The sequence below is a fragment of the Mesorhizobium carmichaelinearum genome, assembly GCF_900199455.1.
Lineage (GTDB): Bacteria > Pseudomonadota > Alphaproteobacteria > Rhizobiales > Rhizobiaceae > Mesorhizobium > Mesorhizobium carmichaelinearum.
Genome location: NZ_FZQR01000008.1, coordinates 161,179 through 216,357 on the forward strand (window position 1 = coordinate 161,179; position 55,179 = coordinate 216,357).

Annotated in this window: 61 protein-coding genes and 1 tRNA gene (2 of these 62 cut by a window edge); 26 read left to right on the top strand and 36 right to left on the bottom strand. The window is 62.9% G+C overall.

What is annotated here, in order from left to right; genetic code table 11:
• The 3 genes from CKW40_RS19835 to CKW40_RS19845 all read right to left on the bottom strand — a co-directional run.
• Window positions 1-909, bottom strand: partial view of an MFS transporter gene (locus CKW40_RS19835; protein ID WP_244571223.1) — the 5' portion only. 480 nt of this gene lie to the left of the window's left edge; only the first 909 of its 1,389 coding nucleotides appear in the window; the start codon lies at window positions 907-909; its stop codon lies beyond the left edge, outside the window.
• A gap of 81 nt (window positions 910-990) precedes the next feature.
• Window positions 991-2,049: a glycerophosphodiester phosphodiesterase family protein gene (locus CKW40_RS19840; RefSeq protein WP_095201548.1), complete on the bottom strand. Its 1,059-nt coding sequence runs from the start codon at window positions 2,047-2,049 to the stop codon at window positions 991-993.
• A 96-nt stretch (window positions 2,050-2,145) separates the two neighbouring features.
• Window positions 2,146-3,354, bottom strand: coding sequence for an acyltransferase family protein (locus tag CKW40_RS19845; protein WP_095201549.1), 1,209 nt, complete (start codon window positions 3,352-3,354; stop codon window positions 2,146-2,148).
• A gap of 123 nt (window positions 3,355-3,477) precedes the next feature.
• Between CKW40_RS19845 and speB the strand changes: the two genes are divergently transcribed.
• The 4 genes from speB (at window position 3,478) to CKW40_RS19865 (ending at window position 6,684) form a co-directional block, all read left to right on the top strand.
• Window positions 3,478-4,485, top strand: a complete 1,008-nt coding sequence (gene speB / locus CKW40_RS19850) for an agmatinase (protein ID WP_095201550.1) — start codon at window positions 3,478-3,480, stop codon at window positions 4,483-4,485.
• Window positions 4,486-4,516: 31 nt separating this feature from the next.
• Window positions 4,517-5,443, top strand: a complete 927-nt coding sequence (gene argC / locus CKW40_RS19855; RefSeq protein ID WP_095201551.1) for an N-acetyl-gamma-glutamyl-phosphate reductase — start codon at window positions 4,517-4,519, stop codon at window positions 5,441-5,443.
• Window positions 5,443-6,282 (top strand): aminoglycoside phosphotransferase family protein, encoded by an 840-nt coding sequence (locus tag CKW40_RS19860; RefSeq protein WP_095201552.1) that lies wholly within the window; start codon window positions 5,443-5,445, stop codon window positions 6,280-6,282. Before argC ends, CKW40_RS19860 begins: the two co-directional genes overlap by 1 nt.
• A 78-nt stretch (window positions 6,283-6,360) precedes the next feature.
• Entirely contained in the window at window positions 6,361-6,684 is a 324-nt protein-coding gene (locus CKW40_RS19865; protein ID WP_095201553.1) for a hypothetical protein, read from the top strand.
• A gap of 19 nt (window positions 6,685-6,703) precedes the next feature.
• Here CKW40_RS19865 and CKW40_RS19870 read toward each other — a convergent pair whose 3' ends face one another.
• Complete coding sequence (locus tag CKW40_RS19870) at window positions 6,704-7,795, bottom strand: COX15/CtaA family protein (RefSeq protein ID WP_095201554.1); 1,092 nt, start codon at window positions 7,793-7,795, stop codon at window positions 6,704-6,706.
• Between the two features lie 153 nt (window positions 7,796-7,948).
• Here CKW40_RS19870 and CKW40_RS19875 point away from each other — a divergent pair, with 153 nt between their 5' ends.
• Window positions 7,949-8,164: a DUF2842 domain-containing protein gene (locus CKW40_RS19875; RefSeq protein ID WP_095201555.1), complete on the top strand. Its 216-nt coding sequence runs from the start codon at window positions 7,949-7,951 to the stop codon at window positions 8,162-8,164.
• A gap of 13 nt (window positions 8,165-8,177) precedes the next feature.
• On the opposite strand, the gene CKW40_RS19880 is transcribed toward CKW40_RS19875, so the two are convergent.
• Entirely contained in the window at window positions 8,178-9,236 is a 1,059-nt protein-coding gene (locus CKW40_RS19880; RefSeq protein ID WP_095201556.1) for a polysaccharide deacetylase family protein, read from the bottom strand.
• A gap of 90 nt (window positions 9,237-9,326) precedes the next feature.
• Here CKW40_RS19880 and CKW40_RS19885 point away from each other — a divergent pair, with 90 nt between their 5' ends.
• A complete protein-coding gene (locus tag CKW40_RS19885) occupies window positions 9,327-10,556 on the top strand; it encodes a GNAT family N-acetyltransferase (RefSeq protein WP_095201557.1) in 1,230 nt (409 codons plus the stop codon).
• 3 nt (window positions 10,557-10,559) lie between these two features.
• On the opposite strand, the gene CKW40_RS19890 is transcribed toward CKW40_RS19885, so the two are convergent.
• Window positions 10,560-11,273 carry a GntR family transcriptional regulator gene (locus CKW40_RS19890; RefSeq protein WP_095201705.1) on the bottom strand — a complete coding sequence of 238 codons (714 nt, stop codon included), beginning with the start codon at window positions 11,271-11,273 and terminating at the stop codon, window positions 10,560-10,562.
• Window positions 11,274-11,535: 262 nt separating this feature from the next.
• On the opposite strand from CKW40_RS19890, the gene CKW40_RS19895 reads away from it, so the two are divergent.
• The 6 genes from CKW40_RS19895 (at window position 11,536) to CKW40_RS19920 (ending at window position 17,356) form a co-directional block, all read left to right on the top strand.
• Window positions 11,536-12,624 (top strand): ABC transporter ATP-binding protein, encoded by a 1,089-nt coding sequence (locus CKW40_RS19895; protein ID WP_095201558.1) that lies wholly within the window; start codon window positions 11,536-11,538, stop codon window positions 12,622-12,624.
• Window positions 12,625-12,658: 34 nt separating this feature from the next.
• Window positions 12,659-13,948, top strand: coding sequence for an ABC transporter substrate-binding protein (locus CKW40_RS19900; RefSeq protein ID WP_095201559.1), 1,290 nt, complete (start codon window positions 12,659-12,661; stop codon window positions 13,946-13,948).
• 86 nt (window positions 13,949-14,034) lie between these two features.
• Complete coding sequence (locus CKW40_RS19905; protein ID WP_095201560.1) at window positions 14,035-14,946, top strand: ABC transporter permease; 912 nt, start codon at window positions 14,035-14,037, stop codon at window positions 14,944-14,946.
• A 1-nt stretch (window position 14,947) separates the two neighbouring features.
• Window positions 14,948-15,766, top strand: coding sequence for an ABC transporter permease (locus CKW40_RS19910; RefSeq protein WP_095201561.1), 819 nt, complete (start codon window positions 14,948-14,950; stop codon window positions 15,764-15,766).
• Between the two features lie 2 nt (window positions 15,767-15,768).
• Entirely contained in the window at window positions 15,769-16,515 is a 747-nt protein-coding gene (locus tag CKW40_RS19915) for an aspartate/glutamate racemase family protein (protein ID WP_179298046.1), read from the top strand.
• A 4-nt stretch (window positions 16,516-16,519) separates the two neighbouring features.
• The gene (locus CKW40_RS19920) at window positions 16,520-17,356 is read left to right on the top strand and encodes a GNAT family N-acetyltransferase (protein ID WP_095201563.1); all 837 of its coding nucleotides are present in this window, start codon (window positions 16,520-16,522) and stop codon (window positions 17,354-17,356) included.
• A gap of 16 nt (window positions 17,357-17,372) precedes the next feature.
• Here CKW40_RS19920 and CKW40_RS19925 read toward each other — a convergent pair whose 3' ends face one another.
• Complete coding sequence (locus tag CKW40_RS19925) at window positions 17,373-19,655, bottom strand: GumC family protein (protein ID WP_095201564.1); 2,283 nt, start codon at window positions 19,653-19,655, stop codon at window positions 17,373-17,375.
• A 255-nt stretch (window positions 19,656-19,910) separates the two neighbouring features.
• On the opposite strand from CKW40_RS19925, the gene CKW40_RS19930 reads away from it, so the two are divergent.
• The 5 genes from CKW40_RS19930 to CKW40_RS19950 all read left to right on the top strand — a co-directional run bounded on the left by CKW40_RS19930 (window position 19,911) and on the right by CKW40_RS19950 (window position 24,637).
• Window positions 19,911-20,474: a polysaccharide biosynthesis/export family protein gene (locus CKW40_RS19930; RefSeq protein ID WP_095201706.1), complete on the top strand. Its 564-nt coding sequence runs from the start codon at window positions 19,911-19,913 to the stop codon at window positions 20,472-20,474.
• Window positions 20,475-20,484: 10 nt separating this feature from the next.
• Window positions 20,485-21,615 carry a glycosyltransferase family 4 protein gene (locus tag CKW40_RS19935; protein ID WP_095201565.1) on the top strand — a complete coding sequence of 377 codons (1,131 nt, stop codon included), beginning with the start codon at window positions 20,485-20,487 and terminating at the stop codon, window positions 21,613-21,615.
• Between the two features lie 87 nt (window positions 21,616-21,702).
• The gene (locus CKW40_RS19940; RefSeq protein ID WP_095201566.1) at window positions 21,703-23,238 is read left to right on the top strand and encodes an undecaprenyl-phosphate glucose phosphotransferase; all 1,536 of its coding nucleotides are present in this window, start codon (window positions 21,703-21,705) and stop codon (window positions 23,236-23,238) included.
• Window positions 23,235-24,503 carry an O-antigen ligase family protein gene (locus tag CKW40_RS19945; protein WP_095201567.1) on the top strand — a complete coding sequence of 423 codons (1,269 nt, stop codon included), beginning with the start codon at window positions 23,235-23,237 and terminating at the stop codon, window positions 24,501-24,503. Before CKW40_RS19940 ends, CKW40_RS19945 begins: the two co-directional genes overlap by 4 nt.
• A 57-nt stretch (window positions 24,504-24,560) precedes the next feature.
• Window positions 24,561-24,637: transfer RNA gene (locus tag CKW40_RS19950), tRNA-Pro, on the top strand.
• Window positions 24,638-25,160: 523 nt separating this feature from the next.
• Here the strand turns inward: CKW40_RS19950 and CKW40_RS19955 are convergent.
• From CKW40_RS19955 to CKW40_RS19970, 4 genes are all read right to left on the bottom strand, one after another.
• On the bottom strand, window positions 25,161-25,952 hold the full coding sequence (locus tag CKW40_RS19955; protein ID WP_244571224.1) for a class I SAM-dependent DNA methyltransferase: 792 nt from the start codon (window positions 25,950-25,952) through the stop codon (window positions 25,161-25,163).
• A gap of 710 nt (window positions 25,953-26,662) precedes the next feature.
• A complete protein-coding gene (locus tag CKW40_RS44640; protein WP_244571225.1) occupies window positions 26,663-26,908 on the bottom strand; it encodes a hypothetical protein in 246 nt (81 codons plus the stop codon).
• A complete protein-coding gene (locus CKW40_RS45365; RefSeq protein WP_280175391.1) occupies window positions 26,908-27,042 on the bottom strand; it encodes a hypothetical protein in 135 nt (44 codons plus the stop codon). The genes CKW40_RS44640 and CKW40_RS45365 overlap by 1 nt, the downstream gene beginning before the upstream one ends.
• Window positions 27,043-27,146: 104 nt before the next feature.
• Window positions 27,147-27,314 carry a hypothetical protein gene (locus tag CKW40_RS19970; RefSeq protein ID WP_095201709.1) on the bottom strand — a complete coding sequence of 56 codons (168 nt, stop codon included), beginning with the start codon at window positions 27,312-27,314 and terminating at the stop codon, window positions 27,147-27,149.
• Window positions 27,315-27,364: 50 nt separating this feature from the next.
• Here CKW40_RS19970 and CKW40_RS43830 point away from each other — a divergent pair, with 50 nt between their 5' ends.
• Complete coding sequence (locus CKW40_RS43830) at window positions 27,365-27,523, top strand: hypothetical protein (RefSeq protein ID WP_179298029.1); 159 nt, start codon at window positions 27,365-27,367, stop codon at window positions 27,521-27,523.
• Window positions 27,524-27,853: 330 nt separating this feature from the next.
• On the opposite strand, the gene CKW40_RS19975 is transcribed toward CKW40_RS43830, so the two are convergent.
• The 3 genes from CKW40_RS19975 to CKW40_RS19985 form a co-directional block, all read right to left on the bottom strand.
• Window positions 27,854-29,434 carry a putative bifunctional diguanylate cyclase/phosphodiesterase gene (locus CKW40_RS19975; protein WP_244571232.1) on the bottom strand — a complete coding sequence of 527 codons (1,581 nt, stop codon included), beginning with the start codon at window positions 29,432-29,434 and terminating at the stop codon, window positions 27,854-27,856.
• 114 nt (window positions 29,435-29,548) lie between these two features.
• A complete protein-coding gene (locus CKW40_RS19980; RefSeq protein WP_095201569.1) occupies window positions 29,549-30,007 on the bottom strand; it encodes a YbaK/EbsC family protein in 459 nt (152 codons plus the stop codon).
• 184 nt (window positions 30,008-30,191) lie between these two features.
• Window positions 30,192-30,476: a helix-turn-helix domain-containing protein gene (locus CKW40_RS19985; RefSeq protein WP_095201570.1), complete on the bottom strand. Its 285-nt coding sequence runs from the start codon at window positions 30,474-30,476 to the stop codon at window positions 30,192-30,194.
• A 274-nt stretch (window positions 30,477-30,750) separates the two neighbouring features.
• Between CKW40_RS19985 and CKW40_RS19990 the strand changes: the two genes are divergently transcribed.
• The 3 genes from CKW40_RS19990 to CKW40_RS43840 all read left to right on the top strand — a co-directional run bounded on the left by CKW40_RS19990 (window position 30,751) and on the right by CKW40_RS43840 (window position 32,141).
• Window positions 30,751-31,365, top strand: a complete 615-nt coding sequence (locus CKW40_RS19990) for a hypothetical protein (protein ID WP_143748336.1) — start codon at window positions 30,751-30,753, stop codon at window positions 31,363-31,365.
• 195 nt (window positions 31,366-31,560) lie between these two features.
• Entirely contained in the window at window positions 31,561-31,761 is a 201-nt protein-coding gene (locus tag CKW40_RS43835) for a hypothetical protein (RefSeq protein WP_095201571.1), read from the top strand.
• A gap of 59 nt (window positions 31,762-31,820) precedes the next feature.
• Entirely contained in the window at window positions 31,821-32,141 is a 321-nt protein-coding gene (locus CKW40_RS43840) for an ATP-grasp fold amidoligase family protein (protein ID WP_179298031.1), read from the top strand.
• Here CKW40_RS43840 and CKW40_RS20005 read toward each other — a convergent pair.
• From CKW40_RS20005 to CKW40_RS20035, 7 genes are all read right to left on the bottom strand, one after another.
• Window positions 32,138-32,440, bottom strand: coding sequence for a hypothetical protein (locus tag CKW40_RS20005; protein WP_095201710.1), 303 nt, complete (start codon window positions 32,438-32,440; stop codon window positions 32,138-32,140). The two genes, CKW40_RS43840 and CKW40_RS20005, sit on opposite strands and share 4 nt — an antisense overlap.
• A 103-nt stretch (window positions 32,441-32,543) precedes the next feature.
• The gene (locus tag CKW40_RS20010; RefSeq protein ID WP_027046741.1) at window positions 32,544-33,083 is read right to left on the bottom strand and encodes a MerR family transcriptional regulator; all 540 of its coding nucleotides are present in this window, start codon (window positions 33,081-33,083) and stop codon (window positions 32,544-32,546) included.
• Window positions 33,084-33,296: 213 nt separating this feature from the next.
• Window positions 33,297-33,620: an integration host factor subunit alpha gene (locus tag CKW40_RS20015; RefSeq protein WP_010915609.1), complete on the bottom strand. Its 324-nt coding sequence runs from the start codon at window positions 33,618-33,620 to the stop codon at window positions 33,297-33,299.
• A 102-nt stretch (window positions 33,621-33,722) separates the two neighbouring features.
• On the bottom strand, window positions 33,723-34,694 hold the full coding sequence (locus CKW40_RS20020; RefSeq protein ID WP_095201573.1) for a beta-ketoacyl-ACP synthase III: 972 nt from the start codon (window positions 34,692-34,694) through the stop codon (window positions 33,723-33,725).
• 9 nt (window positions 34,695-34,703) lie between these two features.
• Window positions 34,704-35,774 carry a phosphate acyltransferase PlsX gene (gene plsX / locus CKW40_RS20025; RefSeq protein ID WP_095201574.1) on the bottom strand — a complete coding sequence of 357 codons (1,071 nt, stop codon included), beginning with the start codon at window positions 35,772-35,774 and terminating at the stop codon, window positions 34,704-34,706.
• A gap of 113 nt (window positions 35,775-35,887) precedes the next feature.
• Window positions 35,888-36,436 (bottom strand): YceD family protein, encoded by a 549-nt coding sequence (locus tag CKW40_RS20030; protein ID WP_095201575.1) that lies wholly within the window; start codon window positions 36,434-36,436, stop codon window positions 35,888-35,890.
• Window positions 36,433-36,981: a ubiquinol-cytochrome C chaperone family protein gene (locus CKW40_RS20035; protein WP_095201711.1), complete on the bottom strand. Its 549-nt coding sequence runs from the start codon at window positions 36,979-36,981 to the stop codon at window positions 36,433-36,435. Before CKW40_RS20035 ends, CKW40_RS20030 begins: the two co-directional genes overlap by 4 nt.
• A gap of 114 nt (window positions 36,982-37,095) precedes the next feature.
• On the opposite strand from CKW40_RS20035, the gene CKW40_RS20040 reads away from it, so the two are divergent.
• The 3 genes from CKW40_RS20040 (at window position 37,096) to CKW40_RS20050 (ending at window position 39,323) form a co-directional block, all read left to right on the top strand.
• Window positions 37,096-37,611, top strand: coding sequence for an outer membrane protein assembly factor BamE (locus tag CKW40_RS20040; protein WP_095201576.1), 516 nt, complete (start codon window positions 37,096-37,098; stop codon window positions 37,609-37,611).
• Between the two features lie 193 nt (window positions 37,612-37,804).
• Window positions 37,805-38,314, top strand: a complete 510-nt coding sequence (locus tag CKW40_RS20045) for a dTDP-4-dehydrorhamnose 3,5-epimerase family protein (protein ID WP_095201712.1) — start codon at window positions 37,805-37,807, stop codon at window positions 38,312-38,314.
• Between the two features lies 1 nt (window position 38,315).
• The gene (locus tag CKW40_RS20050) at window positions 38,316-39,323 is read left to right on the top strand and encodes a glycosyltransferase family 2 protein (RefSeq protein WP_244571226.1); all 1,008 of its coding nucleotides are present in this window, start codon (window positions 38,316-38,318) and stop codon (window positions 39,321-39,323) included.
• Window positions 39,324-39,400: 77 nt separating this feature from the next.
• Here CKW40_RS20050 and CKW40_RS20055 read toward each other — a convergent pair whose 3' ends face one another.
• The 9 genes from CKW40_RS20055 to CKW40_RS20095 form a co-directional block, all read right to left on the bottom strand.
• A complete protein-coding gene (locus CKW40_RS20055; protein ID WP_095201578.1) occupies window positions 39,401-41,542 on the bottom strand; it encodes a sodium-translocating pyrophosphatase in 2,142 nt (713 codons plus the stop codon).
• 262 nt (window positions 41,543-41,804) lie between these two features.
• Window positions 41,805-42,554 (bottom strand): ABC transporter permease, encoded by a 750-nt coding sequence (locus CKW40_RS20060; protein ID WP_095201579.1) that lies wholly within the window; start codon window positions 42,552-42,554, stop codon window positions 41,805-41,807.
• On the bottom strand, window positions 42,551-43,489 hold the full coding sequence (locus CKW40_RS20065) for an ABC transporter ATP-binding protein (protein WP_095201580.1): 939 nt from the start codon (window positions 43,487-43,489) through the stop codon (window positions 42,551-42,553). The genes CKW40_RS20060 and CKW40_RS20065 overlap by 4 nt, the downstream gene beginning before the upstream one ends.
• Complete coding sequence (locus tag CKW40_RS20070; protein ID WP_179298033.1) at window positions 43,486-44,685, bottom strand: ABC transporter permease; 1,200 nt, start codon at window positions 44,683-44,685, stop codon at window positions 43,486-43,488. Before CKW40_RS20070 ends, CKW40_RS20065 begins: the two co-directional genes overlap by 4 nt.
• Before the next feature lie 19 nt (window positions 44,686-44,704).
• The gene (gene osmF, locus CKW40_RS20075; RefSeq protein WP_095201581.1) at window positions 44,705-45,616 is read right to left on the bottom strand and encodes a glycine betaine ABC transporter substrate-binding protein OsmF; all 912 of its coding nucleotides are present in this window, start codon (window positions 45,614-45,616) and stop codon (window positions 44,705-44,707) included.
• 180 nt (window positions 45,617-45,796) lie between these two features.
• Entirely contained in the window at window positions 45,797-47,014 is a 1,218-nt protein-coding gene (locus tag CKW40_RS20080) for an MFS transporter (RefSeq protein ID WP_095201582.1), read from the bottom strand.
• The gene (gene nusB / locus CKW40_RS20085; protein ID WP_019857616.1) at window positions 47,011-47,511 is read right to left on the bottom strand and encodes a transcription antitermination factor NusB; all 501 of its coding nucleotides are present in this window, start codon (window positions 47,509-47,511) and stop codon (window positions 47,011-47,013) included. Before nusB ends, CKW40_RS20080 begins: the two co-directional genes overlap by 4 nt.
• Entirely contained in the window at window positions 47,508-48,002 is a 495-nt protein-coding gene (ribH, locus tag CKW40_RS20090; RefSeq protein WP_095201583.1) for a 6,7-dimethyl-8-ribityllumazine synthase, read from the bottom strand. Before ribH ends, nusB begins: the two co-directional genes overlap by 4 nt.
• Window positions 48,003-48,236: 234 nt before the next feature.
• Complete coding sequence (locus CKW40_RS20095) at window positions 48,237-49,193, bottom strand: AraC family transcriptional regulator (protein ID WP_179298034.1); 957 nt, start codon at window positions 49,191-49,193, stop codon at window positions 48,237-48,239.
• A 148-nt stretch (window positions 49,194-49,341) separates the two neighbouring features.
• On the opposite strand from CKW40_RS20095, the gene CKW40_RS43035 reads away from it, so the two are divergent.
• Window positions 49,342-49,794, top strand: coding sequence for a cupin domain-containing protein (locus tag CKW40_RS43035; protein ID WP_143748338.1), 453 nt, complete (start codon window positions 49,342-49,344; stop codon window positions 49,792-49,794).
• 16 nt (window positions 49,795-49,810) lie between these two features.
• Window positions 49,811-50,758: an SDR family oxidoreductase gene (locus tag CKW40_RS20100; RefSeq protein WP_179298035.1), complete on the top strand. Its 948-nt coding sequence runs from the start codon at window positions 49,811-49,813 to the stop codon at window positions 50,756-50,758.
• 135 nt (window positions 50,759-50,893) lie between these two features.
• Here the strand turns inward: CKW40_RS20100 and CKW40_RS20105 are convergent, their stop codons facing one another.
• The 6 genes from CKW40_RS20105 to glyA all read right to left on the bottom strand — a co-directional run.
• Entirely contained in the window at window positions 50,894-51,511 is a 618-nt protein-coding gene (locus CKW40_RS20105; protein WP_095201586.1) for a riboflavin synthase, read from the bottom strand.
• A gap of 68 nt (window positions 51,512-51,579) precedes the next feature.
• The gene (gene ribD / locus CKW40_RS20110) at window positions 51,580-52,710 is read right to left on the bottom strand and encodes a bifunctional diaminohydroxyphosphoribosylaminopyrimidine deaminase/5-amino-6-(5-phosphoribosylamino)uracil reductase RibD (protein ID WP_095201587.1); all 1,131 of its coding nucleotides are present in this window, start codon (window positions 52,708-52,710) and stop codon (window positions 51,580-51,582) included.
• 2 nt (window positions 52,711-52,712) lie between these two features.
• Entirely contained in the window at window positions 52,713-53,192 is a 480-nt protein-coding gene (nrdR, locus tag CKW40_RS20115; RefSeq protein WP_095201588.1) for a transcriptional regulator NrdR, read from the bottom strand.
• Window positions 53,193-53,271: 79 nt separating this feature from the next.
• Entirely contained in the window at window positions 53,272-53,601 is a 330-nt protein-coding gene (locus CKW40_RS20120) for a GlpM family protein (protein ID WP_095201589.1), read from the bottom strand.
• A gap of 34 nt (window positions 53,602-53,635) precedes the next feature.
• Window positions 53,636-54,214 carry an invasion associated locus B family protein gene (locus tag CKW40_RS20125; protein WP_095201714.1) on the bottom strand — a complete coding sequence of 193 codons (579 nt, stop codon included), beginning with the start codon at window positions 54,212-54,214 and terminating at the stop codon, window positions 53,636-53,638.
• 93 nt (window positions 54,215-54,307) lie between these two features.
• Window positions 54,308-55,179, bottom strand: partial view of a serine hydroxymethyltransferase gene (glyA, locus tag CKW40_RS20130; protein WP_095201590.1) — the 3' portion only. 442 nt of this gene lie beyond the right edge of the window; 872 of the gene's 1,314 nt are visible here — the last part of the coding sequence; its start codon lies off the right edge, out of view; its stop codon occupies window positions 54,308-54,310.

The window sequence follows — 55,179 nt, forward strand, 5'->3', positions numbered from 1 at the left end:
CCTTTCCTTCTGGAAGTAGAGGCTGAGCATGAAGATCGTGCCGTAAAGCGTCAAATTGACCGCCAGCCCGACGAGGCTCGTCACCGCCGGGATGCGGCTGGCAAACAGCTTTAGCGGAAACATCGGCGCCTTGCTCCGGCTCTCGACCAGCAGGAACAGGCTTCCGGCCACCACCGCCAGGATCAATCCGCCAATGACCGGCAAGGAAGTCCAGCCCGACGATCCGGCTTCGATGAAGGTGCCGGTCAGCGAAAACAGCGTCAGCACGACAAGCCCCTGCCCGGCCCAGTCGATCGGCGGATTCCCGGCCTTTGGCGGCGTTTCCTCCAGAAACCGGTAGGCCATCCAGATGGCGAGAGCGCCGATGGGCAGGTTGACCAGGAAGATGCTGGCCCAGCCAAGCGACGCGACCATGAAGCCACCGAGCACCGGCCCGGCCGACAGCGCGATGCCGCCCGCCGCAGTCCACAGGGCGACGGCACGCGCCCGGCGGGGCTTGTCGGAGGCGTAGGCGCGGTTGAGCAGCGCCAGCGAACACGGCATCAGCAAGGCCGCGCCCGCGCCCTGCACGGCACGCGCCGCGATCAGCACCCAGGGACTCTGCGCCAGCCCGCAGACCAGCGAGGCGATGCTGAACAGCGCCATGCCGCCGACGAAAACGCGGCGGGCGCCAATCCTGTCGCCGAGCGCGCCGCCGGCAAGCAGCAGCGAAGCAAAGGCAAGCGTGTAGGCGTCAACCACCCATTGCAGGCCGCCTATGCCCATCGACAGCGCCGCGCCGATCCTGTTCAGGGCGACATTGACGATGGAGACATCGAGTTGCACCACGACGAAACCGAGACTGGTCGCGGCGACGGTGGCGGCATAGGCGGCGCGGGGCTTGAAAACGATGGTGTCGGACATGCCCATGGGTAACGGTTCGTCACTGACACCGTTCCGTCAGGAGAGGCCAGCCTGCGACAACCAGGCCGGGATGCCGATCACGGCAAATCAATTGATGCTGGCGGTCGCGGCGGGCTCGATGCGTTCGCCTGTCCCGGCATAAGGCACGCGAAAACCGTTCGCCGCCAGCCAGTCGATGGCCGCCTTCGGCTCGTCGGTCTGGATGATGGTGGCGCCACGATCGGCCCAGAAACCCCAGGCTTCGCGCGGCAGGCTGGCCTGCACCGCCAGTTCGTCGCCACGGCCGCCGGCGAGGAAACCGCCCGGCTTGTTGACGATGGCGTAGGTATCGGCCCAGATGTGCCAGTTGCCTCGCACCGCTGCCGCGCGCATGCGCGTGCTGAACAGCGGTCCGCCGGTTTCGGTCAGCGTTTCGGCACCCGCCCGCCAGTTGATCAGTTCAATCGCACGCGGCGCAAATGCGTGGTCGACCGTCTCGGCGAAACCGGCATCGTGCACCGCGTCATCGGCGATGATCGGCATGAACTGGAAGCCGCCGCCGATCGCGGCCATGGCTGACTTGACCGTCGCAATCCTGGTCTGGTTCCAGAGGTTCTCCTTGACGATGACCTGGTCGGCCATGCCGAGATCGCGCGCCACCGCGATCATGCCTGGCAGATCGCCGACGTCGAGCTTGTTGTCGAGATTGATGAGGATCCGGTCCCGGGTCGCCATCAGCATCTCGCGCAGCGTCGAGACCGTCTCATTGGTAACGGCGTGGGTGCCCTCGATCACCAGCCGGCATGTCCTGAGTTCAGCCAACGTGTATTTCACCACCTCGCCCTTGCAGGTCGTGGTGCGGTCGAGCCAGCTGTCATGCATGACGACGAGCTCGCCGTCCTTCGAACGCCGGATATCGACCTCGACAATCTCGGCGCCCATGGCGATCGAGCCTTCGACAGCCGCAAGCGAATTTTCCGCATAGAGCGTCTTGCCGGCCTGCATGCTGCCGGCCCGGTGCGCCGCCACCATGACATGGTCGCGCCACTGGTTGGCATGTTCGAAGCGGTCGAGGATCTGTCTGGCGCGGCTTTCGCCGGCCAGGGCCTGACCTGAGACGGCCGCAAGTGCCGTGGAAAGCAGAAGGCTCAGCCAGATGGTCCACATCGAGAATCGCTCCTTGCCGGATCGAAGCCGGGATAGGCGATGCCCGTGACAGGGAGGTGAACGAAGCCGGCTAGCGGATGTCTGCGATATCCAGCTTCAGATGTGCTTCGACAGCCGCCGGAACCAGGCCAGGGCCGGCATTTCGACCAAACGCCAGGTGATCCAGGAGGAGGCGATGGTGGCGACAAGCATGATGACGATTGCCCCAGTCCCGATCCAGCCGGCGCCGAAGCCGGTCGCCGGCGAGCCGCGCAGCACGATGTCGCCGACGAGGCCCAGGCCAAGCTTGGGCTTGACGAGCCCGGCCACGTTGATCAGGCGCGCCTGGACGAAGATGTGGACCATGTAGATCGAGTAGGACAGCGCGCCGAGCGTCAGCATAAACGGCGTCCTCAGCAGAGCAGAAATCCAGCCGCCTTCATGGGCAAAGAGAAACAGCGCCAACGCAAACACCAGGGGAGCGGCGATGCCGAAATCATTGCTGCCCGCCAGCGAGACGAAAAGGACGATGACCGCCACCATGACGATTTCGGCAAGGGTCCAGCTCAGCCTCGGGCCGCCCCTGGCGAGGAGCTGTCGCGCCCCTGCAATGGAATCATGCTGAAACCAGGCCAGCAGGGCTCCGAGCGAGAAGCCATAGAGGCAGCGGATGAAGCCGAAATCGTAGGACACATCCATATGATGCGTGGAGAAGCCGAGCAGGAACAGCGGCGCGGTAACGGCGGCGGCAACAAACCATATCCAGGCACGCGCACCGGCGACGAAGACCACGCCCGCAAACAGGAGATAGGCGAAGAACTCCGCCGAGATGCTCCAGCTTGGCGCATTCCAGGTCAGATGATCCTCGAAGCCCATCCCTTGCAGCAGAAGCAGATTGGCAAGCAGGCTTTTCAAATCGAAACCGCCGGTGAAAGGGGCGGCGCCGGTGCCATGCAGCTGCGGCAGCATCAGCCGCAGCAGCTCGAACCCGGCAAAGGCCGTGAGCATGATGAGATGCAGCGGGTAGATGCGGCCGAAACGCACCAGCGCGAACCGGGCGACCTGGTCGGGCTGGTTCAACCGATCACCGTAGCTGCTGGCGATGACGAAGCCGGAAAGGACAAAGAAGAAGTCGACGAAAAGATAGGACGAACCAATGAAGCTGCTCTGCGAGATCACAGAAGCGGTCGGGAAATGAAACAGCGCCACGAGAAGCGCGCAGATGCCGCGCCACGAATCGAGAACCTGGAAGCGCTCGCCTGCTATCGTGCCGGCATGGGTCGACACCATGGCATCGGACGGATTAAGAAACGCGGCCTGCGTCATGATGGTACAAATCCTGTCTTGCCGTGGCACCCGGGTGGCGCCGTTTCGTCTCCCCAAGCTGTGACTGGCATCTTCCATGCCGGTTCTGTAGTTGTTGCACCCCGATGAAAACGAGGACCAGTAATGGCGACCAAGAACATCGACCATGCCTTCACCGCCCGCTCCAAAACGGGCGGCGCCCTTGAGCCGACCTATTCCGGCGCGCTGTCGTTCATGCGGCGCAAATACACCAAGGACGTGAAGGGGGCGGACGCGGTGGTGTGGGGCATTCCCTTCGACGCCGCCGTCACCAACCGGCCCGGCGCCCGATTCGGGCCGCAGGCTATACGCCGCGCCTCGGCGATCCTCGACAATGACCCGCAATACCCGTTCTCGCGCGATCTGTTCGAACATCTCGCCGTGGTCGACTATGGCGACTGCCTGCTCGACTCGGGCAACCACCAGAAGACGCCCGGCACGATCGAGCGCGAAGCGGCCAAGATCCTGAAATCAGGCGCTTTCCTTTTGACGCTGGGCGGCGACCATTTCGTCACCTGGCCGCTGCTCAAGGCGCATGCCGCCATCCACGGACCGCTCGCTCTGGTGCAGTTCGACGCGCATCAGGACACGTGGGAGGATGACGGCAAGCGCATCGACCACGGATCCTTCGTCGGCCGCGCCGTCAAGGAAGGCATCATCGATCCCGACCGATCGATCCAGATCGGCATCCGCACGCACGCGCCCGACACGTTCGGCATCAAGATCCTCTACGGCCACGAAATCGAGGAGATGCGTGCATCCGACATCGCCTACGCCATCGTCGACCGCACCGGCGGCAAGAAGACGTACCTGACCTTCGACATCGACTGCCTCGACCCGGCCTATGCACCGGGAACCGGCACGCCGGTGGCCGGCGGACCGTCCTCGGCCAAGATCCTGTCGACGCTGCGCCAGCTCAACCAGGTCGATATTGTCGGCGCCGATGTCGTGGAGGTTGCGCCGGCCTATGATCACGCCGATATAACGGCGATCGCCGGCTCGATGGTGGCCATGCAGTATCTCGGTCTGCTGGCGGAGCGAAAGGCACGGCAGGAAGAGATGAACAACGGCAATCACAACGGTGCCGCGGTGAATCACGGTCACGGCATATAAGTGTTGAGATATCAGGGAATTTGATCAGGTCATGAAACCGAAAATCTTCATCGACGGCGAGCACGGCACCACCGGCCTGCAGATCCGGGCGCTGCTTGCCGAGCGTGGCGACCTGGAGATCATTTCCATCCCGACCGAGCGTCGCAAGGAAACGGCGGCGCGCGCCGAATTCCTCAATGCCGCCGATATCGCGATCCTGTGCCTGCCGGACGATGCGGCGAAGGAGAGCGTCTCGCTGATCGCCAACGACACCACCAAGGTCATCGATGCGTCGACCGCGCATCGCGTCGCCGAAGGCTGGGCCTATGGCTTCGCCGAGATGGACAAGGATCAGGCCAAGACCATCGCCACGGCCAAGCGCGTCGCCAATCCCGGCTGCTGGCCGCAGGGACCGATCGCAACGCTCAGGCCACTGGTCAGCGCCGGCCTGCTGCCGGCCGACTTCCCGATCGCGGTCAACGGCATTTCCGGCTATTCGGGCGGCGGCCGGCCGATGATCGAGGACTATGTTGCTAAGGGCGAGGATGCCTCGGAGTTCCTGCCCTATGGCCTGACCCTGCAGCACAAGCACGTGCCGGAACTCAGAGCCTATGCGAAGCTGTCGCATGATCCGATCATGCAGCCGGCGGTCGGCAATTTCGCCCAGGGCATGATCACCGTGGTGCCGCTGCAGCTCGGCAGCCTCGGCCATGTGCCGACAGGTGCGGAGCTTCATGCCGCCATTGCCGACCATTTTGCCGCCATCAAGGGCGGTGTGGTCGAAGTCGCGCCCTACGCCCATCTAGAGCGCATGCCGGAGATCGATCCCGAGATCTACAACGGCACCAACCGCATGAAGGTCTATGTCTTTGCCAACGACAAGCGCGCGCAGGTGCTGCTGCTGGCGGTCTACGACAATCTCGGCAAGGGTGCCTCGGGTGCAGCCGTCCAGAACATGGACCTGATGCTCGGGCTTTGATGGGCGCACCAGCCTTCCCGGCGCGCTGGAAAGTCAGCGCGCCCAAACTCATTGCCGAGACCTTTTCGAGCCGCATCTGGAAGGTTGTTCGTGAGGACGGCTCGCCGGCCGTCGTCAAGGCGCTCAAGCCTTTCGACGATGTCGCCGACGAACTGCGCGGCGAGCATTTCCTCGCCTGGCGGCGCGGCGAAGGCGCGGTGCGCCTACTTGGCCGCGACGGCCACAGCATGCTGCTCGAATATGCCGGCGACACCCTGCTTACGCGGGTTCTCGACCAGCAGGGCGACGACGCCGCGACCGCGATCGCGGCGGAGGTGATGGCGAAACTGTTTTCGCCTGGGAAAGACCCCTTCCCGTCCGAGCTCCAGCCGCTCAGGGAGCGGTACGCCAGCCTGTTCAGGAAGGCCGCGACCGATCGCGCTACCGGTGATGACAGCCTCTATGTCGAGGCCGCAGCCATCGCCGAGCGGCTGCTGTCCAACCCGCACGATATCAGGCCGCTGCATGGCGACCTGCACCACGACAACATCCTGCAGGGACCGCGCGGCTGGCTGGTCATCGACCCGAAGGGCGTGCTCGGCGATCCCGGTTTCGATGCCGCCAACATGTTCTACAACCCGCTCGACCGCGATGCGCTTTGCCTCGATCCCGTGCGGATAGCGCACATGGCCGAGGTCTTTGCGAGCACACTGGGGCAATCACCGGCAGCGATACTGGACCATGCCATCGCCTATGGCTGCCTGTCCGCGGCCTGGCACCACGAGGACGACAACGCGATCGAGGAGAACCGCGAGCTGTCGGTCGCCGAGGCGATCCGGGCAGTGCGGGCGGGTTTCTGATCCCAGGAATACGGCGGTAATCGATTGTTCACCATGATCGGCTACCGATGAGCCTTGGCTCCCACCCAAGGATTTCTCATGGTCAGCGCGATCTCGGGCTCCTCCTCCGCAGCCCAGTATTCCTCGTCCAGTTCCTCGAGCAATGCAGCCCAGGAGGCCGCGCTCGAAAAGCAGATCCAGGAGTTGGAAGACCAGGCCAAGGCGATCACGGATGAGGTCAAGGCCGCCCAGGTGCGGCAGGACATCGCCGTGGCCCAGGCCAAGCTCGACGCGCTCAGGGCCGCCGACGCCGACAAGGCTGCCAAGGCCGCTCAGAGCCAGTCGACGCCGTCCGCCGCCGCCGTGCGCCAGGCGGAATTCGACGGCGAGAAAACCACGCAGTCCAACGAATTCTGGATGTGACGGGCTGATAGGCTCGGGATCAGGCCCTGAGCGCGATCTGGTGCGGCAAGGGGTAAGCACCCTTGGTACCGCGCCAATGAGCGGCGGCGAAGCCCAGCACGATCAGTGCGAAACCCTGATGCGTGAGCGCCATGTGCAGCGGCACATGCATCAGCAGCGTGCCGATGCCGATCGAGGCCTGCACCAGCACCAGCACAAACAACAGCGTCGCGCGGCGGGCATGCGTCGAGCCGGGCAGCCGCCGACGCGTGGCGATCATATGCCAGAGCGCGACGGCAAAGACCGTATAGGCGCCGAGCCGATGGATGAACTGCACCGTCTTCGGGCTCTCGAAGAAGTTGCGCCATGCCGGCTCGAGGATCAGCAGGTCACCGGGGATGATCTTGCCGTCCATCAGCGGCCAGGTGTTGTAGCTCAAGCCCGCATCAAGCCCGGCGACCAGGCCGCCGAGATAGATCTGGATCAGCGCCAGGAGCACGATGAAGCCGGCCAGGCGCTGCGTCGAACGGTCGGCGGCGGGTTCGGAATGCGGCGCCAGACCACGCGCGACGACCATAGTGGCGGTAAAGATCAAGGCCGCCAGCGTCAAATGCGTCGCCAGCCGGTACTGGCTGACGGAAACCCGATCGACCAGGCCGGAAGCCACCATCCACCAGCCGATGGCGCCCTGCAGGCCACCGAGAAGCAGGATGCCTATCAGCTTTGGGCCAAGGCCGCGCTCGATGCGGCGCGTCACCCAGAAGAACAGCAGCGGCAAGGCAAAGACCAGGCCGACGCTGCGCGCCAGCAGGCGGTGCGCCCATTCCCACCAGAAGATCGACTTGAACGCCTCGATGCTCATGCCCTTGTTGAGCTCGGTGTATTGCGGAATCTGCTGGTAGCGCTGGAATTCCTCCTGCCACTCGGTGTCGTTCAGCGGCGGGATGACGCCGTGGATCGGCTGCCATTCGGTGATCGACAGGCCGGACTCCGTCAACCGCGTGGCGCCGCCGACCAGCACCAAGGCGAACAGCACCAGCACCACGACATAAAGCCAGCCGCGCACGAGCGCCCGGTTGCGCAGGTCGCGGTCGCGGGCAACGTATGGCGCGGCGGCTGAGATGGCAGCCATGATCTTGTCCCGTCCGGTTGAATGTCGCGGATTGGTGAACCATCGCACCGGCACTGGCAAGACTGCGCAGCGCGGCACGCCGTCGCGCCTGATGCGGCGGGTTGCGCGTGTCCCGCGTTCGGCCTAAGCGATAGCGATCAACGAGATCATACCATGCCTATTCGCCTGAAAAAGCTGATCGGAATGTTCCTGCTGGTGGCGCTGGTCATCATCTACGCGCTGGTGGCGTCGATCTTCGCGGTCGCGCGGCTGTCGGAGTCGGGTCCGTTGGTGCAATTCCTGTTCTTCCTGTTCAGCGGCCTGCTCTGGGTGCTGCCGGCGATGGGCATCATCAAATGGCTGATGCTGGAGCCGCGGGCGAAGCGCTGAGCCTGCCCGTTGATCAGATGGTGACGAGCATCTTGCCGGCATTGGCGAGCGGCGTCGTCACGCCCGACAGCATGGTGCGGATATGGGCAAGGTTCTGGTAGCGGCCATTGATCGAAATGCGCGGCAAGGCATGCAGGAAGCCGGCATGTTCGGCGCGCAGCACGCCATGGCGGGTCGTTACGGCGGAGATATAGCCGGCGTCGCGGGCGAAGCCGACTTCGCGGCAGCCGACGGCGCTGGCATAGCCATAGGGGTAGGCGAAATGGCGGGGCTCCTTGCCCAGCTCCGCCCGCAACACGTCCTTCACAACGCCTATCTCGTGCCGCGCATCGGTTTCGGAAAGCCGCTTCAGATTGCTGTGGTTGATCGTATGGGCGCCGATCGTCACCAGCGGATGGGCGGCGACAGTGCGAATCTCATCCCAGTTCATCAGTGTCCGCAGCCGCGGGGCGTCCACGTCGACGCCATTTGAACTGGCGAGATCGCGCAGCACGATCCGCAAATCCTCCTCGCGAACCTCGGTGGCGAGATAGGCATGCAGCCGGCTTATCGCCCGGGCTTTCCTGGCGGGGGTCGCGCAATCGACCACCTCCGGACCGTTCGAGGTCGCCAGGGTCAGGCGATTGGAGGCATTGACGATGTCCTCGGCCACATCCCACCACAGATCGGCGGTGCCGTCGATCAGCCCGGGTGCGACATAGATGGTGATCGGCGCGCCGTGCTTCTCAAGCACCGGCAGCGCCTCGGTCATGTTGTCACGGTAGGCATCGTCGGCAGTGATGGTGGCGAACCGGCCGCCTTTGCCGCCTGCCTTGATGCGCTCCACGGCTTCGTCCATCGAGACGAAAACATAGCCGTCCGCCTTCATGTCGGCGATCACGGCGTCGAGGAAACTGGGCGCGATGTTGAGGTGGCGGTTGACGCTGTCGGGCTTTTCCGGTGTCGCCGTCACGCGGTGCAGCATGAGGATGGCGCCGATGCCGCCGACAAACGGCCTGGCCAGCGGTGCGAGGCCGGTATAGCGCGCGACGTTGAGCGCCAGCTTCCGGATTGCCTCCCCACCGTCGATCATTCATTCACCTTTTGCGCCTAGGCTGATCCAAGCACGGAATACGCCTGAGCGCCCCCCAAATCGGGATCAATACGCCTTAAGGATTGAGGTATGGTTGACGCAATGGCGTCATTTGACGGCAATCGGCTCGCGGCGACCGAGGCTTCGCCACGCGCCCTGCCGAAGGATGCCAAGGGGCTGTCGGTTTCCGTTGCCGCGGTCGAGGGGCTCGCGGCCTATGCGGGGTTCTGCCGCTCGGCGCTCCATGCGCCGGCGCAGGGCGCGACCTGGATCCTGAACTGGGCCGCTCAGCTCAAGCCCGATCTCCTCATCGCAACGCTCACGCTCGAAGGCAAGCCGGTCTTCGCCCTGGCGCTTGAGGTCGTCAGCCAGGGCCCGTTTCGGGTCGCCCGTTTCATGGGTGGCCGCCACGCCAATGGCAATTTCGCCGCCGCCGATCCGCAATGGCTGGCCAGGGCGAATAGCGCCGCCGTCCGCTCGGTTCTTGCGGCTATCGCCAGGGCCCGTCCCGACATCGATCTCATCGTGCTGGAACGATTGCTGCCCGATCTCGACGGCATCGCCAATCCGCTCGCATCGCTCGATCACTTCGCCAGCCCCAATCTTTCGCTGGCCGTCGATCTTGCCGGCGGCTTCGATGCGTTGCTGCTGCGCGCCAGCGGCAAGCGCAAACGCAAGAAGCATCGATCGCAGACGCGAAAATTCGAGGCCGTGGGCAGCCACCGGCGCATCGAGGCACGCACACCGGACGAGGTGAACAGGTTGCTCGACGCCTTCTTCGAGATGAAGGAACAGCGCTTTCGCAAGATGGGCATCGCCAACGTCTTCGGCGACGACCAGACACGCGCCTTCTTCCGGGGGCTGTTCACGCAAGCCCTGACTGAGGACAAACCCGCTTTCGTGCTGCATGGGCTGGAGGTCGCCGGCAAGCTGCGCGCCGTCACCGGGTCGAGCCGTTCCGGCAAGCGCCTGATCTGCGAGTTCGGAGCGATTGCCGAGGACGATCTCGCGCACAGCAGTCCCGGCGATTTCCTGTTCTTCGACAACATCCAGGAAGCCTGCGAGACGGGTTTTGCGGTCTATGATTTCTCCGTCGGCGACGAGCCCTACAAGCGGCAGTGGTGCGATCTCGAAACCCGGCATTTCGAGGTGCTGGTCCCGTTGACGCTGAAGGGCCGCGTGCTGGCGCAGACGCTTCGCCAGGGCGCGCGGCTGAAGGCCTTCGTCAAGAACAGCCCGACGATCTGGAAGCTGACCAAGATGCTGCGCCGCAAGGCAGCCGGACAGCCAGCGCCCACGGCTGGCGAGGACGAGAGCTAACTTTCAGAAATTGAGAGCTTCCTTGAGCGCCGGGCCCGCCCTGACGCGCAGATCGAGATCGGCCTCGATATGATCGATGTGGTGCAGCATCAGCCGGCTCGCCCGCTCGCAATCGCTGCTTTCCAGTGCACCGACAATTTCCGTATGCTCACTGTGCCCGCAGGCTGACACGCCAGAGCGCCCATAAAGCGCGATGACCAGCGACGAGCGTGCCACCAGCTCCTCCATGAAGCGCTGCAGGATGGCATTGCCGGCGACGGACGCCAGCAACAAATGGAAATCGCCCGAGGCCTTGATCTCGGAGCGTCGCGCATTCGGGCCGCGCTCGGCGATGAAGCGGCCTTCCTCGTCGAGTTGCGCCCTGAAGGCGACGATGTCGGCGGCGGTGACGCGCCCGCAGGCGGCAATGGCGATGCCGGGCTCGATCAGCCGGCGCGAGGCGAACACCTGGCGTGCTTCCTCAGGCGACGGGTTGGCGACGAACGCGCCGCGGTTGCGCTCGGTGCGCACCAGGCCTTCGAAAGACAGCATCTGCAGGGCCGCGCGGGCGACAGTGCGCGACACGTCGAACAGCGTGCCGACCTCGCCTTCCGACAGTTTGGTGCCCGGCGCCAGCCGGCGATCGACTATGGCGTCGCGCAGCTGATCGCGGATCGCCTGGGCGCGATCCTGCGTGGCGCTGTCGGTGGCGGAATAGATCTGGTCGGCGATGTTCATGGCGATGATGTCCCGCACCCTTCTAACGCGACTCATCCTTCTCGTACGAGAGGCAAAGTGGACACGAAGGCAAAAAAGATTGCATACGATTCTTGTGCAGATCGCGCACAATCGCCCATTATTTGTGCAGTGCACAAGATGGCCCGCCTGATAGGCAATGCCCAGGAATCCTGATTTTTCAGACAATTCAAATGCTTGGCCGGTCGCTCCGATATTGGCACGCATGATGCATTGGTTAATGCGACCAAAAAGGGAAGTCTGAATGTCCAAAGCCGCCGAGATCGACATCGTGTCCGTTTCGAAAGTCTATGGAACGACCACCGCCGTCGAGGACATCAGCCTGAAGATCCCGGCGGGAACCTATTGCTGCCTGCTCGGCCCTTCCGGCTGCGGCAAGACCTCGACGCTGCGCATGATCGCCGGCCATGAAAGCATCTCGTCCGGCGATGTTCGCCTCGGCAACACCGTCGTCACCGACCTGCCGCCGGCCAAGCGCGGCACGGCGATGATGTTCCAGTCCTACGCGCTGTTCCCGCATCTCGACCTCATCGACAATGTCGCCTTCAGCCTGAAGATGAAGGGCGTCGACAAGGGTGAGCGCCGCGCCAAGGCGCTCGACATGCTCAAGCTGATGCAGATGGAGGCCTATGCGACGCGCCGTCCGGCACAGCTCTCCGGCGGCCAGCAGCAGCGCGTCGCGCTCGCTCGCGCCCTGATCACCGACCCGGAAGCGCTGCTGCTCGACGAGCCGCTGTCGGCGCTCGATCCGTTCCTGAAGATCCGCATGCGCGCCGAGCTGAAGAAATTGCAGACCTCGCTCGGCATCACCTTCGTCCACGTCACCCACAGCCAGGAGGAGGCGATGGCGCTTGCCGACCTGATCGTGGTGATGAATGACGGCCGCATCGAACAGGCGGCACCGCCGCGCGACGTGTTCGAGCGGCCGGCCACGGCCTTCGTCGCCCGCTTCATGGGCGACCACAATGTCATCTCCGGCCGGGTCACGGGCAGCCAGGACGGCATGGTCACCTTCGGCGTCAATGGCGGCGGCTCGCTCGCCGCCAGCGGTGCACCGCAGGAAGCGGGCGCGCCGATCGACATCGCCATCCGCACCGACCATGTACGCATCGGCGACGCGCCCTCGCCCGGCCTCGGCTTCACCGGCATCGTCGCCAACATCGAGTATCGCGGCGCCACCGTGAAACTTTCCGTTACCGGTGCCGGCATCGACGATTTCACCGTCATCGTCGACGATTCCGACTTCTTCGCCAAACCCGTCGCCATTGGCGACGCCGTACCGCTCGCCTGGGATCCGCAAGACGCGATCGTCCTCGGCCGCCTTCATTCATGACTCCAACCAAGCAAAACAAGACAGGGGAATAGACATGACAAACACCAAAGAAACCAAGACTGGCATTTCGCGCCGCTCTCTGCTCAAGACAGGTGCCGCCGCCGTCGGCCTCGCCGCCGGCTCGGGCGTCATCACGGGCTTTCCGACCATCTGGGCGCAGTCCAACATCACGCTGCGCCAATTCGGCACCGGCGTGTCGAACCTCAACGCCATCGCCGACAAGTGCAAGGCCGACCTCGGCATCACGTTGGAGATGACGGCGACCGATTCCGACGCCGCCGCCCAGCGCGCCGTGACCCAGCCCGACAGCTACGACATCGCCGATATCGAATACTGGATCTGCAAGAAGGTGTTCCCCACCGGCGTGCTGCAGCCGATGGATGTCAGCAAGCTGAAATATTACGACGAGCTGGTGCCGCTGTTCAAAACCGGCAAACTCACCCCCGACAGCGTGATTGCCCAGGGCACGGCGCCGCACACCGTCGGCTATGTCGAGGCGCAGGACTCCAAGACCTTTGCCAAGGCGCCGACCAACTGGTTCACCATGGTGCCGACCATCTACAACGCCGACACGCTGGGCATCCGCCCCGACCTCGTCGGCCGCGACATCACCACCTGGGCCGACATCATGGACCCGGCCTTCAAGGGCAAGACCGCCATCCTCAACATCCCGTCGATCGGCATCATGGATGCCGCCATGATCATGGAAGCCACCGGCAACATCAAATATGCCGACAAGGGCAACATGACCAAGGACGAGATCGACAAGACGATCGACTTCCTGATCAAGGCCAAGCAGGCCGGCCAGTTCCGCGCCTTCTGGAAGTCCTTCGACGAGAGCGTCAATCTGATGGCGTCGGGTGAAGTGGTCATCCAGTCCATGTGGTCTCCGGCGGTGGCCGCCGTGCGCTCCAAGGGCATCCCTTGCCGCTTCCAGCCGCTCAAGGAAGGTTATCGTTCGTGGGGCGGCGGCCTTGGCCTGGCAGCCCATCTCAAGGGCGCCGAGCTCGACGCTGCCTATGAATACATCAACTGGTACACGTCGGGCTGGGTCGGCGGCTACCTCAACCGCCAGGGTTACTACTCGGCCAATATGGTCTCGGCCAAGAAGTTCATGACCGAGGACGAGTGGGGCTACTGGATCGAGGGCAAGCCGGCCAAGGGCGAGATCAAGGCTCCGGACGGCACGGTCATGGAAAAGGCCGGCGCCGTGCGCGATGGCGGCTCGTTCGAGGAGCGCATGGGCAAGGTCGCCTGCTGGAACTCGGTCATGGACGAGGACCGCTACATGGTGAAGCGCTGGAACGAGTTCATCGCGGCGTAAGGGAACAAGCACCCTCCTCTTCCCCTTCTCCTCGGAGAAGGGGAAGCAGCTTCGCCCGGACAGCAAAACCTGCCCCGAGAGCCTAGATGACAGTCGCGCTCGAACGCCCCACCATCGCCGCCAACCCCACAAGGCGTCGCCGCCGCTTCTCGCTCGGTGCCGTCACGCCCTACCTGCAGTCGGCGCCGCTGGCGCTGATCCTCGGCGCGTTCCTGCTTCTGCCCATCATCATGATCGTCGTCGTGTCCTTCTGGGATTACGACTTCGCCGCCATGTATCCGGACTTTCTCACCACCAACTATTCCGACGTGCTGGGCTCCTGGGTCACCTGGAAGACCTATCTCAACACCATCAAATTCGCCGCCATCGTCTGGGCGCTGACCTTGTTTATCGGCTTCTGGGTCGCCTATTTCCTGGCCTTCCACATCCGCACGACGGCCATGCAGATGGTGCTGTTCCTGGTCTGCACCGTGCCGTTCCTGACCTCCAACATCATCCGCATGATCTCGTGGATCCCGGTGCTCGGCCGCAACGGGCTGATCAACTCGACGCTGGTGCATATGGGTCTGGTGCCAAAGCCCATCGAATGGCTGCTCTATTCCGAATTCGCGGTCGTGCTGGCCATGGTGCATCTCTACACGCTGTTCATGGTGACGCCGATCTTCAACACGCTGATGCGCATCGACCGCTCGTTGGTCGAGGCCGCGCGCGATGCCGGCGCCTCCGGCTGGCAGGTGCTTTGGAACGTCATCATCCCGCTGGCCAAGCCCGGCATGGCGATCGGCACCATCTTTGTCGTCACGCTGGTGATGGCCGATTTCTCCACCGTGCAGGTGATGTCGGGCGGCCAGAGCGCATCCGTTGCACTGATGATGAAGAACCAGATGTCGCTGCTGCAATATCCGGCCGCCGCCGCCAACGCCGTGGTGCTTTTGGTGCTGGTGCTGCTGATGGTCGCCGGCATCCTGCGCATCGTCGACATCCGCCGGGAGCTTTGACGTGAGCCACGAAAAACGCACCCTCGAATTTTACGTGCTCGCCGCCTTCTTCGCGCTGTTCGTGCTGTTCCTCTACGGCCCGCTGTCGGCGATCCTGATCCTCTCCTTCCAGGGCGAGACCGGCGGCCTCACCTTCCCGCTCAACGGCGTGTCGCTGCACTGGTTCGCCAATCTGTTCGAGCGCCAGGCGGTCGGCGATTTCGGCGGCAGCTTCAAGCGCTCGCTGGTGCTGGGCCTGATGGTGATGGTCGTCACCGTCATCGTCTCGCTGCTCGCCGGCCTTGCCTTCCGCCAGAAATTTCGCGGCGCCACCGCACTGTTCTATCTGGCGGTCGCCAGTCTCGTCGTGCCCTCCATCATCATTTCGCTGGGCATCGGCGTCGTCTTCCAGCAGGTGGGCTTGCGCCCGGCCTGGTATACGTCGGCCTTCGGCGCGCATCTGACCTGGACCTTGCCGTTTGGCGTGCTCATCATGTTCGCCGTCTTCAACCGCTTCTCGCCGGCCTATGAGGAAGCCGCGCGCGATCTCGGCGCCACCCCCTGGCAAACCTTCGTCCATGTCGTGCTGCCGATGATCGCGCCGAGCCTGATCGGCGTCGGCCTGTTCGGCTTCACGCTCTCCTATGACGAGTTCGCCCGCACGCTGATGACCTCGGGCACGTTCAACACGCTGCCGCTCGAGATCTATGGCATGACAACCAATGTCACGACGCCGGTGCTCTACGCGCTGGGCACGGTGACCACCGTGTTTTCGTTCCTGGTGATCCTGGCGACGCTGGGTGCCATCCTCTATGTCGGCCGCCGCCGGGCGAGAGCGTGACCGTGCAAATCCTGGTGGTGAACCCCAACACGACGGCCAGCATGACCGAGACCATCGGTGCGGCGGCGCGCGCAGTCGCCGGCGCCTGGACCGAAATCGTCGCCGTGACCTCGTCCACGGGACCAGCCTCGATCGAGGGCTATTATGACGAGGCGCTGGCCGTGCCGGGCCTGCTGATGGAAATCGCCGCCGGCGAACGCGTCGGCGCTCAAGCCGCGGTCATCGCCTGTTTCGACGACACCGGCCTCGATGCCGCGCGGGCCATGGCAAACATCCCCGTCATCGGCATTTGCGAGGCGGCGCTCAGCATGGCCTCCTTCATTGCCCAACGCTTCACCGTCGTAACCACCACCGAACGCTCGCGTGTGCCGGTGGAGGGGCTGGTGCAGCGCTATGGCATGGCGGGACGGGCGCGTGTGCGGGCCGCCGACATTCCGGTGCTGGCACTTGAAGATCCGGCATCGGGCGCGATCGGCAAGCTGCGTGACGAGATCGCCCGCGCCGTCGAGGAAGATCGTGCCGAGGCCATCGTGCTTGGCTGCGCCGGCATGGCCGACCTTGCCCACCAGTTGCAGGCAGATTTCGGACTGCCGGTCATCGACGGTGTCGGCGCCGCGATCAAGCAGGCCGAAGCGCTGATTGCGCTCGGCCTGTCGACATCGAAGCGCGGTGCCTATGCCAGCCCGCTGGCCAAGCCCTATCATGGTATGCTGAAATCGTTCTCGCCCGGAGCTGTCGCCGCGGAGTGAGCACATGAAACCGACCATCCGCACGCTGTCGCTGGGGAAATTGGCCGACCTCATCGACTGGGCGGCGGCGGAGGGCTGGAACCCCGGCCTTGACGATGCGGCGATGTTCCAGGCGGCGGATCCGGAGGGTTTCATCGGTGCCTTTGTCGGCAACGATATGGTCGCCGCGATCTCAGCGGTGGCCTATGGCCAGGATTTCGGTTTCATCGGTCTCTACATCTGCCGTCCGGACATGCGCGGCAAGGGCTACGGCAAGGCGGTTTGGACCGCAGGCATGGACAGGCTGGCCGGGTGCACCATCGGCCTCGACGGCGTCGAAGAGCAGCAGGCCAACTACCGGAGCAAGGGGTTCAAGCCGGTTTACGAGACCATCCGTTACAGCGGACGCCCTGCGACGCTGCCTGTTGGCGCCGAGCGGCCTCGCCTGGTGAGTGCGCAGCCGGTGCCCGACATCATCGGATATGACGCGCTTTGCTTTCCCGCGCCCCGGCGCTCTTTCCTGCAGCGATGGCTGCGGCCGCCTCACCATGCCCTGGCAGCGATCACATCGCGGGGAACGGCCGGCTATGCGGTGGCGCGAGCCTGCCGCAGCGGCTTCAAGATCGGCCCGCTCTTCGCCGACAACGTCCAGACCGCGCTCGATTTGCTCGGGGCGCTGGCAAGCGCATGCGAGGGTGGCGAACTGAATATCGACGTCCCGGCCACCCAGGTGGATTTCATCGCAGCGCTCGAGGCGGCGGGTTTCGCACCGACCTTCAGCACCACCCGCATGTACAAAGGGCCCCCGCCAAAGCTCGACGCCGAGAAAATATTCGGCGTGACGACGCTGGAGCTGGGATAGGCCGAGGGCTCGGCCGTCAGGCCGCGGAGCGCCGGCCCGGCGTGCCCGGCGGTTCGTGGCCAAGCGGTGTCACCAGCGTCAGGTCGGGGTAACCGCTCTCGATCAGCTTGACGGCAGCCTTGGTCACCTCGTCGTCCGGCTCGAGCACGGACAGGAACACTTCGGTGGCATCGCCACCCAGGCGGCTGATGCCTTGCGCATCGGCCGGCCCGCATTCGACCACCACCAGATCATAGGCGGTGGTCAGCGACTGCATGATGATCGGCAGCCGATCGGCGGCGCGCATGGCGCGAACCGGATCGGCGGTGCCGACAGGAATGACATGGCAGTCGGAATAGAGATCGGCATGGATCACGTCGCTGAACTGCGCCTGCGAAGCGAGCAGATCGGTGATCCCCGGGAAAAGCCCGCTGTCCAGCATCGGCCGCGAAGCAGCCCCTGAGGCGGTGAGGTCGAGCAGCAGCACGCGCAGGCCGGCGTCGGACACTTCGCGTGCCACCAGGATCGCCGACGCGGCTGCCTCGTCGCCTTCGGGCGAAACGAATATGGCGCGGGCGGCGCCGCTGGCGATCAGCTTTTCCGCGGCCTTCTCGATGTCGATCTCGCCGAGCACCGAGCGCGGCCGCTCGGCCTCTATAACGGGCTCCGGCTCGGTCACGGATTCGGCTTCTGCGACAGGCTCAGCCTTGGCGGCCGGCTCGGGCTCGGCAACGGGCAGCGGCTGCACCACCATCTCCGGCTCCGTCACCGTTTCGGGCCATGACGCCCCAGCGGCACGACTGGCAAACTCGCTGGCGATGGCCGGCTCCAGGCGGACGGATGGCTCCGGAGCTGCCTGCTCCCGGTAGGCAGTCGGCGGCATCGCCACTTCGTCGATCGGGGCAAAACGGGCGCCCGGGGCCGGGCGCATGGCGCGACCCGAGAAGAGCTCCTTGAGCAGCGTGAATATGGCCGCCAGCAGCAGCGAAGCCGCCGCAGCCGCGCCAACGATCGGCCCGACCTTGGGGAAGTATGGCTCGGAGGGCACCGAGGCCGGTGAGGAGACGCGGGCGTCGACCGGCACATAGTTGCGGTCCTGACGCGAAGCTGCCTCGCGGTAGTTGGTCAGATAGAGCTCGAGCTGCTGGCGCTTGGCGGCGGCATCGCGCTGCAGCGCGTCGAGACCGACCTGCTCATTGCCTGCCTGTGCCGACGCTGCCTTCAGTTGATTGACGTCGGAGATGAGCTGGCTTTCGCGCGCCTTGGCTGCATCGGCCTGCATCACCAGGCCCTTCATGATCTTCTGGGCTTCGCTGCGGATCTGCGCGTCGAGATCGGCGAGCTGTGACTTCGCGGCGCGAACGCGCGGATGGTTGTCGAGCATCGTCGTCGACAGGTCGGCGATGGTGGCGCGCAACTCGACCTGCCGCTCCCGCAAACGCTGGATCAGGTCGGACGACAGCACTTCCGGCAGCGAATCCAGCGAGCCGCCATTCTGCAGCGCCTTGCGCACGTTGTCGGCGGTGCCTTCTGCCGCGGCGCGGTTGGCCCGCACCCGCGACAATTCGGTCGACAGCTCGGCCAGCTGCTGGGTGGCCAGGGTGGCATTGTTGCCGCCCATCAACAGGTCGGATTGGCCACGGTAGGCCGCGACCTTGGCCTCGGCATCCCTGACCTGTTTCGACAGGTCGGCGATCTCGGGCGCCAGAAAATCCGCGGCGGCGGTGTTCGATTCGCTCTTGGCCGCGCCCTGCCCGGCAATATAGGCAGCGGCAATGGCGTCGGGGATGGCGGCGGCGAGCTTGGGATCCTCGGACGAGAACTCGATGGCGATGATGCGGGTCTTTTCAACGCCGAAGACGTTGAGCTTCTCGCGCATCTTCTTCAACACGCGCTCGTCGGCCGGAACATCCATCGGGTCGTTCTTCAGCCCAAGCAGGATCAGCACGCGGCTCAGCGACGACATGTTGATCGTTTCGTCGAACTCAGGCAGTCGCCCCAGGCCGAGCTTCTGCGCCACCTGTTTGAGGATTTCGTTGGACGAAATGATCTGGACCTGGGTGGCGACGCCTTGCTCGTCGAGGATCGGCTTGTCGCCGTCATTGTTGCTGCCAGCCGGACGGGTGTAGACGGATTCGCGCGGGGCGATTTCCACCTGCGTCTGAGCCTTGTAGTGCTTGGTCGCGAACGAAGCGAAGGCAAACGCCAGACCCGTCACCACCAGGACGAAGAGCAATATGCGCAGCCAGTTCCTCGCCAGGCTGGCGAAGAGCTGCCTGAGGTCAACGTCGACATCTGCGGCCGCGGACTGAACGGACATGCATCCCTACTCCGAACTGAGTCAGGATGGACCGTAAACAACTATGGTAACTCAGCCGTTAAGATCGCGGTAATACCCCGTTAGGGATTACTGCAAACGTCCAAGAAAATCGATAAAAGTGGCAAAACCCTTGCTGGCGCGAGCGGTATTGGCCGGCGCCTTTACCGGCCATTAACCCTAACAGGATGATAACGAACCCGATCCCAGATGTTTGCTGCGACGCCGCAGCGGCCAGTCGAAGGTACGTATCCGGTCATGAAAAGCACTGCTTCCCTCTTTCACGCTCTGCTTGCCGTATCGATGCTCGCCGGCTGCTCCAGTTACCGGCCGACGCCGGCCGCCTTCCACGAGGTTCTCGATCAACCCTATCGTCTCGGCGCCGGCGACCGCATCCGCGTCACCGTGTTCGAGCAGGACGGGCTGACCAACACCTACAGTGTCGACCAGTCCGGTTACCTCTCCTTCCCGCTCGTCGGCGCCATTCCGGCGCGTGGCCACACCGCGCAGCAGATGGAAAAGGAGATCGCCGACAAATTGCGGCAAGGCTATCTGCGCGACCCCGACGTCTCGGTCGAGATCGATCGCTACCGGCCGATCTTCGTCATGGGCGAAGTGGGGGCTGCCGGCCAGTATTCCTACGTGCCCGGCCTGACCGTCCAGAAGGCCATCGCCATTGCCGGCGGCTTCTCGCCACGCGCCAACCAGGAAAGCGTCGACATCACCCGCGACATCAACGGCAAGGTGATGACCGGCCGCGTGGTCACGTCCGATCCGCTGCTGCCCGGAGATACCGTCTACGTCCGCGAACGCCTGTTCTGACAGACACCACGTGGCGGACAAGCTCAGGATCGTCCACTGCTTTCGTTCACCGGTCGGAGGAATTTTCCGGCATGTGCGCGACCTGACGGAGGCGCAGGTTGCTGCCGGTCATGTGGTCGGCATCGTCTGCGATTCGACCACCGGTGGCGAATTCGAGGAGCACCTGTTCGAGCAGATGAAGGACATGCTGGCGCTCGGCATCCATCGCACGCCAATGCAGCGCCATGTCGGCCCGGGCGATCTCGCCTCGGCCCGGCGCACCTACAGGATCATCAAGGAATTGCGGCCGGACGTGTTGCACGGGCACGGCGCCAAGGGTGGCGCCTATGCCCGTCTGTTCGGCTCATTGTTGCGGGTATCAAGGTCTCGCGTAGCCCGCCTTTATTCGCCGCATGGCGGCTCCCTCCACTATGACGAAACGACAGCCACGGGGAAGCTGTTCTTCGCGCTGGAGCGCTCCATGGCGCGCTTCACCGATTGCCTGCTGTTCGTCTCGGACTACGAGCGGCGGACCTATCGCCGGAAGGTGGGCGAGCCGCCGATCCCCAACATTCTGGTCTACAACGGACTGCGCGCCGCCGAATTCGAATCGGTCATCGTCGGACCCGATGCGGCGGATCTGCTCTATATCGGCATGATGCGGGACCTGAAGGGACCCGACATCTTCATCGACGCCCTGGCCGCCGCCGGTCCCCGGCTTGGCCGCGCGCTGACCGCGGTGATGGTCGGCGATGGTGACGACCTGCCGCGCTACCACACGCAAGTGGAGCGCCTGGGACTGCAAGGCCATGTCCGCTTCCTGCCGCCGATGCCGGCCCGGGAAGCCTTCGCGCTGGCGGCGCTGGTGGTCGTTCCATCCCGCGCGGAAGCCATGCCCTATGTCGTGCTGGAGACGCTTGCCGCAGCGAGACCCATGATCGCCACCGCCGTCGGCGGCATACCGGAGATCTTTGGTTCCGACTCCCCTGCATTGATCCGGCCCGATCCGGCCGAACTCGCCGACAAGATAAGCGAGGCGCTGGCCGACCTTGCCGCCTACGGCAGGCTGATGCCCGATGGCGCCGGCCTCAGGGCGCGCTTCGGCGCCGACGTCATGGCCGCCGAAATCGAGAAGGCCTATTTCGCCGCGCTCGGCAGGTAACGCCCAGCCCTTCCAAAGCCACGCGTTGTTTCAAGGGTTTCTTAGCTCTCTTTTGCTATTGACCGAGGGAAGCTTGCGGAAAGCCCAATGAACGAGATCGACCCCGCGCGCCGCTTTTCACCTGAAGCGGTGCGTAAATTCGACGGCCCGACCGATGGCGATGCGCCCGGCGGCATGAACGACGTTGCCCGGCAGGTCGCATCGCAATACCGGCGCGATACGATGTCGCCGATCATGGTCAGCGGCGTCCTGCGCATGGTCGAATTCGGGGTGCTGTTCCTTTCGGGGCTCTGCGTCTATTTCTACTTTGTCGGTTTCTTCAACTATCTCGCCTGGCAATATCCGGTGACGATCGCCGCCGCGTCATTCCTCGCCGTAGTGCTGCTCGATGTCACCGACTGCTATCAGGTCGTTTCGCTGATGCGGCCGATCGCCAATTTCGGCCGCATCCTGCTGGTCTGGGCCGGCGCTTTCGCGCTGATGGCGTTGACGGCCTTCGCCACGAAGATGTCGGAAGACTATTCGCGGCTTTTGTTCGGCACCTGGTTCGTCGTCGGTTTCGTTCTCCTCTTCAGCCTCAGGCTGGTGATGTCGAGGCTGATCCGGCGCTGGGCACGCGACGGCCGCATGGAGCGGCGCGCCGTCATCGTCGGCGGCGGCAAGGCGGCGGAAATCCTGATCCGCTCGGTCGAGAAGCAGCCCTACAACGACATCCGCATCTGCGGCATCTTCGATGACCGCTCCGACAAGCGCTCGCCGCCGATCGTCGCCGGCTATCCCAAGCTCGGCACCATTTCGGAACTGATCGAATTCGCCCGCATCGCCCGCATCGACATGCTGATCGTGTCGCTGCCGCTGACCGCCGAGACGCGCGTGCTGCAGCTGTTGAAGAAGCTCTGGGTGCTGCCGGTCGACATCCGGCTCTCGGCGCATTCCAACGCGCTGCAGTTCCGGCCGCGCGCCTATTCCTTCATCGGCTCGGTGCCGATGCTCGACATTTTCGACAAGCCGATCAACGACTGGGATTCGGTCGCCAAGCGCGCCTTCGACATCATTTTCTCGCTGATCGGCATCATCGTCTTCTTGCCGGTGATGCTGGCGACCGCGATCGCCATAAAACTCGACAGCAAGGGACCGGTGCTGTTCAAGCAGAAGCGGCACGGCTTCAACAACGAGATCATCGAGGTCTACAAGTTCCGCTCGATGTACACCGACCGGTCGGATCCGACCGCCAAGCAGACGGTGACCAAGAACGATCCGCGCGTCACCCGCGTCGGCCGCTTCATCCGCAAGACCTCGATCGACGAACTGCCGCAATTCGTCAATTCGCTGCTGGGCACTCTGTCGCTGATCGGCCCGCGCCCGCATGCGATCGCCGCGCAGTCGCACAACCTCCTCTACAACGAGGTGGTCGACGGCTATTTCGCCCGCCACAAGGTCAAGCCCGGCGTCACCGGCTGGGCGCAGATCAATGGCTGGCGCGGCGAGATGGACACCAACGAGAAGATCCGCATGCGGACGGAGTACGACCTCTACTACATCGAGAACTGGTCGCTGCTGTTCGATCTCAGGATCCTGTTCCTGACGCCGATCCGGCTGCTCAACACGGAAAACGCCTATTGAGCGCGATTTCCCATGAGCTGCCGCAGGCCGCGGTCAACGCCAAGCTGATCGCACTGATTTCTTCCGCTGCGGTGGTGGTCGGCATCCTTCTGTCCGGTTTCGTCATCAGCGAGCCGGCGCCTTACGAAATCTACATGGCCGGGTTGATCGCCATCTGGGCGCTCTTCGGCCTGCGGATTTCCCGCGCGGCCATGCCGCTGCTGGTGCTGCTGGTGACGATGAACATCGGCGGCATGATCTCGATGACGCAGATGGCGGACCTCGCCTTCACACCGCTCTATCTCTCCGTGTCGCTGTTTCTCGCCTTCAGCGCGGTGTTCTTCGCCTCCGTCACCGCCACGCAGCCAGGCCTCTACCGGCTGATCTTCAATGCCTATGTCGTCTCGGCGGTGGCGACGTCGCTGCTTGGCATAGCCGGCTATTTCCACGCCTTCCCCGGCGCCGAGATGTTCACCAAATACGACCGCGCCGCCGGCGCCTTCCAGGACCCGAACGTTTTTGGACCATTCCTGGTGCTGCCCGGCATCTATCTGCTCTATCTCATCCTGACCGGTTCGATCGCGCGCATGCCGCTGCTGGCGGTGCCGCTGCTGATCATCACATTGGGCATCTTCTTCTCCTTCTCGCGCGGCGCCTGGGGCATGTTCGCCGTCTCTGCCGTGCTGCTCACCGGCTGCCTGTTCCTGCAGAGCGCCAGCGGCAAGTTCCGGCTGCGCGTGGTGATCATGACCATCGCCGCGCTGTCCTTGCTGACGATCGCCATCATCGTCATCCTGCAACTGCCCGGCGTGTCGGAGATGTTCTCCAGCCGCGCGCATCTCGAACAGAGCTATGACACCGCTCGCCTCGGCCGCTTCGCCCGCTACGCAATCGGCTTCCAGATGGCGATGGAGCGTCCGTTCGGCATCGGGCCGCTGGTCTTCGGCAAGATGTTCGGCGAGGACACGCACGACATCTGGCTGAAAATGCTGATGGACTATGGCTGGCTCGGCTTCGTCTCGTTCCTGACGCTTGTGCTGTGGACCATAGGCGCCGGGTTCCGCATCCTGCTGCGCGACCGGCCATGGCAGCCCTATCTCCTGTGCGCCTATGTCGCCTTCATCGGCAATATCGGGCTCGGCACCTTCATCGATATCGACCACTGGCGCCATGTGTATCTGCTGCTCGGGCTGATCTGGGGTGCTATCGCGCTGGAATACCGCCATCAGCGGCTGTTACGACCGGCATTTCCAGGCGTGTCGGCGATCGCATCCACACCCGCGTAATAAACGCCGAATTTCGGTTGACCCGGGCGGGGTTATCACGATACATCGCGACCGGTCCGGAGTGTAGCGCAGCCCGGTAGCGCACTTGACTGGGGGTCAAGGGGTCGTCGGTTCGAATCCGGCCACTCCGACCAACAAAAACAAAGAGTTAGCCGTTTCCCCCAGAGGTGGCTACAAAATTTATAGCCACCTTGTAGCCAGCGAGCCGCGCGAGGCGATTTCCAGAGCAGTCGCTCCACAGCCTCGGAACCTTCCCTAGTTCGACAGGTTCAGGCTTGGTGGCGGCGGAACATTTGTTTGTCCCTCAACAGCGATGTCGGGTCTCGTACCCTAATTCGCCGTCACACTTCACAAAAAGAAAAGCCCGCATGCGGCGCCTAGAGCGGAGTCCCAAATGGGCGGCTTTAAGCCTTGGCATGATGCTATACACGACCATGAGGTCGAATGTTTCGCTTCGGAGAACGGTTTGACAGCGGATCTGGTCTGGGAGTTGATCCTAAAACACGGCAACAGCCGCGAGGCCGTGATCAGAGCTGCGCAGGGTTTAGAACGCGGTGCCAGGCAACACGGCCGATCAGCCCCCCTACTCCCCTGTGGAGCCGACGCCGCCCCTGACGATGAGCGTGGGTCGACGAAAGCAATAGCCGGCTTCTGCGACTATCGCCTTCTGGCGACCACTAAGAAATTCTGAGCAAAGCGTGCTGGGACACCAGCTCGCCGGCATATCGTGTCAACAGGACCGACCAACATTTCGCAAAGCCTTGGTAGCAGCCACCCGGGCCGCGGCAAAAACCCATAGCCGATGACCCGTTCGACGACAAACCCGTTGGAAGCGAGCATCTGGCGATATGCGTGGATGCTCAAGGTACTGCGAACCACGCGCCCCTGAAATCGGTTGAGAAAGCGGCAGACCAGCCCCGCCGGCGAGGTTGCGTTCATGTGGATGTTGGAAACCAGCAACCCTCCGTCGTTCAAATGCTCATGAATGGCCGACAGTGCGTCCCGCCTAAGAGTGTCTTCAGCGTTCAAGAAGAATCGAAAAGCTGTAACCACGTCGAATCTTCTGGAAAGGGGGGCAACCGTCAGATCGGCTTTCACCAACTTGACGTTGCCCGGAACCCGCGCGCAAGCAAGCATGGATTGAGAGACGTCGACACCAACGACCTCACCAAACAATGGGCCTGCAACAGTTGTGACGCGGCCCGTGCCGCACGCGAAGTCGAGGCAGCTGCGACCCGGCCCGCCAAGAGGCCTGAGAATGCCTTCCACCAGGGGGCGTTCGATACGCAACCACAAGGCAGCATAGTAGCCGGAACAGAAGGTTTTGGTGTAATCGGTGCCGTAGCCTGGGGTCTGATGGCTCGATCGGTAATCGCTATAAGCGCTCCCCTCGAATGACCGCTCGGTCAACACATCACCTCGAGAACCGCCCATCACAACAACCTCCATTCTGGGCTTGCCAATAGATTTCACACGTCCTGATCGATCTTCATCCGATCACATGACGCAAACCTTACAAATAGTTATAGCAGGGGGCAAAATTCCGATCATGCCGAGAGGCGTCAATTCAGGCTGCCCGCTTCTCTACTTCGCTGATCATGGCCTTTCGCTCGTGCCTGGCCGGCGTCACCGCCGCGCGGTTCCGGCTGGCCGCTCTGCTACGGCTCTGACGCTTCTCGCGCGCTTGTCGCCGGCCAATCCATCCGCTGAAAGCTCCTCGTCTTACGACTTTGGTCGGGCTGTTGTGCGCAAAGGTCTGAGGCCTGCAACCCGAATGACCGTGCGTGGTTAGGACATCGATCGCCGAGTAAGTGCCCTTCTTCATCGCCGGTCAGATCGATGCCCGCCAACTCACCGGAGGTGGCGGGCATCGGATTGAGGAACAATGACGAAATGCCTTTGTCTGATGAACTGCGCGACGTTCTGGTCGAATTTGCATGCCCGATCTGTTCGCATCCTATCGTGAAGACAGGGTCTTGGCTCCGATCGATCGGGGCTTTCAATTGCGAAGGTTGCAAGGATAGGGTGCGCATTGGCTATGAAGAGAAGCTAGAGATCTTCGGGCGCTATCTTCGAAAGCCGACTAGAGGTCCCCAGCGCCCCGCCAAGCTGCGCTATGCCGGAGGATAGGTCACGGGTGCTACAGGCACGTGACCTTCTTAGCCACGGCCATCGTCTTCCTCCCGGAAATCCTGCAGCGAAGCGTGCCGAAGATCCTCCTCGCCGCGCAGATGCTTCACACGGCCGATGATGCCGGGCTTCACCCATTGCGTCGCCGATCGCTTCATCCCCTTTGGCGCCGGCCCGGCGTGCTCCTGGACCCGCCTCCACAGCCGCTCGCGGATAGCCTGGCTGGAATTGATGAACGCCGAACCGACATAGCGGCCGGTCGCCCGATCGGCCATCAGGGCAAAGGCAGGTTGCCAGCCTCACGCTCGACGCCGAGCAATTCGTATTCGTCGACCGAGTAGCATTTGGCCTTCAGCCAGTTTGTCGACGGGCCGCTGCGGTATTTGCTCTCGCGTCGCTTCGATACCATTCCTTCAAGGCCGGCCTTGTCGAGCAGATGGAAAATCGCCTTGGCCTCGCCGGGCAGAGGCTCGCTGAACTGGATGCGGCCGCCAGGCTCGATGGCCGTAAAAGTCAGAAGGGCTCGATTCCAAACTCGTCTTCGTTCCGATCTGACGGAAGGCGCTCGTAATCCAATGGAGGTTGCGGATACAATTCGACACGAGCCTGTGCGCGACCGACTTCTTCGCCGAATTTGTACGCGACGTAGAGTGCGCCAATTCTGACCAGCCAACGGATCATGAAATTCTCCCTTTGCGCATCAACACAGCGCCAAAGGGAATGTTCCACGGTTGGCTGGCGATAGTTGCCCGGGCGTCATTCTGCTTGACCAGCAAGTGCAGGACATGATTGTGGCGACCGACATTCGCGACGGCGCCACAACGCTGTTCGGGACCGTGCACCTGCAGGTGAATTATTCCGGTCGGTGCGACATCACAGTCGAGCTGTAGCCGCAGACACGCGCGTCAGTTGGGCCTGGCGTTCGCTATCCCCGATATTCGAACGGCGAGCGCATCCAATCCGTTGTCATAAATCCCGGTCAGCACGCCTTCTGCCGCGCTGGCCCGCTGGGATGTGCAACCAAGCAGGTCGCGCCCTCCCAAAGCTCGCCGGAGCGTTGGCAATGCGGTCCCAAACCGCCCAGGTTCCGTCGGTTTCAATGTGACAATAGAATCTGTGCTGGTGATTTTCCATAATGGCAAACGTTTAACATCCATTTTGGGTCCGCGCTGGTTACAGGCGTGGTTAACCGCTCCGGTCGCGGGTTCCCGTTCCGTCCTTTACACAGTCAAGCGGACAAGGCCGGTTGTCTGTTGAAGCTGCCGAAGAGCTTCGTCAGCGGTAACCGCTCGACTGAACAAGAAGCCCTGCCCCTGCTGACAGCCCTCATTCATGAGCATTGTTTGCTGCTGTTCGTTCTGAACACCTTCGGCAGCGACCGTCAGCCCCAGACCAGAGCCGAGCCCTACCAGCGCGCGAACAATTGCGGCACTCTCCGGGTTCTCGGCCATCGCCTGAACAAAGCTCCGATCGATCTTGATGGTATCCAACTTGAAATTCCGCAGATGATAGAGGCTCGAATAGCCCGTTCCGAAATTGTTGAGCGCGATCTTCACTCCGGTCTCGTGGATGGCACCGAGGACGCGCTTGGCGGCTTCGAGGTCGGCAACCAACGCGCTTTCGGTGATCTCCAGTTCGAGACGGGATGCGGGTAGGCCGCTCTCTCCGAGAATGGCTACGATGCGGAGTCCAAATGTATCGTCCCTGAGAAGTGTCGGGGGCACACCGAGAGACAGCGTGACATTCCGTCCCCACGTGACTGCGTCCCGGCAGGCCTTGCGCAGAATATCGTCCACAAGCGCCTGAACGAGACCTGTGGTCTCCGCGATGGCGATGAGGCGCGCAGTGTCCAATTCCCCATATTGGTCATGCATCCATCGAACCGTGGCTTCGAAGCTGATGATCACTCCACTCTTCAGGTCGATCCTCGGTTGGTAGGCAACTTCCAGTTTCTTCGTACCGATCGCCGCACGAAGATCACGCTCCAGGGTGTCGCGCTCACGAATATGGTGGTCCATCTCCTCTTCAAAGAAGCGAAGCGCGCTTGGACCTAGCGCCTTGGCGCGATAGAGCGCGACGTCCGCCTTCCGCAGCAGCGTTTCGGAGTCGGCCCCATCGGTGGGTACCAGCGCGATCCCGATCCCGGCGCCGATCGCATGATCACCCGCACCGGTGCGCACGGGATCTCTCAAGGCCTCGATTATCCTCAAGGCCAAGGTTGCGGCGGCTTCGGCGCCTGCCAGATGGCGAGCCAGGATCGCGAACTCGTCTCCTCCCAGGCGCGCGACCATATCGTTGTCGCGGATCGCCCTACGGAGGCGGATCGCTGTCTGGACCAGCGCCTCGTCACCGGTGGGGTGACCATGGAGATCGTTGATCCGCTTGAACCCGTTGAGATCGAGCATGAACACTGCATGGACAGCATCCGCACCAGGCGGAGCCGCCAGGGCTGCTTTCAGGGCAGCGTCGAACTGGCGCCGATTGGGCAAGCCAGTGAGTGTGTCCTCGAAAGCAAGGGTGCGGGCCTCTTCTTCTGCCGCCCGCCGTCGGCCAATCTCGCGCCTTTGCGCGCGAAGCCGCGACCATCCAAACAAAGCAAAGCCCAGCGCACAAACGGCGAAGATCTCGTCAAGCTCAAAGGTTAGATTCTGCGTGGCAGCTGATTCGTTCGAAAAGACGTCAAACTGCCAGATACCGAAGCCGGCTGCGACCACGACAGCAGTTATCATGGCGATATCGGTCAAAGTGAAGCGATACCGGATGATTATCTCCTTGAGCCTGCTCGAAAGGCGGAAATTCATGGCCACCATATTGCCCCGGTTGGCTGAACAATCGCTTAAGACCCTCTTGAGCCATGTCGCGGGAGCACTCCGGGAGACACGGGCTGGATTGCCACTCCAACTTCCCATCCATAGCTACTGGCAGACATCGACCCATTCAGCACTGGTAATCTCGGCCATGCGCTGCGGCGTAATCCGCACCGCAGTGTTAGTGGCACCTGCCGCAGGCACCACCTCATCGAAATCCCGCAGCGAAACGTCGCAATAGACCGGCAGTGGCGCCGGCAAGCCAAACGGGCAGACACCGCCGACCGGATGGCTGGTGGCAGCGACCACTTCGTCTGCATCCAGCATGCGCGGCTTACCGCTGAACTGGTCCTTGAACTTGCGGTTGTCCAGCCTGGCGATGCCGCTGGTCACCACCAGCATGGTGCGCTCGCCGACGCGCAGGCAGATGGTCTTGGCGATCTGCGCCGGCAGCACGCCATGCGCTTCCGCCGCCAGCGTCACCGTCGCCGAGCTCGCATGCGTGACGATGACCTCTATGTCGGGCGCATGAGCGGCGAAGAAGGCACGAACGGAGTCCAGGCTCATATCGAAAAACCCACGGTTCAACACGATGCAGGAGCAGGCGCGATTGGCACGGATTTGGATGCCGCAGGTATAAACACGTGCGATCTGTAGATCGGCAAGTCCAGCCTGCCTGAGAATGCCATGGCTTCAACAAGAAACCCGCCAGGCGGGCCTTGGCGGGTTCTCCTGCGTGCCTGGTATTGGTCTAGGCCTGGGGTCGGCCTTGTGCGGCCGGCGTCGGTGTGGCGGAAGCGATGAGAGCGTCCTGGGGCATGCGAAGCGCGGACGCAATACGGCGCAGCTTCGACGGATCGGCCGCCCGGCCGTTCTCCATATCCTCGATCTCGCCGACCGAGAGGCCGCAGGTCAGGGAAAGCTCTTCCACGCTGTATCCGCGGGTTTCCCGCATGGCTCTGAGGGCGGTGTAATCCGGCCCGATCTCACTGGCTAACGGTTCGGAGAGGGCATGGCTTTTTGCATTGTTGGGCATTGGCAACTCCGGTGGCTGAAAGAGTTTGATCAAAATGGAGTGTTGCCTGAGACGAGCAGGAACATGCCCGCTCAAAAGCGATTTGCCAAGAGCCGAAAGCCGTCACGCTATCGTGAACCGAATGCCTGCGAGGCGCTCTCCCGCGCCATCAAGTTCTTTTGAACACCCCGGCACCTTTTTGGGGAGAGGTTTCGGCCCACCTGTTCGTTGTTCTGATGCGCTGGGGTGAAAACCATCCGGTTCCATCCAGCCCGTTCCCAGAAGGATCCCTGCAATGAACTTCAAGACATTCATGGTCGTGCTCGGCACGATCTCCAGCCTTTCCGTTGCCGCCGTGGACGGCGCCCAGGCTGCTGACGCGCTGCGCGTGCGCGGCACGGTGGTCAGTTTCGAGCCCTCGCTGCTCACCGTGAAAACCCGCCAGGGCGATACATCAGCGATCAAGCTCAATACCGGCTGGAAGATTTCGGGCGTCGCCAGCGCCTCCAAAAAAGACATCAAGCAGGGCGATTTCCTCGGCATTGCTTCCGTCTCGAAAGCGGATGGCGGCAGCGGCGCACTGGAAGTGGTGATCTTCCCAGCCGCCTTGAAAGGCACTGGCGAGGGCGACCGTCCCTGGGACCTGCAGCCGAACAGCCGCATGACCAATGGCACCGTGGCCGATGTCACCGACATAAACGGACGCGCCGTGACGCTGACCTATGACAACGGCCAGACCAAGAAGATTTCGATCCCCGACAGCACGCCCGTCGTGACCTTCGCCCCAGCCGCACCGACCGATCTCAAGCCAGGCGCGACGGTCTTCGTTGCCGCCCAGCACGAGGCTGACGGTACGCTGAGCTCCAGCCGCGTCGTGGTGGAAAACAATGGCGTGATCCCGCCGATGTAGCCAAATTAGCGGCAAGAGCCGGCTTTTCGGCCCTCACGATAAAGTGTCGGGAAGCCGGTTCCCCAGAAACACGCCAGAAACAAAATTCTACAATCAGGAAACACTGACGAAAAAAATCAGGAGCGTAATTCCATTCGCGGCGATCGGGCCATCGACCCGATTTTAAGATCTGCCGACGAAAGAAGGAAACGATCCATGAAGAAGTCCCTGCTCTCGGCCCTCGGGCTTGCAGTTGCACTCGCTTTCACGGCGCCGGTCATCGGCGCGACGAGCGCGGACGCGGCCCCGATGGCAAAGCATCATCGTCATCATCACCACCATCGTTACCATCACCGCCATCATCACTACCACCATCATCACCACCACGTGAAGAAGATGGCAAAGAAGACCTACTAAGCATACCGACTGCCAACGAGAAGACCGGCCTTGGCTTCTTGTTCAAGGTTGGTCTTCTCGTGGTTGTGCAATGCCAAGCCCGACATCAAACCGGGCAGGCTATATCGATCGCCCCTGTCATCGCCGGCAACCTCGACTACATCCGCATCGACTTCCTGGTCACCGACAATTGCCTCTACGCCGGCGAGATCGTCGTCTATCCCGGCGCCGGCTATGGCACCACCACCAATCCGGCGTTCGCCGGCGAGATCGAGCGGCTCTGGCGGCTCGACCAATCCGCCTTCCTGCGCCGGCGCCACAAGGGGGTTGTACGCCTCTATGCCGACACGCTCCGCGCCAGATACCGGAGCGGCATCGCAAATGACCAGGCTGGGGCTTAGCGCCGGCTGAAGAGTAGGCTGGCGACAAGGCCGAGCACCACAAGGCCAACCGTGGCGGCTGCCGCCGGATGGTCGCGGGCCGATTTCTCGATCACCCTGCCCTGTTTGCGGATTGCCGGCACGGCGTCCCGCAGACGTTCGGCAAGGTCGGAATATGTGTCGAGAGCGGCATCGCGGCCGTCTTCATAGTAAGCGCCACCCCGCTTGGACACCGCCTTGCGCAACGCCGCGAGTTCCCTCGAGAGGGCCGCGACCTGCTTTTCGAGGTCGACGTCCGAAAGGGTCGAAAATGATGCCATCATGCGTTTCCTTCTTGCTGAACGACGTCTTGCAGAAGGAAACGTAACGCCTCACCCGAAGGCGGGTTCCGGTCTCGAGGCTTCAAAGCGTCTCGCGCGGCGGTCAGCGCACCTGGTCAAGCAGGCGCTTGCATTCCAGGAGGTCGAACAGCGCCTCCTGCAGCAGCGCGCGATTGTCGCGCGAGAGTTTCGACGAGTCCGGCTGGACCGGACCTTCCTCATCGCTCTTGCCCAGGCCGAAAAAGCGGCGGCTGGGCTTGACCCTTGGCTGGCCAACCAGTTCGTCATCGCCACCGCGCGGCTGCGCTGCCGGCGTCAGCGGCACCTGGTCGGCCTGCTTTCGCTGCGAGATCGCCTCGACCGCGGCCATGTCGCCATTGCCGATGGCGACCAGGAAGTGATTGCCGTTTTCGCGCAGCAGCTTCTGCACGCCCTTGATGGTGTAGCCCTGGTCGTAGAGCATGTGGCGGATGCCCTTGATCAGTTCGACATCCTGCGGCCGGTAATAGCGGCGGCCGCCGCCGCGCTTCATCGGCTTGATCTGGTTGAAGCGCGTCTCCCAGAAGCGCAGCACATGCTGCGGCAGGTCGAGATCTTCAGCGACCTCTGAGATGGTGCGGAAGGCGTCAGGGCTCTTGTCCATGGGCGAAATCCTCACGCTGGAGCGTGATCCGGAACGGTATTCAGCGAGATCAGGCTTCAACAAAGAGAGAAGCTCATTCCACTTGCGTGGAATGGATCAACGCGGAACGCCAATCCGGCCATGCTGCCGAATCGGGCCTTATTTCAGCGGTTTGTGAAACAATATTCAAGCCCGGCGTTATGGCGGGGCCAGTTTTCAACCATACAATGGAGGCTATTTGCCGCCCTTGGCCTTGCTGTTCTGGTGGGAACGCAAGATGCGGTTCTTCAAGACGTTCGACGACTTGAAGGTCATCACCCTGCGCGGCAAGATCGGCACCTCTTCACCGGTCTTGGGATTGCGCCCGATGCGCTCATTCTTGGAGCGGACATGGAATGTCGCGAAGGACGACAGCTTGACCGTCTCGCCACGCACGATGGCTTCGCAAATTTCGTCCAGCACCGCTTCGACGAGTTCGGCGGATTCAGTGCGCGACAGACCGACCTTTCGGTAGACGGCCTCCGCCAGGTCGGCACGCGTAAGTGTCTTTCCCCCCATGCGACCGTCCCATCAGTTCAAAACACAAAATCGGCACAACAACGGCTGAGCCTAAGTAATTGATCCGGCAAGGTCAAGGACCGAAACCGAGCCGTTCTGCACTTACCAGCGAACCAGAACAGCGCCCCAGGTGAAGCCGCCGCCCATCGCTTCCAGAAGGACGAGGTCGCCCTTCTTAATGCGACCGTCAGCGACGGCCACCGAAAGCGCCAACGGCACCGAAGCCGCCGAGGTGTTACCGTGCAAATCGACCGTAACCACCACCTTTTGTTCTGCAATACCGAGCTTCTTGGCCGAAGCGTCAATAATTCGTTTATTGGCCTGGTGCGGCACGAACCAGTCGAGATCGGCGGCTGATATGCCGGCGGCCGAGAAGGTTGCCTCGATGACATCGGTGATCATGCCGACCGCGTGCTTGAAGACCTCGCGGCCTTCCATCCTGAGATGACCGACCGTTCCCGTCGTAGACGGGCCGCCGTCGACAAAAAGCTTGTCCTTGTGCACGCCGTCGGAGCGCAGGCTGGCGGCCAGAACACCGCGGTCTGCAATCGTGCCGGCCCCCTCGCCTGCTTCCAGGACCAGTGCCCCGGCGCCGTCGCCGAACAGCACGCAGGTCGAACGGTCGCTCCAGTCGAGGATGCGCGAGAATGTTTCCGAGCCGATCACCAGCACGCGTTTGGCCAGGCCGCCACGGATATAGAGATCGGCTGTCGTCACCGCATAGACGAAACCAGAGCACACCGCCTGCATATCGAAGGCAAAGCCATGATGCATGCCGAGGCGGTTCTGGATCTCGACCGCGGTGGCCGGGAATGTGTTGTTGGGCGTCGACGTTGCCAGCACGATCAGGTCGATATCGTCCGGCGTCAGTCCGGCATCGGCAAGCGCGGCGCGGGCCGCCGCCTCGCCCAGCGAAGCCGTCGTCTCGTCGTCGGCCGCGATGTGGCGCTGGCGGATGCCGGTGCGCTGGGCGATCCACTCATCCGATGTCTCAACCATGCCCTCGAAATCGGCATTCTTCATGATGCGGCGGGGCAGCGCGGCGCCCGTGCCGCGCACGACTGATCTGATCAAAGTTCTTTCCTATTCCTTCGCGTCGGTAACGACGTCGGATTTCCGAGATGACAGGGCATGCGGGTTGCGCGCATGAAACAGGTCCAGGTCGGCCTCTATGCGGTCGAGCAGATTGTTGCGCACCATGTCGTAGCCGAGCTCGATCGCCGCGGCGAAACCGTCCGAATCAGCTCCGCCGTGACTTTTGACGACGATGCCGTTCAGCCCCAAGAATACACCGCCATTGGAGCGGCCGACATCCATCTTTTCGCGCAGGCGATCGAAAGCGCCCTTGGCGAAGACATAGCCGATCTTGGCCATCAGCGTGCGGCTCATCGCGGCACGCAGATACCCTGCGATCTGGCGCGCGGTGCCTTCCGCCGTCTTCAGCGCGATGTTGCCGGCGAAACCTTCCGTCACCACCACGTCGACCGTGCCTTTGCCGATATCGTCGCCTTCGACAAAGCCATGATAGTTCATCGAGGCCATGTTGGCCTCGCGCAGCATGCGTCCCGCTTCCTTGACCTCTTCCTGGCCCTTGATCTCTTCGACGCCGACATTGAGCAGGCCGACGGTGGGCCGGGCGATGCCGAAGACGGAGCGCGCCATGCCGGTGCCGAGAATGGCGAAATCAATGAGCTGGTGCGCGTCGGCACCAATGGTGGCGCCGACGTCCAGAACCACGCTTTCGCCGCGCAATGTCGGCCACAACGCCGCGATCGCCGGGCGCTCGATGGTGGCCATGGTGCGCAGGCAGAATTTCGACATCGCCATCAAGGCGCCGGTGTTGCCGGCGGAGATGCAGGCGTCCGCGGCGCCCGACTTGACCGCTTCGACCGCCTTCCACATCGACGACTTCCAGCGGCCATGGCGCAGCGCCTGGCTCGGCTTGTCGTCCATCCTGACCGCGATCTCGCAGTGGAAGAATTCACTGACCTCGCCCAGTTTGGGAAACTTGGCCAGTTCGGGACGCACCAACTCCTCACGCCCGTAGATGACGAAGCGGATGTCGGGACGGCGGGTGGCGACCCTCATGAGCGCCGGAATGACCACGGCTGGTCCGTGATCGCCGCCCATGGCATCGATGGAAATCCTGATCACGCGGTATTTATCTCACGGTTATGCGGCAGGTCGCTTTAGAGATCGCGAAGGTTCGGCGAAAATAGCGGTTTTGGCTCTTCACACAACCGACTTTTCCATCGCGGGCGAGGTTTTCAGGATTTTCCCAGCAAGGATCGCAGTTTTTGCTGAAATTCATTCTCCACCGCTTCGGTCTCGCCGCCGGCCTCCAGCGACGCGCCCGGCTTGCGCGGATAGGGGTCGATCGCCAGTGCGAAGAACTGTTCGGCAAGCGCCCCGACATCGATCGTGTCGCCGGAAAATGTTTCGGGACTGTCGGGGCCGTCCGCATCGAGCAGGATCTCGCCGCCGCCTTCGAATCCCTGCCGCCCAAGCTTGGAATCCTCGGGCAACAACAAGGCCTCGACCGGCTCGTCGATATGCGCCGCGACAGGGTCGAGCGTGACGATGCAGGCCTGTGTGATATCGGCCTCGACGCGGCCGCTGACCTTGACGCCATTGCGCTTCCAGGAGGCGACGAGAAGTTCAGCGCGATAGGCTTCGACCGACAGCAGTCCGTGCTCCTCGGCGAGTGCGGCGCGCTGTGCGGCGTCGGCCTCGATCACCACGGGCAGGCCCTTCTGCGGCAGACGGGCGACATTTGCGAAAAAGGAGACCGGGCTTAGCGGATCAGCATGCTTCATCGATCAACCTCCCTGGCGAGCGGAAACGCCGCCGTGCCGGACACGATTGATTCGGACGGCTGCGCGGCCAGCTGCCGACAGGCGTCTGCAACATAGTCGGCCAATTGCGGCGCCTCCGGCCAGGTGCCGGCGTCAGGCCGGATATTGCGGGCAAGAGCCGCGGTCAACCCGTCGCGATCGCTTCTTTCCAGCGCGTCATCATAGGCGGCGGTGCGGCCATAAAACATCTTCGCCAATTTCTTCATGCGCTTGGGTACGCCGACATCACCAATGCCCAGCTCCCGCAGCGAATGATCGACGTCGAGGAAGAACTCGTCGATCAGCACCTGGGCGACCTCTTGCGCCACGCCGTCCTCGCCGCGCAAGCGATGCTGGAACAGGAACATATGCAGTGAAAGCATCTCGAAACGACCGAGCGGCGTGTCCGGCACATTCCAGTGGGAATAAAATACAGTCTGCCGCGCCGCCGCCACGATTTGTGCGTAAAGCGCGTCCGTTATGGCGCGGTTGGCGTGGCGTTCGCGACCAAAAAGGCGCTGGAACATGGGGATGGTCTCCGGGGACCGTTTGTTGAATTGGCCTTGTTGCATCGGCAGGCAAGCTGGTTTACCGGTTTTGCGGCCCAGCGCAAGTTGCGGCGATATAATGGAGAATTGTTGTTGCGCGCGCTGAATTTCAAGTCGACCTTCTCGTCCAGGCCTGCCGGCGCGATCTCGCTGCTGCTCGTCGTTTCGGCGCTCTCGGCATGTCATACCAACAAGATGATCGGCGACCTCAATCCGAGCGAGACGTTCACGCAAGGCTATGTCTACGACCAGCAGGCCGTCGATTCGGTGCCCGTCGGCTCGAGCCGCGAGCAGGTGCTTCTGGCGCTTGGCACGCCGTCTACCACCGCGACTTTCGACAACGAGGCGTTTTACTACATTTCGCAAACGCGCAAGCGCTATGTCGCCTTCGACAAGCCCAGGCTCGTCGACCAGAAAGTGCTGGCCGTCTATTTCGGCGCCGATGGCCGCGTCACCCAGATCGCCAATTATGGCTTGAAGGACGGCAAGATTTTCGACTTCATCTCGCGCACCACGCCGACTGGCGGCAAGGACCAGAACTTCCTCAGCCAGATCATCAACGGCGCCAGCAAGCTGGCGCCCGGCATCCCCGGCGGCGGCACTCCCTGATCATCAGACCCTGCTTGCCTCCAGGGAAAGCAGCAACATCTCAGGCGACCAAAAACCCGTGGGAGCGATCTCACGGGTTTTTGTTTGGCCAAGGCAAGCCCGGCTTGCCAGCAATGGGGCAAGCCCGTATCAAATCCCCGGGCTTTGGGGTTTGAAAATGAGCAGTGGCGAGCGCGTAGCACCGGACGGCTGGATGGCCACGGGAACAGCCGACGGGCAGACCGTGACATCGGACTGGCTTGCCACCAAGCCGCCGGCAATCGACGGCGTCAGGATCAAGGAAATCAGGCCGGTCGCGACGTCCAACGGCTATCTTACCGAGGTTTTCCGGGACGAATGGGATCTCGATCAACTGCCTGTCGGCCAGGTCTTCCAGCGCACGATGTATCCGGGTGCGGTGACCGGCTGGCATGCACACAAGGTGACGCAGGATCGGCTTTTCTGCTGTGTCGGCAGTGTGCGTATTTCGCTCTTTGACGGCCGAAAGGCTTCGCCCAGCTTCGGCACGGTCTGGCACAAGATCGTCGGCGCCTTGCGGCCGGCGATCGTCGTCATCCCGCCAGGCGTGTGGCATGGCGTGACGGCGCTCGGGCCGGAAATCGCCCTGCTGCTCAACCTCGTCGACAAGGCCTATGCATACGACGCGCCGGACCATTGGCGCCTGCCGCCGGACACGCATCACATCCCTTATAAGCTGGTGTAGCGTGGAACGATCCGGCCAGTCCGATGCAACCGGGCAGGCCGCGCCGCTGGTCTCGGTGGTGATTGCAACCCACAACCGCCCCGCTACCTTGCGACAGGCGCTGCGCAGCGTGCTGGGCCAGACCTTGCAGGACTTTGAAATTCTGGTGATTGGCGATGCCTGTCGCCCCGAAACGGCGGCGCTCATCGCCGAATTCGCCGATCCGCGCATTTCCTATATCGACCTGCCCGTCAATTTCGGTGAGCAATCCGGCCCAAACAATATCGGCCTCACCAGGGCACACGGCCGGTTCGTCGCCTTGCTCAACCATGACGACCTCTGGTTTCCGGACCATCTCGCGGCGATGACCGGCTGGATCGATGCGACCGGCGCCGATATCGTCATCGCGCGCGGCGCCATCATCGAACCTGCTCGGATGAAAGGCGATCCTCTCAAGACCTCGATCTACGGGATGGGCAAAGGCGGGTTTTACGATCCCGTCATCACAGCCGGATACGGATCGGCACAAATGGCCAGGCGGGCATCGCTGGACTGGCTCGGCCCCTGGCGCCCTGCCAGCGCGTGCGCTTGCGAAAGTTCGCAGGACTGGCTCTTCCGGGCCTGGCGAAAGGGGGCCGTGATCGCGACCCTGCCACACCTGACGGTGCTCAGTATCTTCTCCGGCCAGCGCAGTGGCAGCTACGTCGAAGACACGGCGGTGGAACAGGAAGAACTTATCGACGCCATGCGAATGCCGAACGACCTGCGTATCAAGGTTCTTGCCGCGGCCACGGCCCCTCGCCCGTTGAAAAAATCCAGCTATCTGAAACGCAGGCTTTGGGCCGCATGCGGCATCCATCCGAGATCCGTCGAATTTCGCCGCAAATACGGACGTGATTCCTATATGCCCGGCCTGAGAAAGGTGCGCGGCCTGCCGCCCATGCCTGAACGGGAACCAGGACCGGACGACCTGCTGGCCCGCTACCGCGGGCTTGCCGCAAGCGATGGCGCCGAGCCGAACGGCGGCTGAGGCAGCGTATCTGAGTGGAGCCAAACAAAACCCGCGGGAATCGCTCCCCGCGGGTTTTGTTTGTCAATTGCTCTCGTTCAGCCGTGCGCGAGCACGGCCAGAAGCAGGAGCGCCACGATGTTGGTGATCTTGATCGCCGGGTTGACCGCCGGGCCGGCCGTATCCTTGTAGGGGTCGCCGACCGTATCGCCGGTCACCGAGGCCTTGTGCGCCTCGGAGCCCTTCAGATGCTTGACGCCGTCCTTGTCGACGAAACCGTCCTCGAAGGACTTTTTCGCGTTGTCCCAGGCGCCGCCGCCCGAGGTCATCGAGATGGCGACGAACAGGCCGTTGACGATGACGCCGAGCAGCGAGGCACCGAGGGCTGCGAAGGCCGAGGCCTTCGAACCCGAGATCAAGAGCACGCCGAAATAGACGACGAGCGGCGCCAGCACCGGCAGCAGCGACGGGATGATCATCTCGCGGATCGCCGCCTTGGTCAGAATGTCCACCGCACGCGCATAGTTCGGCTTGGAGGTGCCGGCCATGATGCCCGGATCCTCGCGGAACTGCTTGCGCACCTCCTCGACGATCGAGCCTGCAGCACGACCGACGGCCGTCATGGCAATGCCGCCGAACAGGTAAGGGATGAGGCCGCCGAAGATCAGGCCGGCGACGACGTAAGGGTTGGAAAGGTCGAAGGAGACCTCGCCCATACCCTGGAAGTAGGGATATTTGTCGCCATTGGCGGCAAAGAACTTCAGGTCGTTTGAATAGGCGGCGAACAGCACCAGCGCGCCGAGGCCGGCCGAGCCGATGGCATAGCCCTTGGTCACGGCTTTCGTGGTGTTGCCGACCGCATCGAGCGCGTCGGTCGAGTGACGCACTTCCTTGGGCAAGCCGGCCATTTCGGCAATGCCGCCGGCATTGTCGGTGACCGGGCCGAAGGCGTCGAGCGCCACGATCATGCCGGCAAGGCCGAGCATGGTGGTCACCGCGATCGCCGTGCCGAAGAGGCCTGCGAGCTGATAGGTCGAGATGATGCCGCCGACGATGACGATGGCCGGCAGCGCCGTCGATTCCAGCGAGACCGCAAGGCCCTGGATGACGTTGGTGCCGTGGCCGGTCACCGAGGCCTGGGCGATGGAGTTGACGGGGCGTTTGCCGGTGCCGGTGTAGTACTCGGTGATCACCACGATCAAACCGGTCACCACGAGGCCGATCAGGCCGCAGATGAACAGGTTCTTGCCGGTGATGATCATGCCGGCAACGGTGCCGACCTCGCCCCAGCCGACTGTAGCGGAGGTGGCGACGCCGAGGCCGACGATCGACAGCAGGCCGGTCACGATCAGACCCTTGTAGAGCGCGCCCATGATCGAGCCGTTCGAGCCCAGCTTGACGAAGAAGGTGCCGACGATCGAGGTCAGTATGCAGGTGCCGCAAATGGCGAGCGGATACAGCATCGCAGTCTGCAGAGCGGCGGTACCGCCGAAGAAGATGGCGCTGAGCACCATGGTGGCGACGACGGTCACGGCATAAGTCTCGAACAGGTCGGCGGCCATGCCGGCGCAATCGCCGACATTGTCACCGACATTGTCGGCGATGGTGGCCGGGTTGCGCGGATCATCTTCCGGGATACCGGCTTCTACCTTGCCGACCAGATCGCCGCCGACGTCGGCACCCTTGGTGAAGATGCCGCCGCCGAGACGGGCGAAGATCGAGATCAGCGAGGCGCCGAAGCCGAGCGAGACCAGCGAGTCGATGACGATGCGGTCATTCGGCTGCAGGCCCATCGGGCCGGTCAGGATGAGGTAATAGATCGACACGCCGAGCAGCGCCAGACCGGCAACCAGCATGCCGGTGATGGCGCCCGACTTGAAGGCGATGTCGAGACCGGCGGCGAGGCTGTTGGAGGCTGCCTGTGCGGTGCGCACATTGGCCCGTACCGAAACATGCATGCCGATGAAACCGGCGGTGCCCGACAGCACGGCGCCGATCAGGAAGCCGATCGCGGCGGTGATCGAAAGCAGCCACCAGGCGAGCAAAAGCACGACCACGCCGACGATGGCGATGGTGGTGTACTGGCGCGCCAGATAGGCTTGCGCGCCTTCGCGGATGGCGGCGGAGATTTCCTGCATGCGTGCATTGCCCTGATCGGACGCAAGGACCGACCGTGTCGCCCAGATGGCGTAAAGGACAGAAAGCAAGCCGCAGGCGATGACGGCGTAAAGTATGGTCATTGCCGAATTTTCCTCGATTGCTGGCCCAAAAGAACCCCTCCCTGGGCCGTTGAGACAAAGACCGGAATCCGCGCACGGAATCCACCTCTTCGCATCGGTGTATGCGAAACAGGGCTCGGAACGTCAAGATATTGTTCGATTTTTGCCCGGCTTTCGCCCAAAAGACAAAAGCCGCGACGACCCTGCCGGTATGGTCCTTCATTTAGATCGATTGAAATGACGCAAGGGGATCATGCCGACAGACCATCAACGTCCCAAAGGACTACTCCGCCTCGCGTCCCATCCGCCGCGCCGCATAGCGCTCGACCGCCGACAGCCCGTCATAGATCAGCACGGCAAGGGCCGCGACGATCAAGCCGCCCTGCAGGATGAAAGCAAGATTGTTAGACAATAGCCCGGCGATGATCACCTCGCCCAGCGTCTTGGCGGCCACGGTCGAGCCGATGGTGGCCGTGGCAAGACCGATGACAACCGACAACCGGATGCCGCCCAGGATGATCGGTGCGCTGAGCGGCAGTTCGACCTTGATAAGCCGTTGCCAGCCGGTCATGCCGGCGCCACGCGCCGCCTCGACGACATTGGCCGGCAGCGTCGTCAGCCCGGTCAACGCATTCTCGAAGATCGGCAGCAGGCCATAGAGAAACAGCGCGATCAGCGTTGGCCACTCACCGAAGCCGACAGCAGGCACGGCGAGCGCCAGAACCGCCACCGGCGGAAAGGTTTGGCCGATGTTGACCAGGCTGCGCGACAGGGGCAGGAATTCGGCCCCGGCTGGCCTGGTGACCAGGATGGCGAGCGCAACAGCCACAATGGTCGCGGCCAAGGTGGCGAGCAGGACGGTGCGCAGATGCAGCAGCGTCAAGGTCAGCAGGCTGCCCTGATTGTAGATCACCGGCGCATTGTTCTCGGTCAGTGGCTTCAGCAGCGGTTCGAACCAGCCGGGATTGGTGAGGAAGGCGACGAGCAGCACCACGAGGGCAAGCCGCAGCAGCGCCGGCAGCCAGGCTTTCATGCCGGCCTCGCCGCGCGCTTGACCAGCCCGTCCACCGTGATGCGGCCGAGCGGTTTGCCGTCGGTGCCTTTCACCGGCAGCGCCGGCCGGCCCGACCACAGGAGCTCAGCCAGCGCATCGCGCTGGCTGGCATCGCCCGGAATGGCTTCGCCTTCCGCAGAGCCGATTTCCACCGCATCGCGAACCCGTCCCAGCGACAGCAGCCGGAATGGCCTTTCGCTGGCGCCGACCAGGGTCTCGACGAAGCTGCTGGCCGGGTTTGCCAGGATCTCGGCGGGCTTGGCGTATTGCACGAGCTTGCCGGCATCCATGACGGCGATCTTGTCGCCCATATGTACGGCTTCCTCCATGTCATGGGTGACGAGGATGATGGTGGTGCCGAAGCGCTTCTGGATCGCCAGCAGATCTTCCTGCGCCTTGGTGCGGATGATCGGGTCGAGCGCGCCGAACGGCTCATCCATCAGCAGCACGTTGGGTTCGGCGGCGAGCGCGCGGGCCACGCCGACGCGCTGTTGCTGGCCGCCGGACAGTTCGTGCGGATAGCGCGGCCCGTAAGCCTGGGGATCGAGCTGGTAGAGCGTCATCAACTCATCGACGCGCGCCTTGATGCGGTCCTTGTCCCAGCCGAGCAGCACCGGCACCGTGGCAATGTTCTGCGCCACGGTGCGATGCGGAAACAGGCCGTGGCCCTGGATGGCATAGCCGATGCTCCGGCGCAGTTCGTAGCCGGGCACGGAGCGATTGTCAGCGCCGTCGAGCTTGATGATGCCGGCGGTTGGCTCGACCAGCCGGTTGATCATGCGCAGCAGCGTCGTCTTGCCGGAACCGGAGGTGCCGACAATGACGCAAACCGTGCGCGGCTCGATGACCATCGAGACGTCGTCGACAACAGTGGTCGCGTCATAGCGCTTGGTAATGCCTTCGATCTCGATCATGCCGTTTCAACCCTGCGCTTGGTGGCGGTCATTTCGATCACTGCGTCGAGGATGATGGCGGCGGCGAAGGCGAGTGCGACCGTCGGCACCGCACCGAGCAGCACCAGGTCCATCGCGGTTTGACCAACACCCTGGAAGACGAAAACGCCGAAGCCGCCGCCACCGATCAGCGCGGCGATGGTGGCAAGGCCGATATTCTGCACCAGCACGATGCGGATGCCGGTGAGGATCACCGGGAAGGCCAGCGGGAACTCGACGCCGAACAGGCGCTGGCGGTCGGTCATGCCCATGCCGCGCGCCGCGTCGTTGGCTGCACGCGGCACGCCGGCGAGGCCAACGACGGTGTTGGCCACCACCGGCAGCAGCGAATAGAGGAACAGCGCGACGAAGGCAGGTGCCGTGCCGATGCCGCGAATGCCGAGCGCTGCAGCCCCCGGCACATGTGTGGCGACCCAGCCGAGCGGCGCGATCAGCAGGCCAAACAGCGCGATCGACGGAATGGTCTGGATGATGTTGAGCACGTTGAGCACGCCGGCGCGCAGCCTTTCGACGCGATGGCAAAAGATGCCCAACGGCAGGCCGACGATGACCGCTGCGGCCAGCGAACCAAGCGCCAGCGTCACATGCTTGGAGCCTTCGGCCCAGAAACTGTCGGCGCGGTTGAAGTATTCTTTCAGGATCGACAAATTGTCCCAGCTTCCCGACATCAACAGCAGGCTGATCGCCAAAGCCGCGACGACAAGCACGCCAACTCGCGCCAATGGCGACAGGTTCAGCCTTGTCAGCACATCGGCCAGCAAAAGCGTAAAGGCAAAAATGAGGATCCAGAAACCGGAGGCCGGCGACACCCTGGCAAAGGTGTTGCCGGCCGGTGTGAGGAATGTGCCGGCCACGCCGATCAACAGCGCGAGCGCGACAAGTGTCACCACGCTGGCGGCAAGGCGCAACACAAGCGGTGTCCTGAACAGCGCTATGAGCGCTGCGGCGACGATGATGGCGAGCAGCAATGCTGCTGTCGTAGCCGGCAACGCTTCGAGAATCGAGCGCGCCTGGCCTGGAACGATCCGGTTGGCGCGGAAAGTAGCGAAAGGGGCGAGGAACCCCGCATAGGCCGCGATCGCGGCGATGACAACGCCGAGCTTGTCGAAGCGGATGTTCACGCCCTCCCCCGTCGGTCGTTCCGGCGCGCCACGCATGCGGCGCGCCGGAATCGTCCTACTTCAGAAAGCCGTTCTTCTTCAGGAAGTCCTCGGCGACGCCCTTGACCGGCTCACCCCCGACCTGCACGCGGCCGTTCAGTTCCTGCAGCGTGACGAGATCGAGCTTGGCAAAGACCGGCTTCAGCAGCGTCTCGATCTCGGGATGTTCCTTGAGCACGGATTCACGGATGATCGGCGCCGGCTGGTAGACCGGCTGCACGCCCTTGTCGTCCTCGAGCACGACAAGGCCGGACGGCGCGATGCCGCCATCGGTGCCGTAGACCATGGCGGCATTCGCCCCGCTGGTCTGGTTGGCCGCCGCCGCAATGGTGGCCGCCGTGTCGCCGCCCGAAAGCGTGATCAGCTGATCCGGCTTCAGCGTGAAACCGTAGGTGGTCTGGAAGGCCGGCAGGGCTGCCGCCGAATTGACGAACTCGGCGGAAGCCGCGAGCACCACCTTGCCGCCGCCGGTGACATATTTACCGAAGTCCGACAGTGTGACGAGCTTGTTCCCGTCCGTCACTTCCTTGCGCAGCGCGATCGCCCAGGTGTTGTTGGCCGGCGCCGGCGACAGCCAGACGATCTTGTTTGCGTCATAGTCGAGCTTCTTGGCCGTCTCGTAGGCCTTGGCGGCATCCTTCCAGACCGGGTCATCGGCCTTCTCGAAGAAGAAGGCGGCGTTGCCGGTGTATTCGGGATAGATGTCGATCTCACCGGCGGTGATCGCCTTGCGCACCACCGGCGTGCCGCCAAGCTGGACGCGGTCGGTGGTCTTGATGTTGTTGGCGTTGAGAACGAGCTGGATGATGTTGCCGAGCACGCCGCCCTCGGTATCGATCTTCGAGGAGACGACCACCTGAGCACTGGCGGATACCGCCGTGACGGCCAGCGCCAAAGCCGCGCCGGCGAAAACCTTGACTGAAAACATTGTGAAAACCTCTTGCTGTGAACCGGAATGCGGTGGCCGCATATGAGCATGGCTTCAACGGCCAGTCGGGGCACACGGTTTCATAACAATAGGTACAGGCGCAATAATTTTGTTCCGGCGCGGCAAATTCAACCGAAGCAATGCTGACAACATCATGTCAGGTCAATAGCAAATTAAGGATCAGGCGCTGGCCTTGCGCAGGCTCGTCAGCTTGAGCGCGCCGAGCGCGACGAAGCACAGGACGGTGACCGGAAAGATCATCCAGTTCAGCATCTCCCAGCCCCAGGCGTTGTAGACCATGCCCGACAGCAGCGACGCACAGGCGACCGAGCCGAACAGGACGAAGTCGTGAAAACCCTGCACCTTGCCCTTTTCCGACGGCCGGTAGCTCGCCGCCACCATGGCGGTGGCGCCGATGAAGCCGAAATTCCAGCCGAGGCCGAGCAGGATCAGCGACGTCCAGAACTGCCACAGTGCCAGGCCCGACAAAGCAACGGCAGCACAGCCGATCAGCAGCAGCAGACCGATGGCGACGATACGTTCGGCGCCGTAGCGATGGATCAGCGAGCCGGTGAAGAAGCTCGGCGCGAACATCGCCATGACGTGCCAGGAGATGCCCAGCGTCGCATCGTCCTCCGACAGGCCGCAGCCGACCATGGCCAACGGCGCTCCGGTCATGACGAAGCTCATCAGCGCATAGGCGCCGACGGCGCAGAACAGCGCGGCGACAAAGCGCGGCCTGGTGACGATTTCAGAGAGGGGTCTGGCATCACCGTCGGCAATTTCAACCTTGCTCGCCGCCTTCGCCGGCAGGCGCAGAAACGACAGGATAATGGCGCCGACCGCGGCCAGCGGCAGGATGGAGGCGAACGACCCGGCAAACATCACCGGCGCGAACAGTTCGCGGGTGAAGATGACGATCTGCGGCCCGAGGATGGCGGTGATGATGCCGCCGGCCAGCACGAAGGAGATGGCGCGCGCCTTGAACTGCGGCGGCGCGTTGTCGGCGGCGGCGAAGCGGAACTGCTGGACGAACGCACCACCGATGCCGATCACCAGCAACGCGAAGGCGAACAGCCAGAAACTGCCGTGGAAAAGCGCCAGTGTGGCAATCAGGCCGCCAAGCGCGGTAACGACGGTTCCGATCATGAAGCCGCCGCGCTGGCCCAGCCTGCGGATGATGGCCGCGGCCGGCAGCGCGCCGAGTGCCACGCCGATGTTGAAGCCAGTGATTGGTGCTGTCGCCAGCGATTTGTCGGCACCGAGCAGATATTGCCCGGCCAGCGCGCCCATGGAGATGGCGATGGGCGCCGCTGAGCCGATAATCGCCTGCGAGGCGGCGAGGATCAGCGCGGTGCGTCGCGCGTCCTTCGGCGCCTCGACGGCGATGGCCGTCACGATGCGTCCTTGCCGCGCCCCTCGCCGCGCACCCGGCGTGACACGCGGTCGAGCACGGCATTGACCAGCTTCGGCTCGTCTTCCTCATAGAAGGCCTTGGCGATGTCGACATATTCGGAGACGATGACGGCCACGGGCACATCCTCGCGCTTCATCAATTCATAGACGCCGGCGCGCATAATGGCGCGCAGCGTCGAATCGAGCCGAGACAGCGGCCAGTCATCGGTCAGCGCCTGGCGGATGACCGGATCGATGGTCTTCTGGTTCTCGACGACGCCGGTCAGGATGGCGCGGAACCATTGGGCATCCGCCTCGCGATAGAGCGCGCCGTCGACTTCCTTGCCAAGGCGGAACGCCTCATATTCGGCGGTGATCTCGAAGACACCGCTGCCGGCGACATCCATCTGATAGAGCGCCTGCACGGCGGCCAGACGGGCGGCGCCGCGCTTGTTGGCATGGCGCACCGCGGGCTGTCCGGGCGAAGCGGGTTCGCTCACGATCGCGCTCCCAGCTGTTCCTTCAGCGCGATCATGGTCAGCGCCGCGCGCGCGGCAAAGCCGCCCTTGTCGCCTTCCGAGCGCTTGGCCCGCGTCCAGGCCTGCGCGTCGTTCTCGGTGGTCAGGATGCCGTTGCCGATGCAGACCGAGTCCTGCACGGACAGGTCCATCAGTGCGCGGCTGGATTCATTGGCGACGATGTCGAAATGATAGGTGTCGCCACGGATAATGGTGCCGAGCGCAACGAAGCCGTCGTAATGCGTGCCGCCTTCCGCCGCGCCGTCCAGCGCGAAGGTGATCACTGCGGGAATTTCGAGCGAACCTGGAACGGTGACGACGTCGTAGGTCGCGCGAGCTTCATCGAGCGCGCTTGTGGCGCCGTCGAGAAGCGCGTCGGCAAGGTCGTCGTGAAAGCGCGCTTCGACAATCAGCAGATGCGCCTTCGCCTTCGGACGAATGAAGGCTTTGCCGTGTTGGGATGTGCCTGCCATAAAAATCTCCGGGGGGTTGCCGGTGACTTAGGCCGAAGCCGGATTGATCGCAAGCGGAAGATTGCCCGAGGCGCATCAGACCGCCTTGGACCAGCCTGTTCCGCAGGCTCTCAAAGCCCCTCTTTCGCCGCCTCGACTAGGCGCGCGGCGTAGCGGGCCATGGTGTCGATCTCGCGCTCTTGGCAGCGATGCTTTGCCGCAATGGTGGCATGAGGCGGTATTGAGAACCACGAGCTAAGCTGCACCCTTGGCATGTGCCAAACGTCGATATTTTCCCGGCGGCATACCAGACCAATCACGAAATGCCCGGCTGAAAGAGATCTCGGATTCATATCCGACGGCACTTGCGATAACTGCCATCGAGAGACTTGAGGTCGTCAGCATGTCGGCGGCCATCGCCATGCGCTGCGAGGTCGCATAGGCGATTACGGTCGAGCCTATCAGTTGCCGAAAGCGATTGGCGAGAATTGTGCGCGAAAGTCCAACAGCCTTCGCTAGCGACGCGATTGTCCAAGGGGTTGAAGGCTGAGCGTGAACAAGCGAGAGAACTTGCGCAATTTGCGGGTCCGCCAACCCGCGCAACCAACCGGTCGAATCGTCCGGCATTGACGCGACATAGTTTCTGACCGCTTGCACAAATAGAACTTCGGCCATCCGCTCCGCAATCGACTGGAAACCCGGTCGACCCTCTTCTGCTTCGGCGATTAGCTGGTCGACACCACCAATTCCATCGAAAGTCTGGCCAACGGCCACCTTCACGCGAATAACGGAGGGTAACGATGACGACAATGGATTCTGGCGCGTTTTGCCAAAGGTGAAAATGCCGCTCAATATCGTTGTTGAACGGCCATTCCCGCCGAACTGAAACCGAGGCAGCGGCCCCATGCGGCTTTCGACATTCCACGCGCTCGAAATCCCGATCTCCTGAAGAAGTTGTGGAAATGGAATACGGGCCGACTGTTGATCTGCTTGAAGCCCATGTGGCTCACCGTGACAAACGATCACCATGTCGCCAGGCGCCAATTCGCTCATGGACCCGTCTGGCGCGGCAAACATGCATCGTCCATCTATTACGATGTGAAACGGTGCGGCACCACTAATGTCCGGTTTCTCGAAGCCCCACGGGGCCCTAAATTCGCTGATGCTCACGACCACACTGCGAAGGCGAAGATCGCGCAAAACATCGCTCAAGAGGTCCATTTCCGTACTCTCTGTTAAGAAATGCGTACTGCAAGACATTCATCATTCGACTGCGGCTGTCTAGTCTGAACTCATGCCGATCCCCTTCGGCCCCGAAGTTCGCTGCAACCGACAGCGCAAACACGAATGAAGGATACGAATGTACAAGACCTTCCTCGCCACGCTTGCCGTCGCCACGGGCAGCGTGCCGCTCGCTTCTGGCCAAAGTCATGCCGCTGACAATGTCACTTATTCTCTCGTTCCGGGTGGCAAGGCAACTTTCACCCCTGTCGATCCCAGCCAGCCGAATGGCATTCAGATTTCGATTGTATCGGGTGATCCGGCAAATGGACCCGTGGCTTATCTTTTGAAGTTGCCGAAGGGCGTCGTGCCCAACCATTGGCACACAGGAGACTATTATGCAGTGCTGACCGAGGGCAATCACAAGCACTGGCTCGCGACCGACAAGGGCACGGGAAACATCAACCCTCCCGGCACCACATGGGTTCAGCCGGGTGGGCGAGCCAATACCGAGGGCGATGAATGCCTTTCTGCTTCCTGCACAATTTTCGCTTTTAGCCCCAACGGCATTGGATTCCGTGTGGCGAACTGAATGTGGCAGTCCGTTGATGGACTGGAGGGCGGAGGTATTCTCACGCTGCTTTGCCGAATTGATTGAGAAGCATGCCGACCCGCAGGCATCCAAACCAAACCCCATAGCAAATAGGTGCAAAATGATCCTTGTAACTGGAGCGGGTGGCAAAATAGGTGCCACCCTGATTAAGCTGCTGAACGGCGCGTCCTTCCGGGGCGCTTACAATTCGCCAGAGAAGCTAGTCGCCGCCCGCGATCGCGGTCTCGACGCTGTACACATTGATTACGCAAGGCCTGAAACCCTTGAAGCAGCATTGCACGGCATGGATACGGTGTTCCTGCTGTCCGCCGGCCCTGGGTACGTTCATCTGGAGCGGAACATGGTCGATGCAGCTAAAACGGTCGGCATCAAGCGGATCGTGAAGCTGTCAGCCTGGCAAGCGGACAAGGAGCCATACACGATTGCTGCCGATCATCGTGCCATTGAGCGCGTCATCGAAGCTTCGGGGATTGCCTGGACGTTCCTGCGTCCCAATGGCTTCATGCAGAACTATCTCGGCGACGCAGCCACAATCAAAACGCAGAACGCCTTCTATCGGCAGGCCATGGACAACAGCGTCAGCTTCATCGACGCTCGCGACATTGCACTCGCTGCATTCAAGGCATTGACGACCTCTGGCCGTGACGGCAAAGCCTATGAACTTTCAGGGCCGGAAAGCCTGACCAACTTGGATACGGCAAACATCTTGGCAAGGGTCCTTGGCAAGCCGATCACCTACGTTCCGGTGCCTGCCAAGGTTGCCAGAGCCGGGATGCAAGCCGCAGGACTGCCGACCGACCGTATCGATTCCATTGAAAATCTGATGGGAGCGTATGAGACTGGCATCGGAGCACCGGTAACACCGGACCTTGAAGGTCTTATCGGTCGGCGCGCCATTTCATTCGAGCAGTTTGTTCGAGACCATATCGCCGCGTTCCAATAGGTCTATGTCCAAGCCACTCGCCGCCCAGCTTTGTGACAAAGACCATGATGTTATCGAAAATGTCCTAGACAGGACCGGGATCACGCCCGGCCCGGCGAAAATCGCTGACAAGCTCCAAAACGGAACCCTTGTCTACTATAGCCCTTCTTTCGCCGCCTCCGCCAGCCGCGCGGCGTAGCGGGCCATGGTGTCGATCTCGAGATTGACGCGGTCGCCGGCCTTGCGCTCGCCCCAGGTGGTGACGGTCAGCGAATGGTGGATCAACAGCACGTCGAAGCGGGTTCCCTCGACCTTGTTGACGGTGAGCGAGGTGCCGTCGAGCGCGACGGAGCCTTTCGGCGCGATGAATTTTGCCAGATGGCGCGGCGCCTCCAGCGTGAAGCGCACCGCGTCGCCCTCATCCTTGCGCCCGACGATCTCGGCGGTGCCGTCGACATGGCCTGACACGATATGGCCGCCGAGTTCGTCGCCGATCTTCAGCGCCCGCTCGAGATTGACCTTGCTGCCGGATTTCCAGCTCGAGGACGTGGTCAGCCGCAAGGCTTCTTCCCAGGCCTCGACCTCAAACCAGCGGGCGTTGGAGCCATGGTCAGGCAAAGCCGTGACTGTCAGGCAGACGCCGCCGCAGGAGATCGAGGCGCCAATGGCGATGGTCTCGGGATCATAGGTGGTGTCGATGCGCAAGCCGACGCCTTCGCTCAGCGGCTTGACGGCCGCGACGGTGCCGATATCGGTGACAATTCCGGTAAACATCGATGCTATCTTCCCGTTTTGACCATGACCTTGTCCGAAAATCGGGTCCCACTTTTCGGGATCATGGTCTAGAGGTCTGTTACCCACTCGGCGTAGCTGTCTTCACCAAAGTGCATTTCGCGCAGCTTGCGAAAGCCTGCCGGGATATGGTCGGCGTCGATGGGCGATGCAATGCCGTCATCGCCGATCGCCTCCGGCCCCTGGAACAGCACGATGCGGTCGACCAGCCCATCGGCCAGGAAGGCGCTGGCCACCCTGGCGCCGCCCTCGACCAGCACGCTTGCCATGCCGAGCGCCGCCAAATCCTCGAGCAATTCCGGCAATGCCACGCCGCCTTCATGCGTTTCGGTGCCGATGAAGCGCACACCAGCGCGCTCAAGCGCTGCACGGCGCTGCGGATCGGCTTCCAGGCAAGCGGCAACGTAGAGCGGCACGCGATCAACGCCCGAGGCCAGTTTCGAGGCCTCCGGCAGCCTGATCTGCCGGTCGAGCACGATGCGTGCCGGCGAACGGTTCTCCAGCCCCGGCAAGCGGACCGTCAGCGCCGGATCGTCTTCCAGCGCCGTGCCGATGCCGACCAGAACGGCGTCGGCCTCGGCCCGCATCAGATAGACTTCGCGGCGTGCGATATCGCCTGTTATGGCGACCTGGCCGGCGCCCTCCCGGCCGATCTTGCCATCACCGGAAAGCGCAAGCTTCAGAATCACTTCCGGGCGCTTCCTGAGCGACCGAATCAGATAGCCGGCCATCTGCTCGGACGCTTCGGCAGCCAACACTTTTTCGACCACCTCGATGCCGGCGGCACGCAGGATGGCATAGCCCTTGCCGGAGACCCGCGTATCCGGATCGCTGGCGGCCCCCACGACGCGCGCAATGCCGGCATTGACCAGCGCATTGGCGCAAGGCGGGGTGCGGCCGTGATGCGCGCAGGGCTCCAAAGTGACGTAAGCGGTGGCGCCAAGCGCCAGCTCGCCGGCCTCGGCCAGCGCCTCGGTCTCGGCATGCGGCCGGCCGCCGACAGCAGTGACGCCGGTGCCGACGATCATCGGCCCCGCGCCATCATCGCGCACGATAATCGTCCCGACGGAAGGATTGGTCGAGGTCCGGCCGGCGTTCCTGCGCGAAAGCCGCAGGGCGGCGGCCATGAAACGGCGATCAAGGGCCGCCTGCTCGGCCTCGCTACGCTGCGATTTTGCCATGCTTAGCTGGCTTCCTCTTCAGTCTTGTCTTCGTCGCCCTTCAACTCGCCCAGCAGTTCATGGAAATCCTTGGCCTCGCGGAAATTGCGGTAGACCGAGGCGAAGCGCACATAGGCGACATCATCGAGCGATTTCAGCGCCTCCATGACCAGCCGGCCGACCTCGCCGGACGCCACTTCCGTCTCGCCGGAGCTCTCGAGCTGGCGCACGATGCCGGTCACCGCGCGGTCGATGCGTTCGGGATCGACATTGCGCTTGCGGACCGCGATCTCGACCGAGCGCAGCAGCTTGTCGCGGTCGAATGGCACTTTCCGGCCCGACTTCTTGACCACGACAAGGTCGCGCAGCTGCACGCGTTCGAAGGTTGTGAATCGGCCGCCGCAATCAGGGCAGACACGCCGCCTGCGGATCGCCGCGCCGTCCTCGGCGGGGCGCGAATCCTTCACCTGCGTATCTTCCGACTGGCAATAGGGACAGCGCATGAAAAGCCTTGGGTTCGCGAATGTGGTGAGGCGAAAGGCTTAGAGCCTTTCTGGTCTGGATTGAAGCAGTTCCGTTTCTTCAGAGATAGCGAGGCGCAAGGAAGATTACCAGCGCGGCAAACAGCCAGACGGCAATGCCGCCAACAACGGCCAGGCGATAGTCGACCTTGTCGATGAACAACCAGCAGGCACCGAGGAAGGCAAGGTAGGCGGGAATTGTCTTCATCCCAGCAAGGCAGGCCTCGCGGAAACCACCCGGATCGCCCTTGGCGCCGACGGCGAGCAAAGCAATGACGGCAAAGGTCGGCGCCAGCGGCAGAATCCCGGGCAGGACATTGCCTCGCTTGGACAGCCAGACGATCAGCGCCGTCACCAGCCCGCCGACCACGCCCTTCCAGAGAATATCCATCCGCAGGCCCCCTACTCCAACCTGGCCGTCGGCGTCACGGCGCGACGTCCTTGGTCGGGAAGCCGCAGGATGTTCCGAGGCTACGGTAGGCCTTGGTGAAGCCGTCCATCGGGATGCTGGCGACGGCCTGCTTGCCGAAAGTCACATCAAGCGAAATGACACTGCGCATGGCACGCAGCAGCGCGAGGCTGGTCTTGGCCTGATTGTCGACCGTCCAGCTCGGACGGCCGATGACGGCATTGTTGGAATAGACCGTCGCCGCAACCTTGACGCCAGGATCGCCGAACGTCGCCGCGATCTTCTCGCCGGTCGGCAGTTGCTTGTTGTCGACGGTGAGCATGATGGCCGGATAGGCATCGGGCGGCAGCGCATCGCCGGTAGAGATCGACAAGGTCAGCGTGCCCGAATTACCGCTCGCATCGAAGAACGCCGTCGAAGCCGCGCAAGTCTTGCTTGTATCCTGGCCGCTGTCGAGCACATCGACGATGGTTGTCCATTTGCCGAAGGTGGCGGTGGCGGGCGTCTCCGGGGCGGGCTGCGTCTGCGCCAAGGCGGACCCGCAAACGGCCAGCCAGCCGATAGTGCCAAGTGAGGCGAGACAAAAATTGCGCATCATCAAATCTCCAGTTCATGCGTCACCCGACGAGGGGTGACGCAGTGCCGGCGAATAAGAGATGACGCTTTGCGCCCGGTCAATCGAGGATGGTCAACCGAGATAGGGATAGAGCGGAAAACGATCGGTCAACGCCACGACCTTGGCCTTGACCGCCGCTTCGACCGCGGCATTGCCCTCGTCCGAATTGGCGACCTTGAGACCATCCAGCACCTCGGCGATCAGCTTGCCGATCTCGCGGAATTCGGCCTGGCCGAAGCCGCGCGTGGTGCCGGCCGGCGTGCCGAGGCGCACGCCCGAAGTGACGAAAGGCTTTTCCGGATCGAAGGGGATGCCGTTCTTGTTGCAGGTGATGTTGGCGCGGCCAAGGGCTGCCTCGGCGCGCTTGCCGGTGGCGTTCTTGGGGCGCAGATCGACCAGCATCAGATGGTTGTCGGTGCCGCCGGAGACGATGTCGAGGCCCGTCTCCTTGAGGCTCGAAGCCAGCGCCTTGGCGTTGGCGGCCACGCTCTCGGCATAGAGTTTGAAGCTCGGCTTCAGCGCCTCGCCGAAGGCCACCGCCTTGGCGGCGATGACATGCATCAGCGGGCCGCCCTGCAGACCGGGGAACACGGCGGAGTTCATCTTCTTGGCAATGTCTTCGTCGTTGCACAGGATCATGCCGCCGCGCGGGCCGCGCAGCGACTTGTGCGTGGTGGTCGTCACCACATGGGCGTGCGGCAGTGGCGAGGGATGCACGCCGCCGGCGACGAGGCCCGCAATGTGCGCCATGTCGACCATCAGATAGGCGCCGACCGCATCGGCGATCTCGCGAAAGCGCTTCCAGTCCCAGATGCGCGAATAGGCGGTGCCGCCGGCCAGGATCAGCTTCGGCTTGGTCTCATGCGCGGTCTTCTCGATCGCGTCCATGTCGAGCAGATGGTCTTCCTTGCGCACGCCATAGGAGACAACCTTGAACCACTTGC

Excerpts from the sequence above, each read along its gene's own strand:
- ribD (WP_095201587.1), bottom strand. The coding sequence starts at position 52,710 with ATGGCAAAATCGCAGCGTAGCGAGGCCGAGCAGGCGGCCCTTGATCGC.
- CKW40_RS20125 (WP_095201714.1), bottom strand. The coding sequence starts at position 54,214 with ATGCGCAATTTTTGTCTCGCCTCACTTGGCACTATCGGCTGGCTGGCC.
- CKW40_RS19900 (WP_095201559.1), top strand. The coding sequence starts at position 12,659 with ATGACAAACACCAAAGAAACCAAGACTGGCATTTCGCGCCGCTCTCTG.
- CKW40_RS19845 (WP_095201549.1), bottom strand. The coding sequence starts at position 3,354 with ATGACGCAGGCCGCGTTTCTTAATCCGTCCGATGCCATGGTGTCGACC.
- CKW40_RS43835 (WP_095201571.1), top strand. The coding sequence starts at position 31,561 with ATGAAGAAGTCCCTGCTCTCGGCCCTCGGGCTTGCAGTTGCACTCGCT.
- CKW40_RS19890 (WP_095201705.1), bottom strand. The coding sequence starts at position 11,273 with ATGAACATCGCCGACCAGATCTATTCCGCCACCGACAGCGCCACGCAG.
- CKW40_RS19865 (WP_095201553.1), top strand. The coding sequence starts at position 6,361 with ATGGTCAGCGCGATCTCGGGCTCCTCCTCCGCAGCCCAGTATTCCTCG.
- CKW40_RS20120 (WP_095201589.1), bottom strand. The coding sequence starts at position 53,601 with ATGGATATTCTCTGGAAGGGCGTGGTCGGCGGGCTGGTGACGGCGCTG.
- CKW40_RS19955 (WP_244571224.1), bottom strand. The coding sequence starts at position 25,952 with ATGGAGGTTGTTGTGATGGGCGGTTCTCGAGGTGATGTGTTGACCGAG.
- CKW40_RS19885 (WP_095201557.1), top strand. The coding sequence starts at position 9,327 with ATGGTTGACGCAATGGCGTCATTTGACGGCAATCGGCTCGCGGCGACC.
- CKW40_RS20005 (WP_095201710.1), bottom strand. The coding sequence starts at position 32,440 with ATGGCATCATTTTCGACCCTTTCGGACGTCGACCTCGAAAAGCAGGTC.
- CKW40_RS45365 (WP_280175391.1), bottom strand. The coding sequence starts at position 27,042 with ATGGTATCGAAGCGACGCGAGAGCAAATACCGCAGCGGCCCGTCGACA.
- CKW40_RS19985 (WP_095201570.1), bottom strand. The coding sequence starts at position 30,476 with ATGCCCAACAATGCAAAAAGCCATGCCCTCTCCGAACCGTTAGCCAGT.
- CKW40_RS19870 (WP_095201554.1), bottom strand. The coding sequence starts at position 7,795 with ATGGCTGCCATCTCAGCCGCCGCGCCATACGTTGCCCGCGACCGCGAC.
- CKW40_RS43035 (WP_143748338.1), top strand. The coding sequence starts at position 49,342 with ATGTACAAGACCTTCCTCGCCACGCTTGCCGTCGCCACGGGCAGCGTG.
- CKW40_RS19840 (WP_095201548.1), bottom strand. The coding sequence starts at position 2,049 with ATGTGGACCATCTGGCTGAGCCTTCTGCTTTCCACGGCACTTGCGGCC.
- CKW40_RS44640 (WP_244571225.1), bottom strand. The coding sequence starts at position 26,908 with ATGGCCGATCGGGCGACCGGCCGCTATGTCGGTTCGGCGTTCATCAAT.
- CKW40_RS19930 (WP_095201706.1), top strand. The coding sequence starts at position 19,911 with ATGAAAAGCACTGCTTCCCTCTTTCACGCTCTGCTTGCCGTATCGATG.
- CKW40_RS19895 (WP_095201558.1), top strand. The coding sequence starts at position 11,536 with ATGTCCAAAGCCGCCGAGATCGACATCGTGTCCGTTTCGAAAGTCTAT.
- CKW40_RS20105 (WP_095201586.1), bottom strand. The coding sequence starts at position 51,511 with ATGTTTACCGGAATTGTCACCGATATCGGCACCGTCGCGGCCGTCAAG.
- CKW40_RS19980 (WP_095201569.1), bottom strand. The coding sequence starts at position 30,007 with ATGAGCCTGGACTCCGTTCGTGCCTTCTTCGCCGCTCATGCGCCCGAC.
- CKW40_RS19990 (WP_143748336.1), top strand. The coding sequence starts at position 30,751 with ATGAACTTCAAGACATTCATGGTCGTGCTCGGCACGATCTCCAGCCTT.
- CKW40_RS19905 (WP_095201560.1), top strand. The coding sequence starts at position 14,035 with ATGACAGTCGCGCTCGAACGCCCCACCATCGCCGCCAACCCCACAAGG.
- CKW40_RS20055 (WP_095201578.1), bottom strand. The coding sequence starts at position 41,542 with ATGACCATACTTTACGCCGTCATCGCCTGCGGCTTGCTTTCTGTCCTT.
- nrdR (WP_095201588.1), bottom strand. The coding sequence starts at position 53,192 with ATGCGCTGTCCCTATTGCCAGTCGGAAGATACGCAGGTGAAGGATTCG.
- CKW40_RS20060 (WP_095201579.1), bottom strand. The coding sequence starts at position 42,554 with ATGAAAGCCTGGCTGCCGGCGCTGCTGCGGCTTGCCCTCGTGGTGCTG.
- CKW40_RS19925 (WP_095201564.1), bottom strand. The coding sequence starts at position 19,655 with ATGTCCGTTCAGTCCGCGGCCGCAGATGTCGACGTTGACCTCAGGCAG.
- CKW40_RS20100 (WP_179298035.1), top strand. The coding sequence starts at position 49,811 with ATGGACTGGAGGGCGGAGGTATTCTCACGCTGCTTTGCCGAATTGATT.
- CKW40_RS20010 (WP_027046741.1), bottom strand. The coding sequence starts at position 33,083 with ATGGACAAGAGCCCTGACGCCTTCCGCACCATCTCAGAGGTCGCTGAA.
- argC (WP_095201551.1), top strand. The coding sequence starts at position 4,517 with ATGAAACCGAAAATCTTCATCGACGGCGAGCACGGCACCACCGGCCTG.
- CKW40_RS19920 (WP_095201563.1), top strand. The coding sequence starts at position 16,520 with ATGAAACCGACCATCCGCACGCTGTCGCTGGGGAAATTGGCCGACCTC.
- CKW40_RS20065 (WP_095201580.1), bottom strand. The coding sequence starts at position 43,489 with ATGATCGAGATCGAAGGCATTACCAAGCGCTATGACGCGACCACTGTT.
- speB (WP_095201550.1), top strand. The coding sequence starts at position 3,478 with ATGGCGACCAAGAACATCGACCATGCCTTCACCGCCCGCTCCAAAACG.
- osmF (WP_095201581.1), bottom strand. The coding sequence starts at position 45,616 with ATGTTTTCAGTCAAGGTTTTCGCCGGCGCGGCTTTGGCGCTGGCCGTC.
- CKW40_RS19970 (WP_095201709.1), bottom strand. The coding sequence starts at position 27,314 with ATGATCCGTTGGCTGGTCAGAATTGGCGCACTCTACGTCGCGTACAAA.
- CKW40_RS19975 (WP_244571232.1), bottom strand. The coding sequence starts at position 29,434 with ATGAATTTCCGCCTTTCGAGCAGGCTCAAGGAGATAATCATCCGGTAT.
- CKW40_RS19860 (WP_095201552.1), top strand. The coding sequence starts at position 5,443 with ATGGGCGCACCAGCCTTCCCGGCGCGCTGGAAAGTCAGCGCGCCCAAA.
- CKW40_RS20015 (WP_010915609.1), bottom strand. The coding sequence starts at position 33,620 with ATGGGGGGAAAGACACTTACGCGTGCCGACCTGGCGGAGGCCGTCTAC.
- CKW40_RS19940 (WP_095201566.1), top strand. The coding sequence starts at position 21,703 with ATGAACGAGATCGACCCCGCGCGCCGCTTTTCACCTGAAGCGGTGCGT.
- CKW40_RS19875 (WP_095201555.1), top strand. The coding sequence starts at position 7,949 with ATGCCTATTCGCCTGAAAAAGCTGATCGGAATGTTCCTGCTGGTGGCG.
- ribH (WP_095201583.1), bottom strand. The coding sequence starts at position 48,002 with ATGGCAGGCACATCCCAACACGGCAAAGCCTTCATTCGTCCGAAGGCG.
- CKW40_RS20045 (WP_095201712.1), top strand. The coding sequence starts at position 37,805 with ATGGCCACGGGAACAGCCGACGGGCAGACCGTGACATCGGACTGGCTT.
- CKW40_RS20030 (WP_095201575.1), bottom strand. The coding sequence starts at position 36,436 with ATGAAGCATGCTGATCCGCTAAGCCCGGTCTCCTTTTTCGCAAATGTC.
- CKW40_RS19880 (WP_095201556.1), bottom strand. The coding sequence starts at position 9,236 with ATGATCGACGGTGGGGAGGCAATCCGGAAGCTGGCGCTCAACGTCGCG.
- CKW40_RS20070 (WP_179298033.1), bottom strand. The coding sequence starts at position 44,685 with ATGCGTGGCGCGCCGGAACGACCGACGGGGGAGGGCGTGAACATCCGC.
- CKW40_RS20035 (WP_095201711.1), bottom strand. The coding sequence starts at position 36,981 with ATGTTCCAGCGCCTTTTTGGTCGCGAACGCCACGCCAACCGCGCCATA.